General features: G+C 38.5%; 52 protein-coding genes and 1 riboswitch. Of the genes, 6 read left to right on the forward strand and 46 right to left on the reverse strand.

Features of this window, described 5'->3' with window-relative positions; all coding sequences use genetic code 11:
- Positions 1 to 31: 31 nt before the first annotated feature.
- From nifJ to ssnA, 23 genes are all read right to left on the reverse strand, one after another.
- A complete protein-coding gene (nifJ, locus tag IGL32_RS09685; protein ID WP_002379700.1) occupies positions 32 to 3565 on the reverse strand; it encodes a pyruvate:ferredoxin (flavodoxin) oxidoreductase in 3534 nt (1177 codons plus the stop codon).
- Positions 3566 to 3585: 20 nt separating this feature from the next.
- The gene (gene gltA, locus IGL32_RS09690) at positions 3586 to 5004 is read right to left on the reverse strand and encodes an NADPH-dependent glutamate synthase (RefSeq protein ID WP_002379701.1); all 1419 of its coding nucleotides are present in this window, start codon (positions 5002 to 5004) and stop codon (positions 3586 to 3588) included.
- Complete coding sequence (locus IGL32_RS09695; RefSeq protein ID WP_430600037.1) at positions 4997 to 5854, reverse strand: sulfide/dihydroorotate dehydrogenase-like FAD/NAD-binding protein; 858 nt, start codon at positions 5852 to 5854, stop codon at positions 4997 to 4999. Before IGL32_RS09695 ends, gltA begins: the two co-directional genes overlap by 8 nt.
- 37 nt (positions 5855 to 5891) lie before the next feature.
- Entirely contained in the window at positions 5892 to 6356 is a 465-nt protein-coding gene (locus IGL32_RS09700) for a flavodoxin (RefSeq protein WP_002382673.1), read from the reverse strand.
- A gap of 235 nt (positions 6357 to 6591) precedes the next feature.
- Positions 6592 to 7422: a selenium-dependent molybdenum cofactor biosynthesis protein YqeB gene (gene yqeB / locus IGL32_RS09705; RefSeq protein ID WP_002379704.1), complete on the reverse strand. Its 831-nt coding sequence runs from the start codon at positions 7420 to 7422 to the stop codon at positions 6592 to 6594.
- The gene (gene yqeC, locus IGL32_RS09710) at positions 7386 to 8141 is read right to left on the reverse strand and encodes a selenium cofactor biosynthesis protein YqeC (RefSeq protein ID WP_002379706.1); all 756 of its coding nucleotides are present in this window, start codon (positions 8139 to 8141) and stop codon (positions 7386 to 7388) included. The genes yqeB and yqeC overlap by 37 nt, the downstream gene beginning before the upstream one ends.
- Positions 8129 to 8386: a DUF3343 domain-containing protein gene (locus IGL32_RS09715; protein ID WP_002362598.1), complete on the reverse strand. Its 258-nt coding sequence runs from the start codon at positions 8384 to 8386 to the stop codon at positions 8129 to 8131. Before IGL32_RS09715 ends, yqeC begins: the two co-directional genes overlap by 13 nt.
- A 19-nt stretch (positions 8387 to 8405) precedes the next feature.
- Positions 8406 to 8993, reverse strand: coding sequence for a sulfurtransferase-like selenium metabolism protein YedF (yedF, locus tag IGL32_RS09720; RefSeq protein ID WP_156210114.1), 588 nt, complete (start codon positions 8991 to 8993; stop codon positions 8406 to 8408).
- 15 nt (positions 8994 to 9008) lie between these two features.
- Complete coding sequence (selD, locus tag IGL32_RS09725; protein ID WP_002359657.1) at positions 9009 to 10031, reverse strand: selenide, water dikinase SelD; 1023 nt, start codon at positions 10029 to 10031, stop codon at positions 9009 to 9011.
- Positions 10032 to 10046: 15 nt separating this feature from the next.
- Positions 10047 to 11195, reverse strand: coding sequence for a selenocysteine lyase SclA (gene sclA, locus IGL32_RS09730; protein ID WP_156210113.1), 1149 nt, complete (start codon positions 11193 to 11195; stop codon positions 10047 to 10049).
- A 13-nt stretch (positions 11196 to 11208) separates the two neighbouring features.
- Positions 11209 to 11790, reverse strand: a complete 582-nt coding sequence (gene mocA, locus IGL32_RS09735) for a molybdenum cofactor cytidylyltransferase (protein WP_002356598.1) — start codon at positions 11788 to 11790, stop codon at positions 11209 to 11211.
- A 13-nt stretch (positions 11791 to 11803) separates the two neighbouring features.
- Entirely contained in the window at positions 11804 to 14377 is a 2574-nt protein-coding gene (gene xdh / locus IGL32_RS09740) for a selenium-dependent xanthine dehydrogenase (protein WP_002356597.1), read from the reverse strand.
- A gap of 120 nt (positions 14378 to 14497) precedes the next feature.
- Positions 14498 to 15505 carry an XdhC family protein gene (locus tag IGL32_RS09745; RefSeq protein WP_002398004.1) on the reverse strand — a complete coding sequence of 336 codons (1008 nt, stop codon included), beginning with the start codon at positions 15503 to 15505 and terminating at the stop codon, positions 14498 to 14500.
- A complete protein-coding gene (locus tag IGL32_RS09750; protein WP_002356595.1) occupies positions 15502 to 15861 on the reverse strand; it encodes a winged helix-turn-helix domain-containing protein in 360 nt (119 codons plus the stop codon). Before IGL32_RS09750 ends, IGL32_RS09745 begins: the two co-directional genes overlap by 4 nt.
- A gap of 93 nt (positions 15862 to 15954) precedes the next feature.
- Positions 15955 to 17274, reverse strand: a complete 1320-nt coding sequence (locus tag IGL32_RS09755) for a nucleobase:cation symporter-2 family protein (RefSeq protein ID WP_002356594.1) — start codon at positions 17272 to 17274, stop codon at positions 15955 to 15957.
- A gap of 93 nt (positions 17275 to 17367) precedes the next feature.
- Positions 17368 to 17748 (reverse strand): RidA family protein, encoded by a 381-nt coding sequence (locus IGL32_RS09760; protein ID WP_002362244.1) that lies wholly within the window; start codon positions 17746 to 17748, stop codon positions 17368 to 17370.
- A 14-nt stretch (positions 17749 to 17762) separates the two neighbouring features.
- Positions 17763 to 18707, reverse strand: coding sequence for a carbamate kinase (arcC, locus tag IGL32_RS09765; protein ID WP_002367131.1), 945 nt, complete (start codon positions 18705 to 18707; stop codon positions 17763 to 17765).
- A gap of 240 nt (positions 18708 to 18947) precedes the next feature.
- The gene (gene ygeW / locus IGL32_RS09770; RefSeq protein ID WP_002367132.1) at positions 18948 to 20141 is read right to left on the reverse strand and encodes a knotted carbamoyltransferase YgeW; all 1194 of its coding nucleotides are present in this window, start codon (positions 20139 to 20141) and stop codon (positions 18948 to 18950) included.
- A 38-nt stretch (positions 20142 to 20179) separates the two neighbouring features.
- The gene (locus tag IGL32_RS09775) at positions 20180 to 21505 is read right to left on the reverse strand and encodes a YgeY family selenium metabolism-linked hydrolase (RefSeq protein WP_156210111.1); all 1326 of its coding nucleotides are present in this window, start codon (positions 21503 to 21505) and stop codon (positions 20180 to 20182) included.
- Positions 21496 to 22689: a diaminopropionate ammonia-lyase gene (gene dpaL / locus IGL32_RS09780; protein ID WP_156210110.1), complete on the reverse strand. Its 1194-nt coding sequence runs from the start codon at positions 22687 to 22689 to the stop codon at positions 21496 to 21498. The genes IGL32_RS09775 and dpaL overlap by 10 nt, the downstream gene beginning before the upstream one ends.
- A 23-nt stretch (positions 22690 to 22712) precedes the next feature.
- Positions 22713 to 24086 (reverse strand): dihydropyrimidinase, encoded by a 1374-nt coding sequence (gene hydA, locus IGL32_RS09785; RefSeq protein WP_002387141.1) that lies wholly within the window; start codon positions 24084 to 24086, stop codon positions 22713 to 22715.
- Positions 24087 to 24115: 29 nt separating this feature from the next.
- Entirely contained in the window at positions 24116 to 27121 is a 3006-nt protein-coding gene (gene ygfK, locus IGL32_RS09790) for a putative selenate reductase subunit YgfK (protein ID WP_002387142.1), read from the reverse strand.
- Positions 27122 to 27151: 30 nt separating this feature from the next.
- A complete protein-coding gene (gene ssnA / locus IGL32_RS09795) occupies positions 27152 to 28486 on the reverse strand; it encodes a putative aminohydrolase SsnA (protein WP_002359625.1) in 1335 nt (444 codons plus the stop codon).
- A 403-nt stretch (positions 28487 to 28889) separates the two neighbouring features.
- Here ssnA and IGL32_RS09800 point away from each other — a divergent pair, with 403 nt between their 5' ends.
- From IGL32_RS09800 to IGL32_RS09820, 5 genes are all read left to right on the forward strand, one after another.
- Positions 28890 to 29528, forward strand: coding sequence for a helix-turn-helix transcriptional regulator (locus IGL32_RS09800; RefSeq protein WP_002381503.1), 639 nt, complete (start codon positions 28890 to 28892; stop codon positions 29526 to 29528).
- Positions 29529 to 29733: 205 nt separating this feature from the next.
- A complete protein-coding gene (locus tag IGL32_RS09805) occupies positions 29734 to 31086 on the forward strand; it encodes a Mur ligase family protein (RefSeq protein WP_002362254.1) in 1353 nt (450 codons plus the stop codon).
- Positions 31076 to 31768: a type 1 glutamine amidotransferase gene (locus IGL32_RS09810; protein ID WP_002356583.1), complete on the forward strand. Its 693-nt coding sequence runs from the start codon at positions 31076 to 31078 to the stop codon at positions 31766 to 31768. The genes IGL32_RS09805 and IGL32_RS09810 overlap by 11 nt, the downstream gene beginning before the upstream one ends.
- 114 nt (positions 31769 to 31882) lie before the next feature.
- Positions 31883 to 31927: riboswitch (PreQ1 riboswitch) on the forward strand.
- Positions 31928 to 32004: 77 nt separating this feature from the next.
- Positions 32005 to 32979, forward strand: a complete 975-nt coding sequence (locus IGL32_RS09815; RefSeq protein ID WP_002356582.1) for a nucleoside hydrolase — start codon at positions 32005 to 32007, stop codon at positions 32977 to 32979.
- Positions 32980 to 32981: 2 nt separating this feature from the next.
- A complete protein-coding gene (locus IGL32_RS09820; RefSeq protein ID WP_002368898.1) occupies positions 32982 to 33527 on the forward strand; it encodes an ECF transporter S component in 546 nt (181 codons plus the stop codon).
- A gap of 53 nt (positions 33528 to 33580) precedes the next feature.
- Here IGL32_RS09820 and manA read toward each other — a convergent pair whose 3' ends face one another.
- The 10 genes from manA to licT form a co-directional block, all read right to left on the reverse strand.
- On the reverse strand, positions 33581 to 34552 hold the full coding sequence (gene manA / locus IGL32_RS09825; RefSeq protein ID WP_002379715.1) for a mannose-6-phosphate isomerase, class I: 972 nt from the start codon (positions 34550 to 34552) through the stop codon (positions 33581 to 33583).
- A gap of 41 nt (positions 34553 to 34593) precedes the next feature.
- Positions 34594 to 35637: a serine hydrolase domain-containing protein gene (locus IGL32_RS09830; protein ID WP_002387144.1), complete on the reverse strand. Its 1044-nt coding sequence runs from the start codon at positions 35635 to 35637 to the stop codon at positions 34594 to 34596.
- Between the two features lie 129 nt (positions 35638 to 35766).
- Complete coding sequence (locus tag IGL32_RS09835; protein ID WP_002359617.1) at positions 35767 to 36636, reverse strand: VOC family protein; 870 nt, start codon at positions 36634 to 36636, stop codon at positions 35767 to 35769.
- Positions 36637 to 36798: 162 nt separating this feature from the next.
- Positions 36799 to 38667 carry an ABC transporter ATP-binding protein gene (locus IGL32_RS09840; protein WP_002359616.1) on the reverse strand — a complete coding sequence of 623 codons (1869 nt, stop codon included), beginning with the start codon at positions 38665 to 38667 and terminating at the stop codon, positions 36799 to 36801.
- Positions 38664 to 40391 carry an ABC transporter ATP-binding protein gene (locus tag IGL32_RS09845; protein WP_002379719.1) on the reverse strand — a complete coding sequence of 576 codons (1728 nt, stop codon included), beginning with the start codon at positions 40389 to 40391 and terminating at the stop codon, positions 38664 to 38666. Before IGL32_RS09845 ends, IGL32_RS09840 begins: the two co-directional genes overlap by 4 nt.
- Positions 40392 to 40411: 20 nt before the next feature.
- Positions 40412 to 41089, reverse strand: coding sequence for a TetR/AcrR family transcriptional regulator (locus tag IGL32_RS09850; RefSeq protein WP_002379720.1), 678 nt, complete (start codon positions 41087 to 41089; stop codon positions 40412 to 40414).
- 147 nt (positions 41090 to 41236) lie between these two features.
- Positions 41237 to 41806: a guanylate kinase gene (locus tag IGL32_RS09855; protein WP_002387147.1), complete on the reverse strand. Its 570-nt coding sequence runs from the start codon at positions 41804 to 41806 to the stop codon at positions 41237 to 41239.
- A 181-nt stretch (positions 41807 to 41987) separates the two neighbouring features.
- The gene (locus IGL32_RS09860; protein WP_002362575.1) at positions 41988 to 43433 is read right to left on the reverse strand and encodes a glycoside hydrolase family 1 protein; all 1446 of its coding nucleotides are present in this window, start codon (positions 43431 to 43433) and stop codon (positions 41988 to 41990) included.
- 24 nt (positions 43434 to 43457) lie between these two features.
- The gene (locus IGL32_RS09865) at positions 43458 to 45338 is read right to left on the reverse strand and encodes a beta-glucoside-specific PTS transporter subunit IIABC (RefSeq protein ID WP_002359609.1); all 1881 of its coding nucleotides are present in this window, start codon (positions 45336 to 45338) and stop codon (positions 43458 to 43460) included.
- A gap of 162 nt (positions 45339 to 45500) precedes the next feature.
- Positions 45501 to 46343, reverse strand: a complete 843-nt coding sequence (licT, locus tag IGL32_RS09870) for a BglG family transcription antiterminator LicT (RefSeq protein WP_002359608.1) — start codon at positions 46341 to 46343, stop codon at positions 45501 to 45503.
- Between the two features lie 301 nt (positions 46344 to 46644).
- On the opposite strand from licT, the gene IGL32_RS09875 reads away from it, so the two are divergent.
- Complete coding sequence (locus tag IGL32_RS09875) at positions 46645 to 47271, forward strand: FMN-dependent NADH-azoreductase (RefSeq protein ID WP_002367152.1); 627 nt, start codon at positions 46645 to 46647, stop codon at positions 47269 to 47271.
- Positions 47272 to 47332: 61 nt separating this feature from the next.
- Here the strand turns inward: IGL32_RS09875 and IGL32_RS09880 are convergent, their stop codons facing one another.
- The 13 genes from IGL32_RS09880 to atpB form a co-directional block, all read right to left on the reverse strand.
- Positions 47333 to 48502, reverse strand: coding sequence for an AI-2E family transporter (locus IGL32_RS09880; RefSeq protein WP_002381494.1), 1170 nt, complete (start codon positions 48500 to 48502; stop codon positions 47333 to 47335).
- Positions 48503 to 48506: 4 nt separating this feature from the next.
- Complete coding sequence (locus IGL32_RS09885) at positions 48507 to 48875, reverse strand: PTS glucitol/sorbitol transporter subunit IIA (RefSeq protein ID WP_002356567.1); 369 nt, start codon at positions 48873 to 48875, stop codon at positions 48507 to 48509.
- A 127-nt stretch (positions 48876 to 49002) separates the two neighbouring features.
- Positions 49003 to 49179, reverse strand: coding sequence for a DNA-directed RNA polymerase subunit beta (locus tag IGL32_RS09890; RefSeq protein WP_002356564.1), 177 nt, complete (start codon positions 49177 to 49179; stop codon positions 49003 to 49005).
- A 13-nt stretch (positions 49180 to 49192) separates the two neighbouring features.
- A complete protein-coding gene (murA, locus tag IGL32_RS09895; protein WP_002356562.1) occupies positions 49193 to 50494 on the reverse strand; it encodes a UDP-N-acetylglucosamine 1-carboxyvinyltransferase in 1302 nt (433 codons plus the stop codon).
- Between the two features lie 102 nt (positions 50495 to 50596).
- A complete protein-coding gene (locus tag IGL32_RS09900) occupies positions 50597 to 50833 on the reverse strand; it encodes a DUF1146 family protein (protein ID WP_002356560.1) in 237 nt (78 codons plus the stop codon).
- Positions 50834 to 51021: 188 nt separating this feature from the next.
- Complete coding sequence (locus IGL32_RS09905) at positions 51022 to 51441, reverse strand: F0F1 ATP synthase subunit epsilon (protein ID WP_002356559.1); 420 nt, start codon at positions 51439 to 51441, stop codon at positions 51022 to 51024.
- Positions 51442 to 51457: 16 nt separating this feature from the next.
- A complete protein-coding gene (gene atpD, locus IGL32_RS09910; RefSeq protein ID WP_002356558.1) occupies positions 51458 to 52864 on the reverse strand; it encodes a F0F1 ATP synthase subunit beta in 1407 nt (468 codons plus the stop codon).
- 73 nt (positions 52865 to 52937) lie between these two features.
- Positions 52938 to 53846 carry a F0F1 ATP synthase subunit gamma gene (locus IGL32_RS09915; RefSeq protein WP_002359606.1) on the reverse strand — a complete coding sequence of 303 codons (909 nt, stop codon included), beginning with the start codon at positions 53844 to 53846 and terminating at the stop codon, positions 52938 to 52940.
- Between the two features lie 15 nt (positions 53847 to 53861).
- On the reverse strand, positions 53862 to 55418 hold the full coding sequence (atpA, locus tag IGL32_RS09920; RefSeq protein ID WP_002356555.1) for a F0F1 ATP synthase subunit alpha: 1557 nt from the start codon (positions 55416 to 55418) through the stop codon (positions 53862 to 53864).
- 28 nt (positions 55419 to 55446) lie between these two features.
- Positions 55447 to 55989, reverse strand: a complete 543-nt coding sequence (atpH, locus tag IGL32_RS09925; RefSeq protein WP_002356554.1) for an ATP synthase F1 subunit delta — start codon at positions 55987 to 55989, stop codon at positions 55447 to 55449.
- Positions 55976 to 56506: a F0F1 ATP synthase subunit B gene (atpF, locus tag IGL32_RS09930; protein ID WP_002365031.1), complete on the reverse strand. Its 531-nt coding sequence runs from the start codon at positions 56504 to 56506 to the stop codon at positions 55976 to 55978. The genes atpH and atpF overlap by 14 nt, the downstream gene beginning before the upstream one ends.
- 137 nt (positions 56507 to 56643) lie before the next feature.
- Entirely contained in the window at positions 56644 to 56865 is a 222-nt protein-coding gene (atpE, locus tag IGL32_RS09935) for an ATP synthase F0 subunit C (protein WP_002356552.1), read from the reverse strand.
- Positions 56866 to 56913: 48 nt separating this feature from the next.
- Positions 56914 to 57633 carry a F0F1 ATP synthase subunit A gene (gene atpB, locus IGL32_RS09940; RefSeq protein WP_002356551.1) on the reverse strand — a complete coding sequence of 240 codons (720 nt, stop codon included), beginning with the start codon at positions 57631 to 57633 and terminating at the stop codon, positions 56914 to 56916.
- Positions 57634 to 57671: the final 38 nt, after the last annotated feature.

Here is a 57671-nt window from a genome sequence, read left to right on the forward strand (position 1 = left end):
CAAAGCCTCTCAAGTAAGAGGCTTTGTTTTTTTATTTTTTCATGTGTGTGACTAGTTTGTTATAACTTTCAGAGCGTTCAATTGCATCTTCTTTAGTTTTATCAAGTAAATGTTCGACTACTTCTTGATTCTGTTTAATTGTATGCAACGCAGAGTAACGTGTTTGTTTTTCAAGGAAATCACGCATTTTGTCAAAATCTGTTTTCTTGTAGTCAATGACCATCGGATCTTTGCCTTTCTTAACTAACTCTGGATTATAGCGATAAAGTGGCCAATAGCCAGATTCAACGGCTTCTTTGGCTTGATCTAACGTCCGAACCATTCCGCCTTTGACCCCGTGATTAATACATGGGGTATAACCGATGATAATTGATGGGCCTGGGTACCGCTCCGCTTCGTCAATTGCTTTAATCGTTTGCATTGAGTTTGCGCCTAAAGCCACTTGTGCAACATAGACATTCCCATAAGTGATTGCCATCATCCCTAAATCTTTTTTAGAGGTATGTTTCCCACCCGCTGAGAATTTGGCAATGGCTGAAGCTGGTGTAGCTTTAGATGTTTGTCCGCCTGTATTGGCATACACTTCGTTATCCATAACAAAAATATTAACATCTTCCCCACTGGCAAGAACATGATCAATGCCGCTAAACCCGATATCGTAGGCCCAACCATCGCCGCCGACAATCCATTGACTCGTTTTCACTAGTAAATCTTTTTGTTCGTAAATTTTTGTTAAAAGTGGATCTTCATCGGCTTCTTCACTTAATGCTGCCGCTAGTTTGGTGGCTCGCTGTTGTGTTCCTTCCCCTTCAGCCATGTGTTCCAACCAATCATTTAACAAGGCTTGAAGTGAATCTGATCCGACGTTTTTAGCAAGACTTTCTTCAACCAGACTAGCTAAATGTTGACGTTTCGTTCGATTGGCAATATACATACCATAACCATATTCCGCATTATCTTCAAACAGCGAATTACTCCAAGCTGGTCCTTGGCCACATTCGTTCGTTGTATAAGGCGTCACCGGTGACGAACCACCCCAAATTGATGAACAGCCTGTTGCGTTAGCAATCATCATTCGATCACCAAATAATTGCGTCAACAACTTAATATAAGGTGTTTCGCCACAGCCTTCACAAGCACCTGAAAATTCCATCAATGGCTGGTTAAATTGGGAACCTTTAACAGAAAGTTTTTTGACTGGGTTGGCTTTTTGTTTAAGAGTCATCGCAAAGGCCCAATTCATCGCTTGCTCTTTCTGAGTTTCATAAGGTTTCATTAAAATCGCCTTGTCTTTCACGGGACATGCCTGAACACAAAGACCACAACCTGTACAGTCTTCTAAAGAAACTTGGATACGATACATCAACCCATCTGTGCCACGCATTTCGCGCATGGCAAAACCTGCAGGTGCTTCTTTCAGTTCTTCTTCATCCGCTAAAAACGGTCGAATAGCCGCATGTGGACAAACAAAGGCACATTCATTACACATCGTACACTTATCCATTTGCCACTCAGGCACTTCTAACGCAATGCCACGTTTTTCATAAGCCGCAGTGCCCATAGGAATGGCACCGCCCTTCATTCCGTTTTCAATCAAATCTGAAACGGTCAGCTGATCCCCTTCTTGACGATTGATTGGTTCTAAAATATTTGTCACAAAAGCTGGAGCTTCCGACTCTTGATTTTCTGGCTCTAAAACAATGGTTGCCCAATCTTCTGGAACTACAATTTCTTGCAGCGATTCAAAGGTAGCATCAATCGCTTGGTAATTTTTTTCAACAATTTCCATTGATTTTTTTCCATAAGTCTTTTTCACTTCTTCTTTAAGTAACGGTAAATATTGCTCTTTCGTTAAAATATCTGTTACTTCAAAAAAGGCAGTAGACATCACTGTATTGATCCGACGGCCTAAGCCTACTTTGCGAGCTAACTCAACCGCATTGATAATATAAAATTTGATTTGGTGCTCCCCAATATATTTTTTTAACTTAGCCGGTAATAAACGATGAATCTTTTCTTGATCCCAAATAGTATTCAGTAAAAACGTTCCGCCATCTTTTAAACCTTTTAACAGGTCGTATTTATGCAAATAGGAAGCATTATGACAAGCGATGAAATCTGCTTGTTCAATTAAATACGTGGAAGTAATTGGCTCTTTACCAAAACGCAGATGCGAAACGGTTAAACCGCCTGATTTTTTAGAATCATAACTAAAGTAAGCTTGTGCATAAAGGTCGGTATGATCTCCGATAATTTTAATCGCTTGCTTGTTTGCTCCCACAGTTCCGTCAGAACCAAAGCCCCAAAATTTTGCTTGGAAGGTAGTATCTGGCGTTAAATCTAAAGTAGGTTCTTCTGGCAATGATTGATAGGTTACATCGTCAACGATCCCTACCGTAAAGCGTTGTTTTAATTCTTTAAATGGCAATAACAAATGATCATAGATCGCTTTAATTTGATTAGGCGCTACGTCTTTAGAGCCTAACCCATAACGTCCACCAATCACAATTGGTCGATTTTCATGTTGATAAAGAGCGCTTTGAACATCTAGCAATAACGGTTCCCCTTCGGCTCCTGATTCTTTTGTTCGATCTAGAACAGCAACCTTTTCTACTGTAGCTGGTAATTTTTCAAGAAGATTTTCGGTAGGAAATGGACGATATAAATGAATATTGATAAAACCAACTTTGCGTCCTTGTTGATTGAGATAATCGACTGTTTGTTTGATTACTGGTGAAGCCGACCCCATTGAAATAATGACTTCTGTTGCATCTTCAACCCCATAATAATCGGTTAAATCATACGTTGTTCCACGAAGATTGTTAATTTTTTTCATGTATTTTTGAACAATTTTTGGCATTTCTTCGTAATTTTTATTGACTGTTTCTCTTTGTTGAAAATGAATGTCAGGATTTTGAGCGGTCCCTGAAACAGTGGGATGATTAGGATTCATGCCTCCCATTCTAAAACGAGTTACAGCTTCCTGATTCACCATTTCTTTCAGGTCATCATAATCAATCACTTCGATTTTTTGTAGTTCATGGCTCGTTCTAAAACCATCAAAAAAGTTTACAAAAGGTAAACTACCTTCTAAGCTAGCTAAATGAGCAACTGCCGACAAATCCATTACTTCTTGGACACTCGATTCTGCTAACATACAAAAACCTGTTTGGCGGGTAGCCATCACATCGCCATGATCACCAAAAATACTCAACGCACTTGTCGTTACTGCCCGAGCCGCTACGTGGAACACAGAAGGCAGCAATTCTCCTGCGATTTTATACATATTGGGAATCATCAACAGTAAACCTTGTGAAGCAGTATAAGTAGTGGTTAACGCACCTGTTTTTAACGAACCATGAACTACTCCCGCTGCCCCAGCTTCTGATTGCATTTCAATAACTTGAACTTTTTGACCATAAATATTTTTTAAACCACTTTCCGCCCATTCATCTACCAACTCAGCCATTGTTGAACTTGGTGTGATAGGATAAATAGCGGCAACTTCTGTAAACGCATATGAAATATAAGCCGCTGCGGTGTTTCCATCCATTGTTTTTTTCATTTTTTCACCTTTTATCTTTCCTAAACATTGCTTGTGACTGTTGTTTTTTGTGTTTTGACATACTGATCAATTGCATTAGCTGCGATTTTCCCAGCGCCCATCGCTAAAATAACGGTGGCAGCACCTGTGACTATGTCGCCCCCAGCAAAAATGCCAGGTATTGAGGTTGCTCCTGTTTTAGGATCAGCCTGAATGTACCCCCATTGATTTAGTTCTATTTCTGAATATGTTGATAACAAGACTCGATTTGCCCCTTGGCCAATTGCCTCGATTACTGCATCAGCAGGAATGGTAAACGTGCTGTTTGGAATTGGTTCTGGCCGTCGTCTTCCAGACGCATCTGGTTCACCTAAAACCATTTTGACACATTCAACACCGGCTAGATTTCCTTGTTGGTCATCTAAATAAGCAATTGGATTCGTTAACCAATAATAGTTAATTCCTTCTTCAAGGGAATGGTGGTATTCTTCAATTCTTGCTGGTAATTCTTCTAACGAACGACGATACACAATGTTCACATTTTCAGCGCCTAATCGTTTGGCTGAACGAGCGGCATCCATTGCAACATTCCCGCCGCCAATCACAACAACATTTTTAGCACGTTTAATCGGTGTATCATATTCTGGAAACTCATAGCTATGCATTAAATTGATTCGTGTTAAAAATTCACTAGAAGAATAAACCCCATTTAAGCTAGTCCCTGGGATTCCCATAAAGTTTGGTGCCCCTGCACCAACCGATAGATAACAGGCATCAAACTCTGTCATTATTTCTTCCATCGTAATCGTTTTACCTACTACCACATTGGTTTCTATTGTTACACCTAAGGCTTCAATACTCGCAATTTCCTGTTTAACAATTTTTTTCGGTAATCGAAATTCAGGTATACCATAGGTTAATACGCCGCCAGCTTCATGAAGCGCTTCAAAAATAATTACTTCGTAACCGAGCTTTGCCAAATCCCCCGCAACCGTTAACCCAGAAGGACCAGAACCGACCACTGCGATTTTCCCTTTTGTTGGTTCCGCTGTTTTTTTAGGAAACATGTGATTTTCTAATGCCCAATCGGCAACTAAACGTTCTAATTTGCCAATTGCCACTGGTTCAAAGTTTTTGGCTTTCCCTAATTTACAAACTTGTTCACATTGTTTCTCTTGCGGACAAACGCGTCCACAAATAGCAGGTAAATTCGTATATTTACTTAAAATATTGGCTGCTTGTTCCATGTTTCCTTCACGAATAGCTAAAATAAATCCAGGAATATCAATCATCACGGGGCATTTAGCAATACAAGGTGCATTTTTACATTGTAAACAGCGAATCGCTTCTTCTTGCCCTTCTGCTAATGTATAGCCTAAGCAAACCTCTTCAAAATTATTCTTTCTGATAGTAGGTGCTTGTTCCGCAATCGGTGTTTTTATACGACTTTTTCTAGCCATTTTTCTTCACCTGCTCTTTCAAACGATCTGTAAAGCAAACTGCTTCTTCTTCCTGATATTGCTTCATTCGATTAATGAATTCATCCCAATTTACTTCATTGCCTTTAAACTCAGGTCCATCAACACAGGCAAATTTCATAGTGCCATCAACAGTGACCCGACAACCGCCACACATGCCTGTTCCGTCAATCATAATAGGATTCAAGGAAACATAAATTGGTAATTGATGTTTTTCAGCTGTCAAGGTACAAAATTTCATCATGATGCTGGGCCCAATCGCCCAACTGCACGCTACAGATTCACGTGCAATAACTTCTTCCATCGCTTCTGTTACTAAGCCCTTTTTACCTAATGAACCATCATCCGTTGTAATGATTAGTTCATCCGAATAACGACGGCATTCTTCTTGTAACAGAACTAACTGAGCTGTTCGTGCCCCAAAAATCGTAATCACTCGGTTGCCTACTTCTTTTAAAGCCTTGATAATTGGATAAATAGCCGCGATACCAACCCCGCCACCGACAACCATCACCGTTCCATATTGCTTCACTTCTGTGGGCATACCTAAAGGTCCAGTGATATCCAACAAAGAGTCGGAAGTTTTAAGTTGGGAAAGTGCAGCTGTTGTCTTACCAATTACTTGGAAAATAATTCGAATACTGCCTGCTTGTGGATTTGTCTCCGCAATCGTTAAGGGGATCCGTTCTCCCTTTTCGTCAATTCTTAAAATAACAAACTGTCCAGCCTGAGCATGTGTCGCTATTCTTGGCGCTTCCAGCCAAAAATCAAATGTATTACTAGATAATTGAGTCGATTGAAGAATATTAAACATTGAAATACCTACCTTCATCGTTCCTTTTCATTCTGACTCCTACTTTCTTAAACCCTTAGGCAACGCTATCAGATAAAGTTGTGGCGACACTTTTAACAAATGTTTTTAGCATTTCGATGTCTTCTTCTTCTGCATTGTTTTCAATTTCAACTGTTTCAGCTACTTTTTTAGCACCAGCTTTTTCAAAAGCTCCTACAAAATCATGCGCTGATTTACAGAAAAATTCACCATATTCACGATCACCAGAGCCAACAACACCAAATGGCTTACCTGCTAAATCCTTTTCAGTTAATTCATCAAAGAAATCTTCAAATTCAAAAGGCAGTTCCCCATCACCATAAGTATACGTTGCGATAATACAAGCATCTGCATCATCAAAGAAGTCTACATCAACTTCTGAACACTCTTCACGTTCTACTTCAACTCCAGCTTCTTGAAACTGTTCTTCCAAAATCTCGGAAATTTCTTCTGTGTTTCCAGTCATACTTGCATAAACAATTTTTACTAGTGCCATCTTCATTCATTTCCTTTCTTTTTCCTAAATATTTCAATGCATTCAAATGCAATTGTAACCCCTTACATTAATTCTTAAAAAAATAACTTTTACAAATGATTTTATTCACAAACTAATCTAACTAAGTATGTACTCTTCCCCTTTCGAGATAGAGTATTTTTTACTACGTCTTTACTATACCACATTCCAAATCTTTTTAACAATATTTTTAAGGTAAAAAAAATATTATTTAGGTTCTTTTTTATAAAACGTTTTTTCTTCTTCCAATCATAAAAATTGCTTCTAAAACCGCTCCCCCTAATGCACGAGCTTTGTCGGAGATCGTCAAGCAATCGACTTTCTCAACTGGTCGAGGATCTACATCTGCACACTTCAACCCTTGATAACAGGTTACCTTTTCTGAAATCAATCCTCTCAAAGTCCCTGTCAGAGGCGAATAAACTGGAACCTGATCGATAAAGAATAATGCTTCCCCTTTCAACACGAGATCCCCTATGTTTTTAAGGTGGGTAACTTGTCCTGAAGCAGGGGCATGGACAACTCGTTCCGCACTTTTTCCGCCAATTTCACCTGGAATACCTGTATTAGGTAAAGCTGTTCCTTCAAAGTATAAACGTCCCAACCTATGGCCACGCATTGTCTCAATCACAACATCGACATCTTGCGGTGCTGAAAAGCCTGGTCCTAAAGCAATCGTAATCGGTGCCATTCCTCGATGCGTACCTAAATTTTTCTTAGCCAAAATCGCATCGATAACAATCAGTGGTTTCAATTGTTGAATAGCACTTGCTGTTTGATCGACAAAAACAGGCAGCTTATTTTGCTGCCAACATTTCGCGCAATCCTTTAATGAAGTAATTCGAACAGCAACCAAATCTTCCACTCTTTGTTCTTTCTGGAAAATAGCATCACAAACTGAAACAGTCCGCCGAATGGCCAAAGGACATTCTGTTTCTAATACTAGTATTTTAAAGCCAACGTGCCATAATTTTTGGATAACACCTGTCGCTAGATCGCCTCCTCCGCGAACAATCACTAATTTTTCTTGGATGTTTTGACTGATTTCTCCCATAAAATAAGTCCTTTCTCTAATTCCATATTGCAAGCAATAATTTTGTCTAATTTTTCAAAACAGCTTTTGGGTAATTGAAGACAGACATTCATCGCTTGAACGAACTCTCTTCGCGTATGGGTTTGATTTAAACACAGAATTCGTTTTCCTTGGCTCTCTTTAAACAATCCTTTTGGATGAGCAATCAGTTGAGCTAACAATGTTTCTGTGATTGGTTCTTGTTGTTGCGCATCGGTTAATTCCAAAAAAAGCGGCAACCGATGAATGGTCGTTTCATCTATCTTTTGACCAATCACAGAAATCGGAAGCACACCAATTGTGGTGGTTGTTTCTTTTAATATCACGGGTTCATAAGAGGACCAGCCTTTCAAAGGTCGTTGTTTGGACCCATCCGCTTCTAAAAAAACTTTCGTGAAGTACTGAAACAATGTTTGAAACGAGGTCATTGCAGGCATCGTTAGTTTTGTTTGGTTGTTGATAGCGGTTCCTGCTAAAGTGATTCCGCAGATATTCGGCGTTATTTTTTCAAAATGGTTTGTATAAAAATAATCATACAATTGACGTTGGGGAAACCCAATTTTTGTGGTTGTACTAACCAGAACAGCTTCTTTTCGATATGTTTTTGCTAGCGCCCACATTAAGCTTGTTTTCCCACCACTACCAACAATCGACACAATTTCCTTCCCTTGTAAATCAAAACACTTTTTTAAGGACTCCACAGTTGGTACCTCCTTTCCCCAAGGTCATTTTTCACAGAAAAAATAGAGGCTACGCGTACTTTTGCTTCTTCTAAAAAACATACACTGCGAGTTATTTCCGCTTCATTAATGAGTAAACCGATCCCACAGCCATCCGTCAATGATGGTGGCAAAGTAAAGACGCGAACAGCCACCTTTCTTGTCAACAGTACTTGTTCTGCCTGAACAGCATAATGTGTATTCGGAAAGGTTAGCAAATACTCCATCTTTTCACCTTCTTTTTTGTTAAAGCGTAATTACTTTAGCCGCTTGATTCATCGTTTCAACAATTTCATACATATTAGTAATAGAACCGATGGCTAAGGTGTCTGTTAAATGATAAAAATCTAAACAGGCCCCACACGTTTTAATCGTAGTTCCCTTCTCAGCTAATTGTTGCAAATCAGCTAAGGTATTCGCTGCTTGATTCGTTAAAAACGCCCCTCGATTAAAGAATAATAGCTGTGTAGGAACAGTTTCTGCTTCTGATAATGATTGAAGATAACTTTTCATTAATAGTCGTCCTAGCTGCTCGTCTCCAGTACCTAATTGATCGGAGCCAATCGTAATTACTAAATCTGTTGCTGACTGACTTGTTTGTTGAGTCGCTTCTTCAGGTACCGTAATTTTGACAGAGAAAACCGTGGCTTCTATCTGCTTCGCAGTCAAAGTGGCCTGTTTTTTAGTAGCTAATTTTTTTAAATTTTCAATGGCTACTTCGTTATCGACTAATACCTCGATAGTGCCTCCAGCTAAACCTAACTCCGCCAAAGCTTTTTTTGTTTCAATCACAGGTATTGGGCAAGGTTTCCCCAATGCATCTACTAATTTCATATTTGGCCCTTCTCTCTATAAAAGTACTACTGCTTGTTGTTCTTTTGGCAGAACCTCGCCAATAATTTTGGCAACAGGGTCCTCTTTTTGAATAGCTGCTAAACAGGCTGCCGCTTCGTCAGCAGCGACACTAATTAACAGTCCGCCAGAAGTTTGTGGATCAAACAAAAGTTCTTGCATTTCCATAGAAATTTTTGAATAATCGATTGTCGTTCCGATTGTTTGGCGGTTTCTTTGCCCAGCTGCAGTGACTAAACATTCTGCGGCGTAGGCCAACGCTCCTGTAATGGTTGGTAATGCTTCTGTATCAATCAGTAATGTTACCTGATTATCAGCCATTTCTTTTGCATGAATTAATAGACCAAACCCAGTCACGTCAGTACAAGCATGTACTGCGTAGGATCGAGCATTCGCAGCGGCATATTTATTTAAACGTTCCATCGAATCTTGTGCGATTTTTTGTTCCGTCTGCTTCGCCAATTGCCCCCGAACAGCCGCTTGAATAATTCCTACACCTAATGCTTTAGTTAAAATCAAGACATCCCCCACCTGTGGCGTATTATTATGCCACAAATTTTCTGGATGAACTTCTCCGGTTACCGCTAGACCATACTTGGGTTCATGGTCATAAATCGAATGGCCTCCCGCCAGTAAAGCACCCGCTTCCTTTAATTTTAAGCTGCCACCCAAGAGCATTTGTTCCAACCATTCTTTTGACATCTTTTGTGGAAAACAAACAAGATTTAGCGCATAAAGGACTGTTCCGCCCATGGCATAGACATCACTTAAAGCATTAGCGACCGCAATTTTTCCAAATGATAACGGATCATTGACCATTGGTGAAAAAAAATCTACCGTTGAAATCAAAGCTTTTTCAGACGTTATTTGGTAAACAGCGGCGTCGTCGGCATGTTCAAATCCGACGAGTAGCCGCTCATTTGCCGGTGTTTCGGGTAAGTGTTGCAACAATTGGTTCAGTACACGGGATTCAATTTTTGCCCCACAGCCACCTGATGTACATTGTGATAAAAAATCCATGCTGTCCGCTCCTTCTCAAATTAGTAGTTCTTGTAAAGCGTGAATTGTCCAAGTAATTTCTTCAGGCGTTGTCTGCCAACCAAAGCTAAAACGTAAGGTGCCAGTTGCTAAAGTCCCAGCTGTTTGATGGGCTAATGGTGCACAATGCAAACCTGCGCGCGTCATAATGCCATATTGTTCTGCTAGTTGCTGTGCCACTATTGTTTCTTCCTGATTCCACAGTGTGATAGAAACAACAGGGACAGTTTGTGCCACGTCCTTGGTTCCTAAAATTGTGACAGGTAACCCTGATAAACCATTTAAAAAATTCTGCATTAAGGTTCGTTCATGCTTTTGAATCGCTGCTAAACCAATTTTATTCAACTCTTTAATAGAACTATTTAAGCTTAGAATACCTAAACTGTTTAACGTACCAGCTTCAAATTTATCTGGTAAAAAAGAGGGTTGATCAAAGGAATTAGAATGGCTACCAGTGCCGCCCGCCATCAGTGGTTTGACCGCTTCAGCCCCTCGCTCACTAAAAGCTAACCCACCAATACCTGCTAATCCATATAAGCTTTTATGTCCAGTAAAGGCTAACACATCAATGGCCATCTGGGTCATTTTTATTGGTAGAAAGCCCGCCGTTTGAGCCGCATCCAAAACGGTTAATAATCCTTTCTGTTGGGCCCATTGAAAACATTTTTCAATGGGTAAAATGGTGCCTAAGACATTGGATGCGTGTGTCATCACCAAGGCTTTTGTATTCGTTCGCCAAGCTCGCTGAATATCTTCTACATCTAACAGGCCAGTTTTTTGACAAGCAACATATGTCACTGAAATACCTCGTTCTTTCTCAAGTAAGTGAAGCGGTCTGGCTACTGCATGATGTTCTAACATAGTCGTAATTACATGGTCGCCAGGTTGTAAAAGACCTGCTAATGCAAGATTTAAGGAAGTTGTTGCGTTATTCGTAAACGTAATCTGAGCCGCACTGGGTGCCTGAAAAAAGTCTGCTAACAATTGACGTGTCTCTAAAAGAGGAAGCCCCTCTCTAAGCAAAGGGGCATTTCTTCCGTAATTCATGAACTGATTTTCTGCTAAATAGGCAGTCAAAGCCTCAATGGTTGCTAGAAATTTTTTATAGGAAGTCGCTGCATAATTTAAATAAACCAAGTCCTTCATACGTTTTTCCTCTCTAACTATTGGTTTCTTGAATTAATTTTCTGTACTCTTCTGGCGTATCGATATCTTTTAAACGGCCAGGAGTCGCTATTCTCAACATCTGAACTGCTTCTGGAAAGCGTTCATAAATCATGCGTCCGCCTTTTTCACCAGTCAATGTTAATAGTTCTTGTCGAAATTGATTACCGAATAATACTGGACTACTAGGACAACCATCTTTTTGTAATGGCACTACAATTTTATTTCTCTGACATTTATCTAACACGGGTTGTAGCATTTTAGGTGTTAACAATGGTTGATCACTAGGTAAGTATAAATAGCCAGCTCCCCGAGCTTGTTCAGTTCCTAAACGAATACTGCTACTTTGCCCTTCTTGCCATTGATGATTGAGAATCAACTGAATGTTCTTAGGTAAAGGAAACGCTGGCTGATTCTCAGGCGAAACAACTAAAATCCGTTCTAATACGTCTAATTGATTCACTAAGGTTAACGTGTGCTCCAAAAATGTTTTTCCTTGATATTTTAAGAACAATTTATTTTGGCCCATCCGTTGTGAATTGCCCGATGCTAGAATAATGACACTAACGAGTGACATGAGTTGTCTCCTTTTATCTTTTTTTCTTTTGATAAGGGGTATTTTCTAAAGGCAGACTTGGTCGGAGCTGACCATCCAAGGCAAAATATGCGCCTGCTAAAGCTGGTGCGGTAGGGATCGTTGCTAACTCACCTACGCCTTTAATTCCATAAGCTAAACCTTCGTGAAGATTGTCAGCATGAACCAAAATTGTTTCGATTGGTGGTACTTGAGTGGCGTTCACTAATCCTAGCGTTGCATATTTTGCTTTAACATAGCCTTCTTCTAAGGCAAATTTTTCAGTTAAAGCATACCCCATGCCCATCGCAATCCCACCTTCAATTTGACCTTCAGCAGCTCGTGGATTCACCACTTGCCCCATATCATACGCAGCCACAAATTTAGCTACTTTTCCTTTGTCATCTAGAATAGCTACTTCAGCAGCATAACCATAACCAGCATGACTAACTGGACTTTTTTTATCATTAATTAACGGATCCGTTTTCGCTGAATATTCCCCATAAAATTCTTCGCCTTCCAAATCGCTTAAAGCACGTCCCATATCAAGTTCATACCGTAATTGCATTGCCGCTCTTCTAGTTGCTTCTCCTGTGAAGAGTGACTGCCTCGAAGCCGTTGTTGTTCCTGAATTCGGCGTTCTTCTCGTATCAGGTGCTTCCGCAACAATCATTTCTGGTGGTAAATTTAATGTTTCACAGGCAATTTGCGTCGTAACGGTTGCCATCCCTTGACCGATACAAGCAGCACTTGTGCGGACATGTATTTTTCCTTCTTCAACAGAAATAATACAACGCCCTGTATCAGGTAGCCCCACACCCACGCCACTGTTTTTAAAGAAACTAGAAATTCCAGCAACTTCCGCTTGTTCATAGACGTCTTTAACTGCTAACAAGGCTTCTTTTAACGCCGCATTTTTCGAGACCAATTGTCCATTCGGTAAAGTATCTCCTGGGGCGACGGCATTTTTAAAGCGTATTTCCCATGGTGATAGTCCGACTTTTTCTGCTAACAAGTTTAAATTACTTTCAATTGCAAAAGCCGTTTGGCAAACACCAAATCCACGAAATGCACCTGCTGGCGGATTATTAGTATATACAGCAAACCCTTCCACATCAATCGTTTGATACTTGTAGGGACCTGCCGCATGTGTACAAGCCCGTTGCAATACCGGTCCTCCTAAAGAAGCATAGGCCCCAGTATCCGCATAAATCACTGCTTTCATTGCAGTTAAATTGCCTTCTTCATCACAGCCGGTCGTAAAGTCCATTTCCATGCCATGGCGTTTGGGATGAACCATCAAACTTTCTTCACGGCTTAGCAGTACTTTTACTGGTTTCTTCAATAACCAAGCGGCTAAGGATGCATGATGCTGAACACTCATGTCTTCTTTTCCACCAAAACCACCACCAACAAGTTTTGATTGAACATGAATTTTTTCCTTGTCTAGCCCTAGCATCCGAGCCACTTCCCGTTGTTCATCATAGATACTTTGACCCGCACTAAAGAGTAAAATGCCCTCACCTTCAGGTTGTGCAATCGCACATTCGGGCTCCATAAAGGCATGTTCATTAATTGGTACGGAATAATGTTCTGTCACTACAAACGCAGAATTTTCTAACACTTCCTCTGCATTGCCACGTACCAAGTGTTCATGAGACAAGATATTGCCCTTTTCATGAATAGCTGGTGCACCTTCTGCTAAAGCAGCTTCACAAGAAGTAAGCGGTATCATTTCTTCGTAATCAACTTCCACTAAATTTTTTATCTCTGGTAAGGTTTCTTTTCTTTTTGAAACAACGAGTGCTACTGCATCCCCAACATACCGTGTTATTTCTCCTTCTGGAATCATTACATCCCAATCGGAAATAAATTCTAAATGACCAATTTTATTATTTCCTGGAACGTCTTTAGCTGTGAACACAGCCACACAGTCAGGATGCGCCAATGCTTGGGTACTATCGATTGATAGAACTTTTGCGCGAGGATAGGCACTCCGCAAAGCAGATGCATGAAGCATTCCTTCTATGTCAATGTCATCTACATAAATCCCTGTTCCTAAGGTTTTCTCCACTGCATCGACCCGTTGGAAGTCTTCCCCTAATTTACCATTTGAATGTTCTTCTGGAATGCTCGCTTCTTCACAAAACATTTTAGCAGCTAACTGAATGGCTTCTATTATTTTCACATATCCTGTACAACGACAAATGTTTCCTCGTATAGCTTTCTGAATGTCTTCTTTTGTGGGTTCGGGTTTCTTGTTCAATAATCCTTGTGCCGAAATAACCATCCCAGGGATGCAATACCCGCACTGAACTGCACCCGTTTTTGCAAACGCATAGGCATAGACATCTTTTTGCCGTTGGCTTAAACCTTCGATTGTCGTGACTTCTTTACCAGCTAATTTTTCTAGAGTAAACAAACATGCTTTGGAAGCCTTTCCATTTACTAACACCGTACATGCACCGCAAGAGCCTTGGTTACAGCCATCTTTTGTTCCAGTTAGGCCCAGATCCTCCCGCAAAAAGTCCATTAATTTTTTGTTTGTTTCACAGGTTTCACTTTGACCATTTACAATAATTGAATACATTTCTTGCACCTCGATTTCTGATATAGTTTAGTGTTCAATCACCTAGATTATACCACAAATCTCCGTTCTAAAAATTATTTTTTAGCAAAAAAAGTTTTTTATTTAATTTAAAGGTTCGCATTATTGATAGCGCTGTTGAATTAATTCTCCCGCGATGCTAATCGCTAACTCTTCTGGTGTTTCGGCTGCAATGTCTAAGCCAATTGGCATGAAAATTCTTTCAATTTCAGTCATTGTATAACCGACCTCTTTTAACCGTCGAACTTGTGAAGCAATTTTGTGTTTGCTCCCCATCACACCAATATATTTGGCTGGTGTTTCCAATAACTGTTTGGCAACGATGAAATCAAAATTGTGTCCTCTGGTAATCACTATACCATAATCGTCCGCCGTTATTTCAATAAACGCAGCTAAATTTTCTAAAGGAATCACCCGTAGTTCTTCAGCTTGTGGAAAAGCTTGTGCCGTCAAAAATTCTGGACGATCGTCCACTACAACGCAATAAAACGATAAATAGTTTAAAATAGGTACCAATGCGCGTGCGACATGACCACTTCCAAAAATATACACTTTCCCTACTTGGAGGATCGCTTCTGTTAAAAAAATTATGTCCTCTTTTTGCTCACAATGGATACCTTTAGGTAGCAAACTTAATTCCCCCTCCCAAGAAGTGGAACCAATCAATTCGCCTGTTTCACTATAAAAGGATACTTTTCCTAAATTGTTTTGATCTAGTTCAGTCATTAACCAACCTTGTTGATTATTTTGAAAATGCGTTTCTATGGACTCACACAACTCTTTTAAAAATGGCGTTTCCCATGAAAGATAATGGAAAAAAATCGTGACATTTCCGCCACAGACCATGCCTAAATCAGCAATATTATTCGGTGCTAAAATAAATTGACGTTGTGCATTTTCTTTCTCAATAAGTAGCTTTTTTGCCACTTGTTCAGCCTGAAATTCAACCGCGCCACCACCAACAGTTCCGGCTATTCTACCTTCGGCGGAAACCAGCATTCTAGCCCCTTGACTTCGTGGTGTAGATCCTGAACTTGTACCAATCGTTAATAACATCGTGTCTTGCTTTTCCAATATTGCCTGTTTCAAACGCTGAAATACTTCTCTCATTTCAGTTCCTCCGATACTACATCCTGTTCTTTAAATATTTCTTCAAAGCATGCCTCTACCTGTTGATACACTTTTTTCTCAAATAAAAGATATTGATCAATCAACTCTTTTCCTTGATCCGTAACAATTGACCCGCCACCATTACAACCGCCAACGCTTTTGATAATTAATGGAAAAGATAGCTCTTCTTCAGCTACCCGCACAATCCGCCATGCCTTATTATAAGACATTTTCATCTCTTTTGCCGCTAAGTTTAGTGACCCAGTTTGCTGAATTTTTTGTAAAACTTCGACAACGCCAGGACCAAAAAAGTTCCGATCTGTTTTTAATTTTAAGTTTAGGGAATACGTAAACATCTTCTCCTCCTTTATTCGTTCATTTTTTTATAGATAACGTAAGGGAAAAAGGATACGAAAGCTTACTCACTTTCGTATCAAAAAAAGCAATCTTCACTCAAGTGCTACACGCTTTTTTGGTTTTAAAATGACATTTAAAAGGACTGCTACCAAAGTGGTTAAGATAACTTCCGAATTACCGAAAATCGTTGTTACCCAAGTTGGAAAACCAGCTAAGCTTCCAGTAGACAATGTGACACCAATTCCAAATGCTAGAGCTGTTCCGACAACCCCAGTATTTCGAGGAGTCATTTCCTGCGAAGCAATCATCCGAATACCTGTCATAGAAATAGAAGCAAAAACTGAAATCGTTGCGCCACCAATTACCGCGTAAGGAATCGTAGTTAATAACGCAGCTACTTTCGGAACAAAACCAGCAATTAATAATATAACTGAAGCGAAAACCAGAACATACTTATTAATCACTTTTGTTACCGTAACCAGACCAACATTTTGTCCAAAAGTTGCCACTGGGATTGATCCAAATAAACTGCCAATAAAGTTAGTGAAACCACTCCCCATAATTCCGCCAGATAATTCTTCATCCGTTGCATCCCGATCCATTGCCCCAACCGTTGTTGCTGTAAATTGGCCGATGGCTTGAACAGCATCAACAATAAACATCACCACAAGCGTAAAGATTGGTACCAATTGAAAATCCAGTCCAAAGTGAAACGGGGTAATTACCTGAACGATTTTAGCATTTTGAACTGGCTCAAAACTAACCATCCCTAAAGCTAAAGAAATCAAATAGCCAATAACCATTCCGTTTAAAATTGCTGATAACTTCAAAAATCCTTTTGCAAAATAATTGAAGTAAAAGACAATCGCAAAGGTTAATAATGCAACTAACCAATTCCGGGCTGAACCAAAATCAGCACTACCAGCTCCTCCTGCCATATACTTAATCGCAACTGGAAACAAGGATAGTCCAATGCTTAAAATAACCGTTCCTGTTACTAAAGGCGGAAACAACACACGGATTTTTTTAATGAACAAACCAACAATAATAACAAGAATACTGCCAACTAATTGGGAACCAAAAATTGCTGCAATCCCAAAATCAGCTCCGATGGCCATCAAAATCGGTACATACGCAAAACTTGCCCCCATCATAACTGGTAACCGTGAACCCACTTTTCCAAAAATAGGGAAAAGTTGAATTAACGTTGCAACTGCTGAAAAAATCAATGATGTTTGAATCAAAATAGTCGTATCACTAGGACTTAATTGGCAAACTTTGGCAATCATGATTCCCGGTGTGACAATCCCTACTACTGCTGCGACAACGTGTTGCAATCCCATCGGAATTGCTTCAGAAATTGATAGTTTCGCATCATATTCAAATAATGCTTGCTCTTTTTTTTCATTCATAGGATCGTTTCCTTCTTCTTTTTATTCTAAAAGGATTGTTCCCCTTAATCAATAAAGAATGCAATCCTTTTTCCCTCAGAAACATCTTAAAAATTATCCTTTGACAGCAACTGCTTCAATTTCAAATAAACCATCTTTTGGCAACTTGGCTACTTCTACACAAGAACGTGCAGGCAAAACTTCTGAAAAGTAATTCCCATAGATTTCGTTAATTTTGCTAAAATCAGACATATGTTGTAAAAACACCGTTGTTTTCACAACATTATCATAGGTCATCTCGACCTCTTTTAAAATCGAACCTAAATTGATAAAAGCTTGTTTTGCTTGTTCTTCCACTGTAGTCTTCATTTCGCCCGATTGCGGATCTAATCCTAGTTGTCCAGAAATGTACAACGTATTTCCCGCTAAGACAGAATGTGAATAAGGCCCTACAGCAGCTGGTGCCTGTGCAGAATTAATCATTTTGTTTGTCATCGTTTTCCTCCATTCTATGATTCTTTATTTTCAATTAAAGTCCCTGTTTTTCCAGATAATCCTTCTTTGGCTTTTTCTAATAACGTAATCAATGTTTTTCGACCTGGCTTAGATTCAGCAAACTTAATCGCTGCTTCAACTTTTGGTAACATTGAACCTGGAGCAAACTGACCTTCTTGCGCATATTGTTTCATTTTTTCTGTTGAAACATTCCCTAAGGCTTCTTGATTTTCTTTACCAAAATTAATACAAACTTTTTCAACTGCTGTTAAAATCACGAGCAGATCAGCATCCACTTGTTCAGCCAGTCGTTCACTACAAAAATCTTTGTCGATGACTGCATTTACACCTTTTAGTCGGTTCCCTTCTTGAATGACTGGGATGCCACCACCGCCGCCAGCAATGACTGTTTGGCCAGCATCAACCAATGTTTGAATCGTGAGAAGTTCGACAATATTTTTTGGTTTAGGAGAAGCGACGACTTGGCGATAACCACGGCCAGCATCTTCCATCACTTGTATATTTTTTTCTTTGACTAATTGTTCTGCTTCTTCTTTTGTCATGAAGCGACCAATTGGTTTCGTTGGTTTTTTGAACGCCGGATCATTTTCATCCACGACCACTTGAGTGACTACGGTGGTGACGGCTTTACTTATATTTCGTTGACGCAACTCTTCTTGTAGCGCATTCTCTAAATCATAGCCAATGTAACTTTGACTCATGGCTACGCACATGGATAACGGAACAACTGGATATTGTGGATTATTAAAGGAAAATTCTTCCATAGCTAATTGAATCATCCCTACTTGAGGACCATTGCCATGAGATAAAATAACTTCATATCCTGCTTCAATCAAATCTGCAATCGCTTTGGAAGTCTGTTTTACGGCAGTCATCTGCTCCGTCAAATTATTTCCTAAAGCATTGCCACCTAAAGCTACTACGACGCGTTTGCCCATTGCTTCACCTCATTTTCTGTTTTATAAAAAGGACGATGCTTTTTCTTTTTCACAACGAGTTTTCGTATTAACTGTCTGTTGTCGTTGCATGAAGTCAACGCACATGACTAAGCGTTCTTGACTCGAGACAATCACACATTCATGAATAGACTTGGGAAGGTCTTATTTGTTCATGTTGAAGAGGCAACTTCTAATGATTCATTGTGTAAAGAAAAAGCATCTGTCTTCATGCCAAATTCATTATTTTACTTCTCTTGGTGTCGCTTTATCCGCTAAGTCTGTTAAGGTTTTTTGCGGATTTTTTACTTTACTTAAGAAAATCATAGCCGCAATAACATACGGTTTGTAGCTAGCTTCTTTGTAAAGTTCGACCCGATAACGATCGAAAACAGAAGCTTCCACTTCGCCTTCTTCACAACTAACGCCAGTAATATCAGCTGGTAGACAATGCATATACAAAGCTTTGCCGTCTTTTGTTGTTTTCATCAATTCTTCTGTACATTCCCAATCTTTGTGCTTTTTATTTTGAGAAAGTAATTCTTGTTCTAATTGATCAATTCCTGCTTGGTCACCATTGCCATATAATTCAGTTCGCTTTTCCATTGCCGCAAAAGGTGCCCAGCTTTTCGGATAAACAACATCCGCATCTTTGAATGCTTCTGCCATACTATTCGTTTTAGTAAAGTTTCCACCAAATTCTGCCGCATTTTTCTTCGCAACTTCTTCTACTTCTGGCATAATTTCATAACCTTCTGGATGTGCTAAGACGACATCCATTCCTAAACGGGTCATTAGACCAACAATTCCTTGAGGAACAGATAATGGTTTTCCATAAGATGGTGAATACGCCCAAGTCATGGCAACTTTTTTCCCTTTCAGGTTTTCAATACCACCAAATTCATGAATTAAATGCAACGTATCCGCCATTGCTTGCGTCGGATGGTCAATATCACATTGTAAATTCACTAACGTTGGGCGTTGTTCTAATACCCCATCTTTATATCCTTCTTGGACAGATTCTGATACTTCGTGCATGTAAGCATTGCCTTTACCAATATACATGTCATCACGAATACCAATGATATCAGCCATAAAAGAAATCATGTTTGCTGTCTCACGAACAGTTTCTCCGTGAGAAATTTGACTTTTTCCTTCGTCTAAATCTTGAACTTCTAAGCCCAAAAGATTACACGCTGAAGCGAAACTAAAACGTGTTCTTGTAGAGTTGTCTCGGAATAAAGAAATCCCCAAGCCACTATCAAAGATTTTAGTTGAAATATTATTTTCTCTTAAATAGCGTAATGTATCGGCAACTGTGAAAACAGCTTCTAATTCATCTCTTGTTTTTTCCCAAGTTAGGAAAAAGTCATTTTCGTACATTTTTTCAAATTCTAATTTATCTAATTTCTCAATATATTCTTTAAACGTTTCCATTCCATCTGCTCCTTTTTTCTTGTCTAATAATCCTTTACTTAACCACAATAGACCGTTGGTAATGCCGCATAAACGGCTGCACAACGAACCAAATCATCTTTCCAAGTTTTTTCATTTGGTGCATGTGCTTGTGCTTCGGCCCCTGGCCCGAAACCAATACAAGGAATGCCATTACGTCCCATAATTGAAACGCCATTTGTTGAGAAGGTCCACTTATCTAACAATGGGCGTTCTTCACGCATTTCCACTGTTTCTACAGAGCCTTTCCGTGTTTCTCCATAGAGATTTTTATGCGTTTTCATCAAGGCTTTTGTTACATCATGATTTTCTGGAATGACCCACGTTGGGAAATAACATTCAATTTCATAAGTTAAATCCGTATAAGAAGGACGATCATAGTTGTACATTGAAACCGTCACATCATCTCCATATTTTTTAACAGCTGGTAAATTGCGAATTTCTTCTAAACAACTTTCCCAAGTTTCTCCAGCAGTCATTCGACGGTCTAGTGAAACGGTACAGCCATCCGCAACAGCACACCGACTTGGTGAAGAATGGAAAATTTGCGAAACAGTCACCGTACCACGACCTAAGAAACGGGCTTCTTGCCACTCTGGATTGTACTTAGGATCTAACATACGAACTAAACCACGAATCGCTGTGCTTTCTGTATCTCCATTGTTGTTTAAGGCACGAACATCTTGTAAGATATCCGCCATTTTGTAAATGGCATTATCTCCACGTTCTGGTGCTGAGCCATGACACGAAACGCCTTTGACATCAACTTTAATTTCCATTCGGCCTCGTTGACCACGATAAATCCCACCATCTGTTGGCTCTGTTGAAACAACAAATTCTGGACGGATACCGTCTTCTTTGATAATGTACTGCCAGCATAAGCCGTCACAGTCTTCTTCTTGGACAGTAACTGTTACTAAAGCAGTATATTTTTCTGATAATAGACCTAAATCTTTCATGATTTTAGCGCCATAAATAGCCGAAACAATCCCGCCTTCTTGGTCAGATGTACCGCGACCACCGATCTCAGTTTCTGTTTCATAACCATCGTAAGGATCAAATTTCCAGTTACTCATTTCACCAATTCCGACAGTATCCATGTGCCCATCAAAAGCAATTAATTTTTCACCAGACCCCATATAACCAAGTAAATTCCCTTGAGGATCAATGTCAATTTTATCGAAACCTAATTTTTCCATTTCGGCTTTTGCTCGCGCAATTTTGTTGCCTTCTTCTGCACTTTCTCCTGGAATTTTGACAAGGTCTCTTAAAAATTTGACCATATCTTCTCTGTAACCTTCTGCTGCTGCATTTACTGCATTAAAATCCATTCCTTTTACCTCCATAAAATTTTTTTATAATTGTCTGGATCAGTGTCCCCTTCGGTAGAAAACATTAAAACGTTTGACGTCTCATCCAGTTGCAATGCCTCACGTAATTCTTGATAGTCGGGATCTTGCATCACTGTAGCTACTAAGCCCATTGCTACTGCCCCAGATTCGCCTGATACAACTTGCGGATCCCCTTTTAATGGCGTGCCCAACATACGCATTCCTTTTTTAGAAACCCAATCTGGCGCTGAAACAAAGAAGGATGTATGATTTTTTAGAATATCAAAAGAAATCGTATTAGGTTCTCCACATGCTAAGCCAGCCATAATTGTCTGTAAATCACCATCGACAAAGCGAATTTCTCCGTCTTTTTTAATTGCTGATTGATATAAACAGTCAGCCGCCTGTGCCTCAACTACGACCATAATCGGTGGGTTTTCTGGAAAAGCATTAGCAAAATAACCAATCACTGCACCAGCTAAACTGCCGACACCAGCTTGAACAAAAACATGACTAGGTCGTTCAGAGCCAAACTTTCTTAATTGTTGAGAGGCTTCTAACGCCATCGTTCCGTATCCTTGCATAATCCAAGTCGGAATTTTTTCATATCCGTCCCAAGCGGTGTCTTGAACCATGACACCGTTTTCAGTTTCTTCGGCCATTTTATTAGCCATTCGTACACATTCATCGTAATTAACTTCTTCGATTGTGACGGTTGCGCCTTCTTTTTCAATATTTTCTTTTCTCGTCTGTGTTGAACCCTTCGGCATGAGTACAACTGATTTTTGGCCTAATTTATTCGCAGCCCAAGCGACTCCTCGTCCATGGTTGCCATCAGTTGCTGTAAAAAACGTAGCTTGTCCAAAAGCTGATCGTAATTGATCAGAAGTTAATTCATCATATGTTAGTTCCGAAACATCTTTCTTTAATTTTTCGGCAATATAGTTAGCCATGGCAAACGAACCACCTAATACTTTAAAAGCATTTAAACCAAAGCGATAAGATTCATCTTTAACAAAGAAATCATTTAACCCCAGATACGCGGCCATATGATTCAATTCTGCTAATGGTGTTTCTGAATACTGTGGAAAACTTTTGTGAAAAGCCAAAGCTTTCTCAATTTTTTCTTTAGACATCAGAGGTAAGTACTTATCCTCCGTCTTCGGCATTTCATTTGCTGTCCATTTAATTTTTTCCAAAAATACTTCTCCTCCTTCTATTTTTAAGTTGCTTTACGAAAAACAAATTTTCCTTGATTTGCCAAGATGACTTGCCCAGCTTCAGCAACTTTTTGACCTCTTAAATAAACCATTCGAGCCTGTCCTTGTGTTTCAAATCCTTCATACGGCGTATAATCGACATTTTGTAACTGCGTTCTCGCAGCAATCACGCCGGTTGTTCTGGGATCCCAAACAACTAAATCGGCATCACTGCCTTCTTGCACCACACCTTTTTGTGGATACATCGAGAATTGTTTAGCAATATTTTCAGAAAGCAGAGCAACCATTTTTTCCAAGGTGATTCGGCCCTTCGCCACACCTTCCGTGTAAATTAATTCTGGTCTCGTTTCAACACCTGGCATCCCATTGGGAATTTTACTAAAATCATCTTTGCCAACTGTTTTTTGTCCGTAAAAATTAAAACTGCAGTGATCTGTCGATATTGTATTGATTGCCCCCTCTTTAATCCCTTGCCACAAAGCCCGTTGATCCTCTCGTTTGCGTAGTGGCGGTGAGCAGACATATTTTGCTGCTTCAAAATTAGGCGCATCATACAAGTGATCATCTAGTAAAAGATATTGAGGGCAAGTTTCTACATAGACTGATTGTCCTCTTTGACGAGCCCGTTCCACCGCTTCTAATGATCGTTTTGTGCTTAAATGCACAATATTAACCGGCAAATCAGCCATTTCCGCTATCATCAAATATCTTGCTACCGCTTCTGCTTCAACAGCCGCCGGTCTTGATAACGGATGATAGTGCGGGGTTAGCTTTCCTTGAGAAACATATGATTGGATTAATTCATCTACTAAATCACCATTTTCACAATGAACGCCTAACATTCCATTAACTTTTTTTATTTCCTTCATCGCTTCAAAAATTTCCGCATCTGTGGTCCGCAAATTATCATAAGCCATATACATTTTGAAGGAAGTAATACCTGCAGCAATCATTTCCTGAATTTCAGCAGCTATCGTTGGTTTCCATTCAATCATGGACATATGGTAAGTATAATCACATGAACTCTTGCCTTCAGCCAATTGATTCCAAGTAGCTAAACAGTCTTTCAATGAGCCGCCTTTATTAGGTGTAGCCATATCAATAACCGTAGTCGTACCTTTGGCCACCGCCGCTTGGCTTCCAGTGGTAAAGTTATCCGCCGTACTTAACGAACCTTTGCCATTATTTAATTCCAGATGCGTATGCGCATCAATAAAGCCTGGTAATACATAACACCCCGTAACATCCTCAATCTGAGAATTTTCTACTGGTAAATTTGCCCCCATCTCTACAATTTGCTCGCCGTCAATTCGAATATCCAATTGACGACGATTATATGCAGATACGACGGTTCCACCTTTGAGCAGAATAGACATTTATTTATCCCCCAGTCGTAAATTTCCTTTTATGCTTGCATACAATAAGCATATTCTTCAATCATAGTTACCATTAATGCAATTAAATCTTCTGGTACATCTAATCCTTGATCTGTTAATTGAATTGTTGACACCGTTCCCCATAGACGCAGTAAACAAATTTTATCCACAGGATTTTGAACATAGAAACCTGAATTAGTACTGTCATAAAAATCAGCTTCACTGTTAAATAAGGTAAATTTGTCTTTGTAAGGGGCACTTGCATAAGGGCAAAATGTTTCACAGTTGCCACATTCGTTACACATCCGATCAACATGGACAATTTGTGGTTTTCCTTCGACATACACAACAATATTTGCTCGGTTTGGACAGACATCCATACAAGATTCACAAATTGTGGAGCATTCTAAGCAACGACTAGCTTGACTACAAGACATCTCGTCTGTCACAAGGATACCCCGTTTGTTTCTAACAAATGCGACATCACTATTTAAATTATCTTTTTCATAGTGATGATTGTGGACAAGACAAATATTATTGGCCGCTTTGGTTGCATCAGCGATTGCTTCAACAATTGTGGCTGGTCCTAAATTAGCGTCACCAATGACATAGACACCTGGTATATTTGTTTCCAATGTTTCTTGATTTGAAACGACTTTCCCATAGTTGTCTGTGTGAATGCCTAATGCTTGGTAAAATTCTGTATCTACTTTTTCACCAACAGCGGCAATCACTGTATCAGCAGGAATATCAATCATTTCTCCTGTACCAATTGGTCGACGGCGTCCAGAGGCATCTCGTTCACCTAGGACCATTTTTTCACAAGTTAATTGTTGATTTTCATGTTTAATTGGCGAAAGTAATTCTAAAAAGTCAACACCATCTTCTAAAGCTAAATAAAGTTCTTCTTCATCTGCTGGCATATTGCGTTTATTCCGACGATAAACCACTGAGACTTTTTTAACACCAGGTAATGTTGTGGCTGCACGAGCACAGTCCATGGCTGTATTTCCGCCACCAACGACGACAATTTGTTCTCCGTAAGGATTAATCGTTGGATTTTCTCGATTTGCTTTTAAAAATTCTAACGAGTTCAATGCTCGACCAGATTCTAAACGAAGGACCCCATGTTTCCATGCACCAATGGCATAAATAACATTCGTATAGCCTTGGTTTTTCAATTCCGCCAATGATGGCGCCTCTTGTCCTGTACGGAATTCGGCTCCCATAAATTCCGCTAACTGAACGTCTTTTTGAACAGATTCCATAGAAATTCGAAATTCTGGTACAATCTGGCTACAAACGCCCCCAATTGTCTCGGATTTTTCAAACACAGTAACAGGCATGCCTTCACGTGCTAATAAATACCCAGCAGAGATCCCTGCAGGGCCTCCACCCACAACAGCTGTTTTAGGTGCATTTTCTTTTGGCTGTGGCTTTTCTAGTGTCGTCAATAATTCATCATAAGCATGTTCAGCTGCTTCTAACTTCACTTCCCGAATATGAATAGATTCTTCATAAAATTGACGTGTACATTTAGTCATACAAGGATGTGCACAAATGGTTCCAGTAATAAAAGGCAACGGATTCTTATCGACAATTACTTGCAAGGCCTTTAAATAATTACCTTCACTGACATAACGAAGGTAAGCAGGAATATCCTGATTGATTGGACAACCACCGTCACTTCGACAAGGAGCAATATAACAATCTGTTAACGGAACTGTTTTTCTTAGTTTGGTACTTTCTGGTAATTTAATTGATTTTTGGTAACGCGCTTGTGTTTTAGCTTTCTCAACAACTTGAGCTAATTTATCCAAGTTGACATGGACCATCTGAGGATATTCTGCTGCGCTTAATACATTAGCAACTTGATTCATTCGTTGATAGCCACCAGGTTTCAACAGAGTCGTTGCCATAGTGATTGGCCAAATCCCAGCATCGAATATTTCTTTACTATTGAAAATATCTGCACCGCCAGAATAAGAAATTTGTAGTTTCCCATCAAATGCTTCTGATAATTTTTGTGCCAATGAAATACTAAGAGGAAATAGCGAACGTCCTGACATGTACATTTCATCACCAGGTAATTCATTTGCTGCAATCGTTACCGGGAAAGTGTTCGTAATTTTAACTCCGAAGCTTAGATTTTTACTATTAGCTAATAATTGCAGACGTTGTAACATCGGTACTGCTTCTTCAAATTGTAAATCTTCTTTAAAATGGTGATCGTCAAAAACCATATAATCAAACCCTAGCTCATCCATCGTTTGACGCGCATATTCATAACCTAACATGGTTGGATTACATTTAATAAAGGAATGGAGCCCTTTTTCACTTAATAAATAGGCCGCAATTCGTTCAATTTCGTCTGATGGACAACCGTGTAAAGTCGACAGCGTAATAGAATGACAGACTTTAGGACTAATTGCTTCGATATATAAGTCATCTACTTTTTTAAAATAAGATAGATATTTTTTGGCAGCTGCTTGGCATTCCGCCCAAATCGGCGTTCCTTCTGCGTTCTGCATTTCGTTAATATAACGATCAATTTTTGGTGATTGAATCCCTGCCAAATCATAGCCAACACTCATATTAAAAATGAAACCATTCGGGTCACCTAGCTCGAACTCTTTACTAAGTAACTTCAAAACGAACCATGCTTTGACGTATTCATCATAAGCTTGGGGAACGCGCAATTCTGTGGACCACTCAACGTTGTAACATTCATCTGCTGCTGCGATACATGGTTTACTCACAGGTAAATCTTCTCCATCCAGTATCTGGACTGTCTTAACTTCAAAAAAACGAGAACCTGTTAAATAGGCCGCAATAATATTTTGTGCTAATTGTGTATGAGGACCTGCTGCTGGACCACAAGGGGTTTCCATTTTTTCTCCAAATAACGAAATCGTTTTTGTAGGATCCGCATGATAAAATTTACGAATGCCAAAAATTGTGCCATCTTGTTGATACTCACTAAAAATCCAATTTAATAAAGCCTCAATTGAGATGGGATGCATAATATCACTCATTAACGTCACTCCTTTTATTTATAATGAAAGCTATTGATTTACTCGTTTCCAGAAAGATTGTGCTTGCGTTTGCGCATCATGCCAAACTTTCTCTTCATCAATTCCTTGAACTTCACGATTACGCATCCGAATTTCTCCATTAATCACCGTGTCAGTGACCATCCCACCATTCATGCCGAATAAAATGTGCATGTTATAATTCTCTTTTGTCATTGGTGTCGGGCCATGATAATCAACAATAATGACGTCTGCTGCTGCATTAGGTTCTAAAACGCCTAGCTTTGTTTTAAAATAGCGATTAGCCATTTGCGGATTATTATCAAACAGCATTGTGGGAATTTCTGCCCAAGCCGCATTTGGATCAGCTAAATGATGTTTGTGGATAACATTTCCTACCTTATAGGATTCCGTCACATCATTCGTATAACCATCTGTGCCAAGACCCATCAAAATACCATACTCATTAAACATGCGCATCGCAGGTGGGCAACCGACCGCATTCCCCATATTCGACTCTGGATTCGTGACCACCATTGTGTCTGTATCTCTTAGTAATTCCATCTCATGAGGTCCAATATGGATGCAATGGCCTGCCATTGTCTGTTTTCCTAAAATCCCTAAATCAAATAATCGGTTCACAATCGGCTTCCCATATTTTTTCAAAGAATCATGAACATCGGCTAAATCCTCTGCAATATGAATATGATAACCAATCCCATCTGGCGTATTGGCTGCACATAATTCTAAAGAAGCATCTGATAAAGTAAATGCTGCATGCATCCCCATCATCGCTTTTTGCATATCATCATTTCTTAAGGAACTGGCTTTAATAAAGGCGGCATTTTCTTGAACTGCTTCCCGCATTTTCTGCTCACCATCGCGATCAGAAACTTCATAACAAAGGCAGGTCCGAATCCCTAACTCGTCCGCTGCATTAGATAATTGGGTTAAACTCCCTGTAATTTCTCCGTAACTAGCATGATGATCAAAGACAGTTGTAACGCCGTTGCGAATACTATCTAAATAAGCAACCTTACCACTTTGATAAGTGTCTTCTAATGTCAAGGCACGATCAATTCGCCACCATTGATCTACCAAAATATCCATGAAATTTTTAGGATGATAATTCGTTAAACTTAACCCACGTGCAAAGGTACTATAAATATGATTGTGCATGTTAATAAAGCCTGGCATAATCACTCCACCTTTAGCATCAATAAATGTCGCTTCTGGATAAGCTTGTTTTAATTCTTCTGTCGTTCCGACTTGTTTCACAACTTGACCATCAATCGCCACACACCCATTTTCAAAAAAATGATTCTGCGCATCCCGAGTGATTAAACGCCCATTTCCAATTAATAACATGTATTCTCCTCCTATTTTTCAACCTATTCCCCACAAGTGGCAAACGCTTACAAATCAATCGCTCAATCATTCACGAATATAGCTTGATTAGCTTTGCTAATCTACATTCCTTACGAAAAGCATTTGAAGCGCTTGCATTTTTTTACTAACGAACTCATTAACTTGATTAAAGTATATCACCTTACCTTAAAAAAAACAATGCTACCTAAAAAATATTTTTTAGAATTTTGACAGCCGTTATCTTGTATTATTATTTTTATCATGCTATCATTATTTTTCAGAACAGGCAGTACGCGACATTAAAGGATTTAGCCCTGCCTATTCCATTTAAAAATATTATGTTAAATTTGACACAATCTTATAAAAACTGTTTGTGCCAGGCACATTAGAAAGGAGCTTATTTATGTTATCCGACGAAAAACTTACTTTTTTAACACAAATTGCTAAAGGTTTAGCTGGTCAATTTGGGGAAAACTGCGAAGTCGTTATCCACCAAATCAATGAAGACAATATTAACAATTCTATTGTTTCCATCGAAAATGGTCATGTCTCTTCTCGTCATCTGGGCGATGGACCTTCTCAAGTAGTTTTAGAAGCCTTAAAAAAAGATCCCAGTGAGTTGAATGATCATATTAACTATCTGACCCGTACCCATGATGGTCGTATTTTAAAATCTAGTACAATGTATTTTAAAGATGAGAATGGTCAACTCGATGGTATTTTTGCTATTAACTACGACATCACTACATTGATTGCTGCAGAGTCGAACTTAAAATCTTTGATTTCCACTGCAGAACCTGAAGAAGATAAAGACCCTGATTACATTCCTCAGGATGTTAATGAGTTGTTAGACGATTTAATTCATGAATCAGTCAAATTAGTTGGCAAGCCGGTCCCATTAATGACGAAGGACGATAAAATCAAGTGTATTCAATTTTTAAATAATAAAGGCGCCTTCTTAGTCACTAAATCTGGGGACAAAGTTTCTAACTTCTTCAATATTTCTAAATATACGCTATACAGTTATATTGATGCGAAATAAAAATGGAAATCGATGGACGATTTGTTGTTAAGACAAGTCGTCTATTCTCTTTTTTCCTTCACTATTCTACTTTTTCTAAAAGACTTTTTAAATAATAGTAAGAAAAAGTAAAAGGAATTAATTTTTTATTTTAGTTATGGTATGATAGATTGAGTTTAATTTAAAATAACGAAAAATTAAAGATATAGAAATTGGGGGACAACAAATGGGGATTCGAAGTCATTTAGCAATTGCTGCAGGAAAAACTTCGCAATGGGTTTTACAAACATTTTTTAAAGGCGGCAGTAGCTACCCAGGGAAATTAGCCCTAAAAATCGATCCTAAAATTTTAGATACATTGGCAAAAGACTATGAAATTGTCGTAGTCACTGGAACGAACGGCAAAACATTGACAACTGCTTTAACTGTTAACATTTTACGCCAAGAATTTGATGAGGTATTAACAAATCCAACGGGTGCTAACATGGAGCAAGGAATTGTCTCTACTTTTTTAAATGCCAAGGCGAAAAAAGGACAAAAGAAATTTGCGGTGTTAGAAATTGATGAAGCAAGTTTAAGCCGCGTCACTAAATATATTCAACCAAAATTATTTGTTTTTACGAATATTTTCCGCGACCAAATGGATCGCTATGGTGAAATTTATACGACCTATCGCTTAATTATGGAAGGCGCCGCTGCTGCTCCTGAAGCAACTATTTTGTGCAATGGTGATTCGCCAATTTTTAATTCAAAAGAAACTGTAAATCCTCGCAAATACTATGGATTTAATCATTTACCACCGAAAGAGCAATTGGCTCATTACAATACAGATGGGGTTTTATGTCCAAAATGTAATCATATTCTTCATTATAAAATGATTACGTATGCTAATTTAGGTGATTACTATTGCCCAAATTGTGGCTTCAAACGCCCTGAATTGGATGTGCAGTTAACGGAAATGGTCCGGATGGATAACACATCTGCTGATTTTGTGATTGATGGCGAAGAATACGGCATTGCTGTTGGTGGGATGTACAATGTTTATAATGCGCTAGCAGCCACAGCGGTAGCAGAATATTATCAGGTGGCACCAGATAAAATCCGAGCAGGTTTAGCTTATGATGAAAAAGTTTTTGGGCGTCAAGAAACCATTAAAGTTGGCGATAAAGAATGTACGTTAGTTTTAGTAAAAAATCCGGTTGGTTTAAATCAGGTCATTGATATGATGGGCTTAGCCCCTTACTCTTTCTCGCTGGTTTCATTATTAAATGCCAATTATGCAGATGGAATTGATGTCAGTTGGATTTGGGATGGTAATCATGAAGCCTTTGCTGATATGGACATTCCAAAAGTAATTGCTGGCGGTGATCGCCATGAAGATATGGCCTTGCGTTTAAAAGTTGCGGGTATTCCTGAAGAAAAATTACTAGAAATTCCTGATTTGGAGCAAGTAATTTCAGAAATTAAAACGTTGCCGACAGATCATGTCTATATTTTGGCAACCTATACTGCTGTTTTGCAATTAAGAAAATCATTAACGGCCCAAGGGTATATTCAAGGGGGAATGAATGGTGTCTAAAGAATTAGTCGTTTGTCATTTATATGGCAACTTATTAAATACTTACGGAGATAACGGAAATTTATTGATGCTTAAATATTTAACCGAAAAAATGGGCGTTACCTTCCGATCAGAAATTATAAGTATCTACGAACCGTTTGATCCCGAAAAATATGATTTAGTCTTTGTTGGTGGCGGTCAAGACTTCGAGCAATTGATCATCTCAGAAGACATTCAGAATAAAAAAGAAGCTTTGACTTCTTATATTGAAAATGACGGCGTCTTGTTAGCTATCTGTGGTGGTTATCAACTTCTAGGACATTACTATGTCGGCGCACAAGGCGAAAAAATTAAAGGAATCGGTGCGTTAGATCATTACACTTTGAGCCAAGACAACAATCGTTTCATTGGTGATATTGAAATTTATAATGAAGAATTTGATGAAACGTATTATGGTTTTGAGAATCATAACGGCATGACTTTTTTAGGCGAAGGTGAACGACCTTTAGGAACAGTCAAACAAGGCAAAGGCAATAACGGTCAAGATAATGGCGAAGGCGTTGTCTATAAAAATGTGTTTGGCTCCTACTTCCACGGTCCAATCTTAGCACGCAACAAAAATCTAGGGATTCGGTTAATTCGGACCGCTTTAGAGAAAAAATATGGTGAACCGATCGCTATTCCTGAAACGCTTTATAAATAAAAGAAGAATCTAGTTCCTACATATAGGGCTAGATTCTTTTTCATTTCTCCGACAACTATTTACATCTTTACAAAATATAGTAAGATAAAGAGGTGCATTTAAAATCGAGAATTTCTCGGACTGGTTCGGAAACTTCCCAGAATAAAAAACTAAGTATCTCTCAATACTAACTCAAGTCATAGCTTTTTTAACAAGAGTTATCATTTGCAGTTAACGAAAAAGGAGGATTGGAAAAAATGCAAAAAGTAATTATTGATTGTGATCCTGGAATTGATGACACGCTTGCTCTCTTGTATGCACTTGCTTCACCAGAGCTAGATGTCCAAGCGATTACCGTTGTTTGCGGAAATGTCCCTGTGGAGATTGGCGTGGAAAATGTTTTTAAATGTTTAGAAAAAGTTAATCGCTTAGATATTCCTGTCTACCAAGGGGCTGCTAGCCCTTTAAAACGGCCATTTGTTAGTGCACAAGATACACATGGCATGGATGGTTTAGGTGAAACATATTTCCCCAGAACTAGCAAAATCCAAGCACAAGCGCTTTCCGCTGCTGACTATTTAGCACAAACCTTTCAACAAGCTACCGATTGCTCAATCATTGCCCTTGGTCCTTTAACAAACATTGCGTTGGCTTTAAAAAAAGAACCTCTTCTGGGACGAAATCTTCAACGTTTTGTCTCAATGGGTGGTACCTTTAAAAGCCACGGCAATTGCTCTCCTGTTGCAGAATTTAATTATTGGTGTGATCCTGATGCAGCAGCTTGGGTTTTTGAGAAATTAGGTGCAAAAATCGAGATGGTCGGCTTAGATGTCACACGAGAAATTGTTTTTACACCAACAATTCTCAATTATTGTCAACGACTCAACCCCAAAATGGGGAATTACCTCGCTGAGATTACTCAATTTTATTTTGATTTTCATTGGAAATATGAACGTATTTTAGGGTGTGTTATCAACGATCCCTTAGCGGTTGCTTATTTTATTGATCCTACGCTCTGCCAAGGCTTTTCCAGTTACGGACAAATTGTTCCTGACGGCATTGCTATGGGGCAATCAATGATCGATCAATATCATTTCCAGCAGCAACCAGCTAATTGTCATGTCTTGACTACGGTTGATAGTCAACAGTTTTTCGTGAAGTTTCTATCCATTCTTTTAAATGTACAAATAGATGAGATCGAAAGAGATTTCAAAAATTTAAGGATGGGATAACCATGAAAAAAATAACACCACGAATCATTACAATTATCGCTTTTAGTGTTGCTTTAAATTACCTTGGCAGTACCATTGCGTTACTCCTTCGTTTACCAATTTATCTTGATAGTGCGGGAACTATTTTTACAGGTGCGTTATTAGGCCCACTCTTTGGCGCACTGACAGGTATTTTAACAAGTCTACTAACTGGATTGACAACGGATATCTTTTCTCTGTATTATTCACCTGTCCAACTCTGCACAGGAATTTTAGCAGGTTTGCTCCTTCATCAGCAGTTAAAAGTAACCAAATTACCATTTAAAACGTTGTGGTTAACGATACCAGGAACAGTGATTTCTTCCTTAATAACAGTTTGTTTATTTGGTGGAATTACTTCTGCTGGCTCCAGCATAATTGTCCAATTTTTATATGGTTTAGGCTTCAATCAGTTAGCAAGCGTCCTGTTGGTTCAATTGATAACAGATTACGGGGATCGTCTGCTATCAGTCATCATCGTCACAGCTGTTATCGCTGCCTTACCTAAACGTTCCTTTATAACAAAATAAACTGTTTTAATGCTAAAAAAGAGGAAATCATCTGTTGATGATCTCCTCTTTTTTTAGCGACTGCCAGGTTCTGAAGCTATAATCGTTAGATCACCTTCAAAACGCCAGCTCGGAATATCTGTCGGAAAGATAAAGCTATCGCCTTTTTTCAAATCAAAAGTAGCCACATCTGCTTTTGCAGCATCTTCTGTAATCAATCGACCCACACCTTCAATAACTGTTGCTAATGTATAAGGTGCTTGTTTTTTGACTTTTAGAATCCCACTGACACGCCACTCATAGACATTAAAGAAATCTGTTTTTACATAAGTAACAATGCTTGATTGTCCTTGATTTTCTTGTTGAATAGAGAGGTCAGGATCCTTCGCCGGAACGGTTGTCACATCAATGGATTGTTGAATATGCAATTCCCGGGTCTTTCCTTGATCATCTGTTCGATCATAATCATAAACCCGATACGTAGTATCACTGCTTTGTTGCGTTTCTAAAATTAAAATACCCGAGCCGATGGCATGAATAGTGCCGCTTGGTACATAATAAAAATCGCCTTTTTTCACTGGTACTTTTCTTAAAAGATTGTCCCAACGACCTTCTTCAATCATTTCTGCAAGTTCTTCTTTTGTTTTCGCGTGATGTCCATAAATGATTTCAGCGCCAGGTTCTGCATCAATAATGTACCAACATTCAGTTTTGCCTAGCTCGCCTTCATGTTTTTGGCCATATGCATCATCAGGATGAACTTGCACGGATAAATCATCTTCAGCATCTAAAATTTTCGTTAATAATGGAAAGACAGCGCCACCTGCATGGCCGAATAACTCTTGATGGTCTGCCCACAATTCATCTAATTTTTTTCCTTTAAATTCGCCATTTAAAACAGTACTAACGCCATGTGGATGTGCACTGATTGCCCAATCTTCACCAATTTTATCGCTCGGTAAATCGAAACCAAATAGCGTGTGTAGACGATTGCCGCCCCAAATTTTTTCTTGAAAAACAGGTTGTAAAAATAATGGTTCTTGCATTGACTGTGACCTCCCAAATTGAATTCGCTCTCATTATATCACTAAAAACTAGTCATTTCATCTGAAACTGATGATTTCTCTTTTAAATAGGTTGCCAACAACTGATCTCTTTCTTCGATATAAGTGTTCCGGTGGTCCTCTGGATGGACTCGATTAGATAAAAAGATAAGCGCTGATTGTTGTTGCACATCAATTAGCAAAAAAGTGCCTGTATAGCCTGTATGGAATAATAATGGCCGTTGCGTAGCTACATCATATTTAAAATCCCAGCCTAGAGAACGTGGTTTATCTGCAGCTGGCACTTGGTTAACTAGTAACAAATCAATTGTCTCTTTTTTCAAGAATTGGTGATTGTGATAACTGCCTCGATTTAAATACATTCGAACAAATTTTGTTAAATCATAGACATTGCTAAACAAGCCAGCATTCCCTGCATGTTCCCGTAAAACGAATGCCTTAGGATCATGGGTTGCACCTCGAATCAACCCTCTTTGTTCATGTAATTCTGTTGGCACACAGTTTAAAGGATTCTTTGGTAGAAACGTACTTTCGTTCATCCCTAAAGGAAGCAATACTCGCTCAGATAAAATTTCTATCATTGATTGTTGGAACATTTCTTCTAACATAAAGCCTAATAAAATAGTCCCTGCATCTGTATAGACGACTTTTTTACCTATTGCTTTGCCTGCGTGAAATGAATGATTGTAGGCGTCTTTTAATTCTTGGGCATTCAGCTGATCACGATTAGGAATATAGCCTTGTAAATCTGCCGTATGTGTCAACAAATGCCGGATTGTAATATTAGAATCTTGAAAAGAGGGATAATAAGTTTGTAATGATTGATCTAGAATAATTTTTCCTTCTTCCACTAATTGCAAAATAACGGTGGTGGTGCCGACTACTTTGGTTAAAGAAGCCACATCAAACAGCATGGCCGAGGTTAATTGTTCTTTGGTGGGTTTTACTTGTGCCAGTCCCCAACAATTGCTCTCCTCTTTTTCACCTTCAATGAAACAAAAACTAGCCCCCGAAAAAACACCTTTTTTCATCATTTTTTGAATTTTCCACTTTGTTTTTTCGTACATTTTTTCACCTTCTATTTTTAATATTAAAGGAAAAGTCTAGAATAAGTTCCGAACAAAAGTAGCGTTAAACTTTTATTCCGACTTTATTCCAGACTTGCTAAAACAAGCTTATTTTGTCTGTCTAAGCGTTTATTTTAAGACAAACCACCATTCCAAGCCAATTGGATCAAACACAGTGACAATCGCTTTTTTCTGGTCAATAAAGAACTCTTGATTTTTTGCCGTTAATTGTTGCTCCATTGCTAAAATATGTTCTTGATCAGAGAGCTTAATGGTAAAGAAATCTAAACCTAAGTGTGGATCAGGTAATTGATCCACTTCACTTGTTTCAGGTTTTTGGAATCCAATAGTTGCTTTGCCATCTTCTAAAACAAATTGATCTTTTTCATTGCGTTTTAAACCCAGAACTTCCTCATAGTATGCTTTTATTTCTTTTTGATTGTTTGTTTTTAATTGCACATGCGCTAAATATGACCCAGCGGCTAACCCTTGATGTGGCTCTAAGTCCTCACTGATAAGATCTTTAAGCACAATTGGTTGCTTTTCAGAAGTCGAATTTGCTGTTGCTTCATCGTGAAAAATCTCAAATTGATTACCTTCAAGATCAGTAATGAACATGCTTTGTCGTGTGCCAATTTGGAAACTTTCATCAATTGGGTAGTCTTGCTCAAGCACTCGTTGAGCAATTTGTAAAAATTCTTTTTCCGTAGGAACTTTAATTGAGAAATAAGCCATTTGCTTTTCTTCATTATGAAAATCTTCGGCTTTTCTAGTTTCTTCTAAAATTAATAATTGCGTTCCTGCTTCACGTGTACCCCAGATAGACAGGTTATTTTCTTCTGACTTTAAAACAAAACCCATTACTTTTTTATAAAAGTCGACCATTTCGCCAACTTTTTTCGCACGAATGGCAATTGTTTTTAATGTCGCAGCTTTTTCTAATTGAAATTCAGTCATTTTTTCTGTTACCTCCATTTTCTTCTCTCCCATTTTATACATCTCTTGCTATTTCATCAAGTAATATCCTGTTTTTCTCAAAAGAAAATAGAAATTTTTCAATTTCGCTAACTTTTTGTTAAAAAAATAAGGCTTCAGGAACCAGTCTTTACGACTATGGTTCCTGAAGCCTCATCATGAATTACTATTTTTTTGCTTCGCCTTTTAGGCTACTTCTTCTGAAAACTGACTGTTATATAAGTCAGCATAAAAACCGTTTTTCGCCATTAATTCATCGTGGGTTCCTGTTTCTACAATTGAACCTTCTGCCATAACGATAATCGTATCGGCATCACGGATAGTCGACAAGCGATGAGCGACTACAAAGCTGGTCCGATTTTCCAATAAACGATTCATTGCTGCTTGAATCAGTATTTCTGTTCGAGTGTCCACACTTGAGGTGGCTTCATCCAAAATTAAAACGTCTGGATTTGCTAAGAATGCTCGAGCAATTGTAATTAATTGTCGTTGACCTTGAGAAATATTGCTGGCTTCTTCATTTAGAATCGTTTGATAGCCTTCTGGTAATTTTCTGACAAAATCATCCACATGGGCTGCTTTCGCCGCACGGATCACTTCTTCTTCGCTCGCTTGCTCATTACCATAATGAATATTGTCATAGATACTTCCAGTGAACAACCAAGTATCTTGAAGAACCATTGAAAAGTGTGCTCGCAACTCTTCGCGAGATAAATCGCGCGTATCTACGCCATCATATTTGATGCTGCCGCTACTAATATCATAGAAGCGTTCCAATAAGTTAATTAGGGTTGTTTTCCCAGCACCTGTTGGGCCCACGATTGCGACCATTTCCCCAGGTTTAACATTTAAATTGAAATCTTTCATTAATAATTTCTCTGGTGAATAGCCAAAAGCAACATGTTCAAAAGAAACACGATAAGGACTATCTGTTTCCACTGGTATGCCAGAAGGTTCATCCACCATTTCTTCTTCATCTAATACTTCAAAGACACGTTCTGCCGAAGCCACCGTAGCTTGGATTGTATTCATTAAATTAGCGATTTGAGTAATCGGTTGTGAAAATTGATTGGTATATTGAAGAAATGCTTGGACATCCCCTAAATCCATCATACCATTCGCTACTTTTACGCCACCAAGGACTGCAACAAACACGTAGCCTAGATTTTTGATAAAGTTCATTAAAGGCATAATGATCGCTGAAATAAATTGTGCTTTGCGACCAGCATGATATAATTTTTCATTTTCTTTTTCAAATACTTCTTGATCACTTTCTTCGTGGTTGAAACTTTTTACTACTACGTGACCACCGTAGGTTTCTTCGACTTGGTTATTCAATAATCCTAAGCTTTTTTGTTGAGCCGCAAAATGTTTTTGCGAGCGAGGCGCCACAACCATCACAACAATTAAACTTAATGGCACTGTTGCTAAGGCAATTAGTGTTAACTGCCAGCTAATGGTCAGCATCATCCAAAGTACACCCACAAATGTCACGATACTGGTAATTAATTGGGTTAAGTTTTGCTGTAAAGTACTCGCAATATTATCCATGTCGTTAATTGCCCGTGACATAATGTCCCCATTACTATGAGTATCATAATAGGAAATTGGAACTTTGTTCATTTTCGCTTCTAATTCTTGACGTAATTCATAAACTGTTCGCTGTGAAACACGTGTCATAATTACTTGCTGCAAGAAATTAAAGACAGCAGAAATAAGGTACATGGCAATAACAATTAATAAAATTTGACCAATTTTGTCAAAATCAATTGGAAAAGATGTTATTTTTAAGCCTTGTTTCATTTCAGCAGCGCCTTTCATGACGCCTTTAAAAATTTCAGTTGTTGCCTGTCCTAATACTTTTGGTGTTTGAATTTGGAAAACGACGGCTGCAATTGCTAATACTAAGACAGCAATAATTGACAGCATTCGTTTAGACATGTATCGAAATAAACGTTTCACTGTTTTCCAGAAATTTTTTGGTTTTGGCCCTTTTGCGCCAATGTTGCGTCCTGGTCCACCGCCCATTGGTCCGCCTTTTGGTCGACTACTCATGCAAGGTCCTCCTCTCTCAATTGAGAATGTACAATTTCTTGATACGTTTGGTTATTCGCTAATAACTCTTCATGCGTTCCTTTACCAACTAATTTCCCTTCGTCTAATACTAAAATTGTCGATGCTTCCATAACCGTACTTACACGTTGGGCTACTAAAACGACAATTGCATCCGTCATCTGCTCTTTTAAGGCTTTTCTTAAATTAGCATCTGTTTTGAAATCCAATGCAGAAAAGGAATCATCAAAAACATAGACATCTGCTGGTTTTACTAAAGCACGAGCAATAGCCAACCGCTGGCGTTGTCCGCCAGAGAAATTACCGCCGCCTTGTTCGACATGACTATCCAAACCTTCTGCCAATTCTGAAACAAACGCCTTCGCCTGCGCAATTTCTAAGGCTTGCCAAATTTCTTCATCGGTCGCATTTGGGGCGCCGTATTGCATATTTTCACGAATCGTTCCTGTAAATAAAACAGCCTTTTGCGGTACAAAGCCAATCATTTCTCGTAAATTATGCTGTGACGTATCTTTAATGTTTTTACCATTTAGCAAAATCTTGCCAGATTCAACATCATAAAAGCGTGGTAAAAGATTAACCAGCGTTGTTTTCCCAGAACCAGTCCCACCAATAATCGCGACCGTCTCCCCAGATTTTGCTGAAAAATCTATATCTTCCAGTGCTAAGTTTTCAGCATGCTGGTAACGATAATTAACATGTTCAAACGCCAATGTTGCTTTGTCGCCTTTTAGAGAGAGTAGTTCTGGATTGGGTACATCTTTGATTTCTGAATCAGTATTTAGCACCTCATTAATCCGATCAGCAGAAGCTTGCGCCCGCGGTACCATGACAAAAATCATGGATAACATCATGAAACTCATCAGAATTTGCATGGCATAAGTCATAAAGGCAATTAAGTTACCTACCTCTAGTTGCATTTCCGCAATATAATGACCGCCAAACCAGGTGATTGCAATATTGGTACCACTCATAATGAGTGTCATTAAAGGAATCATCAAAGCGACAATCGTATTCACTTTAATCGCCGTTTGTGTATAATCCTTATTGGCTTCATCAAAACGTTGTTCTTCATAGTTTGCTTTGCCAAAGGCCCGAATCACACGAACTCCTGTCAGTCCTTCACGAAAAACTAAATTTAAACGGTCTGTTTTCTTTTGCATGCTTTTAAATAACGGAACCGCTAAAAACATGATACCTCCCACTAAAACAGCCATAATTGGTAAAACATATAGAAAAATTTTCGTTAATTGTGGGTCCTTGTTATACGCCATAAAACTTGCACCAATTAACGTTAAAGGTGCGTTAATCATTAAACGTAAAAACATTTGCATAACCATTTGAATCTGATTGACATCATTGGTTGTTCGTGTAATTAGCGAAGCTGTCCCAAATTTATCAAATTCATTATTAGAAAAATTTTCAACTTTTCGATAAATATCAGTCCGTAATTTTTTTCCTAAACTTTGTGATTCTTTGGTGGCAAAAAAGGTATTTCCAATAGAAGCGACAATGCTAATCAAAGAAAAGCCTAACATGACAACTCCTGTACTCCAAATATAGTTAATATCTCCTTTAGCGACACCGTCATTAATGATATTAGATGTTAATGTGGGCAGATATAAATCTGCGATAATTTGTACGATCATAAATACAACCGCTGCAAAGACCGACCATAATGACATCCGTTTGACTAGTTTAATCAACTAACTTCTCCTCCTTTTTGCTACTTATAAGCGCCATTTTTCAACCAACTTAATTTCATTTTTAATTGTTTGACTGCTTCAGTTGAATCATAGGCAGTATTTTCTCTTTGTTGACGATACCCATCAACAATTGTTGAGAAAACGGCATGCATCGCCGTCTGCATGAACCATGTGAATTCTTTTGGCGTTTCAATGGTTAATTTCGAATGATCAATTATTTGATAAAGATGTTCTGCATAGGCAGCATGGCCTTTTCTTCCTCTATGCTTATGACAGTGCTGTTTCCTATTTTTTTCCTCTTCCCCAGTCGCTAAATTATCCGTCACCCGACGTGAAGCACGATAGTCCATGTTGACAAATAAATTCCGATAGAAAGAAGCATTCTCTCCAGTTAGCACTTCGACAATCATTTTGGAGAAATAGACATCCATGGCTTCGATTAAATCACCATTTTCCGCAATAATTTGTTTCTCTAAATCTCGTTCACTATTTTTTCTTAATGTCGCAAAGTAATAAAAATACAAATCTTCTTTGTTCTCAAAATATTGATAAAAGCTACCGCGCGGAATTCCCGCTAATTTAACAATATTTGCAATTGACGCTTCTTGTAAAGAATGGCGCGAAAATTCAATTTGCGCAGCATCTAATAAGCGTTGTTGCTTTTCTTCTGGCAAATGAAAAAACGTATTCGTAGGCATATTTGTGTTCCTCCCTTTTATGACACATTGTCACATGACACCATGTCATTATAGCACTCTCTATTCAGAATGCAAGTTTTTTACAAAAAAAATCAAGCACCTAGCAAGACAAAATTGATGTTAGATTCTGTCTCACCAGTTGCTTGATTAATAATAGTGTTTGATGCATTCTTGTAACAAGCCAGCGACCTCTTTTATAGGTCCATTGGCATCTATTCGTTGATAATTAGGATATTGTTCCAATTGGTTTTTGATAAGAATTTCTTGATCATAAAGGTTTAAACGTTCTTCAATAATTTTAGGATCAGATTCTCGTTGTTTTAAACGTTGATAAATATTTTCTTTTGAAACGTCAAAAAAAACTGGAATGACGGACTCGCCGAAACGCTCAAAGACCGCTTGAAAGCCTGGAAAAGTTAACGCATTATAGGCTGGATGCTCTTTCGTTGTTTCAACGATGGCAGCTACACCGACACCGTAATAGTTTCCATGGTAAAAATCATACTCCACTAACTGATTGGTTTCAATCAAGGCTTGAAAACTTGCTTTTGTTTCAAAATAGTAATCCACGCCATCCACTTCATCCAATCGTTTTTTCCTCGTAGTATGCGAGATAACTTTATAGTTTTTCGGAAAAACCTTACTTGTAATTGCGGTCTTGCCAGAACCACTCGGACCCATAATAACAAAAAATGGATGTTGTAATTGCTTAATCATTAGAAACGCTCCTCTCAGTTGTTTCTATTATAACGTATTGTGCACTATTTTGAAAAATTGACAAAAAAGAGCTTGGGCCAAAAATCACTTTAGATTTTTGGTCCAAGCTTAAAAATTAATAAACAGCGGAAACAGAAGCAACAACCTACTACGCTTATCTTGTTTTGTTTAATTACAATAACTAGTCTAAGTTTTGTCCATTAGTTTCAATAACTTGTTTGTACCAATTAAACGATTTTTTTTCATAACGGTTTTTAGTACCATTTCCTTCATCGTCTAAATCAACGTAAATAAACCCATACCGTTTACTCATTTCACCTGTGGAAGCACTGACTAAATCGATACAGCCCCACGGCGTATAGCCCATTAAATCGACGCCGTCTGCAACTGCTTCTGCCATTGCTTCAATATGACGACGTAAATAATCAATCCGATAGTCGTCTGCCACATAGAAATTTTCGTCTACTTTATCAATTGCACCTAAGCCGTTTTCCACAATAAATAAAGGTTTTTGATAACGATTATATAATTCATTTAGGGCGATTCGTAAGCCTTCGGGATCAATTTGCCAACCCCATTCACTTGCTTCTAAGAAGGGATTTTTAACGCCGCCTAAAAGATTCCCATTTGCTGTATCGTTGGTAGTACCAGTAACATCGACAGCAGTCGACATATAATAACTAAAGCCAATGTAATCCACTGGGTATTCTTTTAATAATTCTAAATCTCCTTCTTCAATAACTAAGTCTTTCACAGCATATTTTTGATACATGCGTTCTGCGTATGCTGGATATTCACCACGAACTTGAACATCTGTACAATAATAATTAAACTCTTGGTTTTCAATCATTGTAGCAACTTGATTGACTGGATTCGAATCAATGCCATACGTTGTGGCATAAATAATCATACATCCAATTTGTAATTCTGGATTTAATTCATGGCCAATTTTTACAGCTTTACTACTTGCAACAAATTGATTATGCCATGCTTGGAAAATGTTTTGATAATCATTGGCTCCATTGCTTTTTACCAATCCTTGACTAAGCGCTGGGAAATGAAAAGCTGAATTAATTTCATTGAATGTCATCCAATAGTTAACTTTTTGGTGGTAACGTGTTAAAACAGTTTCCGCAAAACGTTCATAAAAGTCAACTAATTGACGATTTTTCCACCCGCCGTATTCTTTCGCTAAATGCAGTGGCATTTCATAATGAGAAATCGTAATTACTGGTTCAATGTTATAGCTTAAACATTCATCGATAACCGCATCATAAAATTTCAAGCCGGCTTCATTCGGTTGTGTTTCATCTCCTTGTGGAAAAATACGCGACCACGCAATTGAAAAGCGATAACATTTGAAGCCCATTTTAGCAAACAACGCAATGTCCTCTTTAAAGCGATCATAGTGATCAATTCCTGTATGATTAGGGTAGCGATATTTCGTTTCGTCAATCGTCCAATCAAACGCTTCATCTCCTAAAATAGCGAAACGTTGTTTTCCTCCCGGCATCGCATCTGCCACAGATAACCCTTTACCATCGGCTAAGTAAGCCCCTTCTAATTGATTGGCTGCGGTCGCACCGCCCCATAAAAATCCTTTTGGAAATTTTGTCGTTGTTGTCATACTTGTTCCTCCTCCAATTGTCTTTTATTTAATAATGGCTAAAAAGTCTTCACCATGTAACACGTCTGTTTGGTTCATATCCAAAACATCTAAATAATCATTCGTATTCGTTACCACAATCGGTGTAACTACCGGATAACCAGCTTCTTTAATGGCAGCAATATCAAAAGTAACTAGCAAATCTCCTTTTTTAACAGAATCACCTTGTTTCACTGATAATTCAAAGCCTTTACCATCTAATTCGACCGTATCCATGCCAATATGCATTAATAATTCAACGCCCTCTGTTGTCGTCAAGCCAACAGCATGTCCTGTCGGAAATAATGTGGTGATTTCACCATCTGCGGGTGCATACAGTTTGCCTTCAGTCGGCTCAATTGCAACACCTTTTCCTAAAGCACCTGAAGCAAAAACAGGGTCTTGTACTTTTTCTAGCGGTAAAATTTCACCTTGAAGTGGACTTGCTAAAATAATTTTGTCTTCTTGATTCGTTTTTACAGGTGCCACCATCTTATCAGTTTCTGTTTTTTCAGTTGCTGTTTCTGGATTAGGTTGATCTTCAAAACGTAAGACAAACGTTAAGACAAACGCAATGATAAAGGCAATTCCGGCACCAATTGCACCAGTAATCATCGGTGCAGTATCTTTTGTCTCTGCAGGAATAAAGCCAGGCAAGCTCAACATACTAACCAAGCCAAACGTAAAGTTTTTCACGTGATTCATAGCCACAAATGCACCACCGATACCGCCACCAATACAAGCTGCAATAAATGGTTTTTTCAATGGTAAAGTCACGCCATATACAGTTGGTTCAGTAATTCCAAAAATAGTCGTAATACTTGAAGACAAAGCCAAACCTTTTAGTTTCACATTTTTTGTTAGGAAAAAGACAGCTAAAGCAGCCCCGCCTTGTGCAATAACGGCTGGTAATAACATCGGTACCATCGTATCGCCACCTTGTGTTAAGTTTAACATCATAATTGGTACAAAGCCCCAATGCATACCAAACATTACCAAGACTTGCCACAACGAACCCATTAATAACCCTGCGATAATTGGACTAAAAGCGTAAATTGCGTTGTATCCTTGTCCCAACCAATCGCCGATGACCGTCCCGATAGGACCAATAGCTAAGAAGGTAACAGGTGCCATAATAAGGAAAACAGCTAACGGAACGCAGATAATTTGTAGAAAACTCGGAATTACTTTTTTGAAGAAACGTTCTACATAACTTTGTGCAAAAACAGCCAAAATAATTGGTAAAACCGAAGAAGTATAGCCACTTGGCCCAATAATCACTGGAAGACCAGCAAAGCTAATTGTTTTGCCTGCTAAAGCAGTAATGCTGGGATGAACCAAGGCCATCGCCAAAGCAACCGCTAAAAAGGGATTAGTATTGAATTTTTTAGCAGCCGTAAACGCTAACATAATTGGTAAGAAAGTAAATAAACCATCTGCAATCGAAAAGAGAACAAGATATACGCCTGAAGTGTCAGCTAACCAGCCCATAGTTACAGCCAATGTTAAGAAGCCTTTTAGAACCCCAGCGCCGGCCATTGCACCTAAAAACGGTGTAAAAATAGAAGAAATAATATCAATTAAACGGTTAAAGATATTTCCGCCACTTTCTTTTTCTCTATTATCAGAATCATTACCTAGTCCACTGTTGGCCATCAAATCCTTATAGACATCACTAACGTGACTGCCAATAACCACTTGATATTGTCCTGCACTTTGAACTACCTGAATAACATCTGGGTCAGCATTCAATGCAGCTGTATCTGCTTTATTTTCATCTTTTAATTTAAAACGTAAGCGTGTAGCACAGTGAACAACACTATTAACGTTGCCTTCGCCCCCAACAGCTTTTAACACACGTGCTGCAATTTCTTGATTTTTACTCATCTCTAGATCCTCATTTCCATTAATTTTTAATATCAAAAAAACCTACATTGAAAAAGAGCCAGATCCTTCTCTTCACAGCTGCGCAGTCTGCGAAAATCGTTATCGGTTTTTTCAATCTAGGTTTTGCCTGCATTATCAGTAACAATCCGCGATTATTGGTTGTTATGCTTTTTTATCATTGACCACTCTTTGGATATGAATGGTTAAATAAATCATTTCCGCTTGATCAATTGGTCGATCATAGCTTTTTAATAAATACTCATTAATACGTTGGACCGCTTGAAACGCCTTAGGATACTTTCCTTGGACCAATGCAAAAAGAAATTCGTCCTCCTCATCATGCGCTTCTTGTTTTAAATAACGTTGCGCAAAATATTGAAGATGTGTAACAATTCGTTGATAGTTCAATGAATCTTCATCAAACACCTGTCCAAAGTAGCGACTAATAATCGTTAAAATATCACGAACCATCTTGGTTGCTTCCATGGTAACTTCCATATTGCCATTTCCTTGTTCAGCATTCACAATATGAAAAGCAATGAAGCCCGCTTCATTTTCTGAAAATTGAACCCCTAGCTTTTCAGCAATAATCGCTAATGCTTGCTTTGCGATTTCAAATTCTTTAGGATAAAATTTGCGTGTTTCGAATACAAGAGGATTCGGAATATCAATTCCTTCTTTGGCTCGAAGTAACGCATAGTGAATATGATCCGTTAAAGTTAAATAAATATTTGATGAAAGCTCAATCGCTAGCGTTGTTTCTGCTAAATCAACGATTTGTTTGACGACTTCTACTTCTTTGGTGGGGACGTCTTCAAACAGCTGCTGGAATTGCCCTGCCATAGCGGAGTCCTTTAACACGAATTCCTTTTCAACATAATCTGGATTGATCGTGTCTCCAATCTTCTTTTGAAAGGCTAAGCCGCGTCCCATATAAACAATTTCTTCGCCTTGCTCATTTCTTGAAAGCACGACATTATTATTTAAAACTTTTTCAATCCTCATGATGAATGCAACCTCACTTTTTTATAAAAAAAGCCCAGAATCCCTCCACTGATTGTGTTAATGGAAGACTCTGGTTTTGCCTGCAAAGCAGTAACAATCCTTATTTACAAAGTAATAATAGCATGCTTTTTTTTAATATGCAAGCCTTTCCAAAAAAATATTTTTATTTATTTTTTACTCTGTTGATCCATTTTAAAAAAAAGTTTACTAAAAGTAAAAAAAAGACTTGCTTTCTCTTACTTTTTATTAGTAAAATAGAGATGTTGAATTTTTAAACTATTTATTTTAAGGAGATTACACAATGTCAAAATTATTAGTTGTTAAAGCACATCCATTAACAAAAGAAGAATCACGCTCAGTTCGTGCGTTAGAAACATTTTTAGCTTCATACCGTGAAACAAATCCATCAGACGAAATCGAAATTTTAGATGTTTATGCCCCAGAAACAAACATGCCGGAAATCGATGAAGAATTATTATCTGCTTGGGGTGCACTTCGCGCTGGCGCAGCATTTGAAACATTAAGCGAAAACCAACAACAAAAAGTGGCTCGTTTTAATGAATTAACTGATCAATTTTTATCTGCAGACAAAGTAGTAATTGCTAATCCAATGTGGAACTTAAACGTACCGACACGCTTAAAAGCTTGGGTAGATACAATCAACGTTGCTGGAAAAACATTCCAATATACTGCAGAAGGACCAAAACCTCTAACAAGTGGTAAAAAAGCCTTACACATCCAATCAAATGGCGGCTTCTACGAAGGAAAAGATTTTGCTTCTCAATACATTAAAGCGATTCTAAACTTTATTGGCGTTGATCAAGTTGACGGATTATTCATCGAAGGAATCGATCATTTCCCTGATCGCGCGGAAGAACTTTTAAATACTGCCATGACCAAAGCAACTGAATACGGTAAAACATTCTAAATTTTCCGAGTGATTTACATCAAAAAGAGACAAGCAGTTCGTTCACTGCTTGTCTCTTTTGTTACGTAGATTCTTGTTGATCTGGCTTATCTTCATCATACAAACCGGAAACGATTTGGTACCACTCAAAAATGTGTGTAATTATCACCTTAGCTGCGGCATAAACAGGAATTCCTAAAATCACCCCGACAATCCCAAATAGTTTACCAGACGTTAATAAAACAACCAAAATGGTGACTGGATGAATGGATAACTGACTGCCTAGGACAAGTGGTGAAATAAACCGACCTTCGACCGTTTGCTCAATGGCAAAAACAATCAAGACTTTAATTAACAAAGCTGGCCCACTGACAATTCCTAAAAAGACTGCTGGAATCATGGCTAAAAATGACCCTAAATAAGGGATTAAATTTAAAAAGCCTGCTGCAATACCTAAAGTGACTGCATAATCTAAGCCAATGACAGAAAAACCAATCATAAACATAATTGCCACTGCGAAAGCGACAGTTAATTGTCCTCTAATATAAGAAGAGACTTGATCATTGACTTCTGCAAGAACTTTTAAGGTTGGTTTACGCATCTTCACTGGTAAAAACTTCATTAAATATGGCGCTAAGTTTTTGCCATCTTTCAGTAAATAAAATAGAATAAACGGCATCGTAATGATGGCGACAAAGATCGTAGCCACCGCCCCAAAGAAATTACCAATTCCTTGTACTGTGAACGTTGAGACGTTTTTAATGATGGTACCTAACGAGCTGACAACTTTATCGCCTGCCGCTTCAAGTTGTTCTCTAAATTGCGCGAAAAGTGGATCACTTAATATTTCCTGCGATTTTTGATCAATTGTATCAATATATTGAGGAAAATGATTCACAAAGCTGACAGATTGCTCACGAATTTTAGGAACGATTACAATACCACCCCAAATGAGTAGTGCCACAATTAAAATAAATAGGCCGATAATACTCCAGACACGTGAGATTTGTTTTTTCTCTAAATAATCGACAATTGGATTTAATAAATAATATAAAATCCCCGCCATAATTACTGGTAAGCCGACAACGCCGAAAAACTGCCAGACGGGCTTAAATAAATAAGAAACTTTCGTAAAAGTTAGAATAATTAACAGCACCAATAAGACAATCAGTAAGGCTGTTACTACTTGATTATTTAAAAACCAACGCCAAAACCAAGACAGGCGTTTATCAGTCGTTTGTTTTTTATCCATTGATTCACGCTCCATTTACTAAATAATCAATTGTTGTTCCAATAGTTATCTTTGGTAACTGATGGGGCGTTAAATAAACACCATTCCGGATAACATCATCCTCATCGGTTGGTGCATCAGCAAAGATTAAAGTGCTGTGAGCGATACTTTGCAAGTTACTATTGGCAAAAGAACCCACTTTTGTGATTGTATAGTTTGTATCGCCAATTTTCAGATGATCTCCTTCTGCCAAGGTAACTTGGTCTTTTTCTGGGAATGATTGAATAACTGCATGTTGCTTCAAGGTATCGGTAGCAGTTTCTCCAAAAAGAATAATCATTTTTTCTGAATCATCGATTGCATGTTTGCCTATTTCTGTTACGGTTGCTTGCATCTTCCATCCCACTCCTTCATTATCTTACTTCTATTATTATAGCATAGAATAAAATAGATATTCAGGAAAAAGAAAAGGCGGTGAACAATCGTCAATTGACTTTTGTTCACCGCCTTAAAATAAGTTTTTATTTAAAGAAGTTCATAATATGAGTCCAAATTTTTTCATCAAAGACATCCATTGGATTCCCATTTCCAATCAAACCATAACCAATCATTGTTCCCACAACAAATAAGATAATGACTAACGAAATGACCACTAGAATTTTCAATAATGTTACTAAAATATAACGAAATGAACTCATACGTTTGACTCCTTTAGATTACTGTCGTTGCTTGTTTTTCTTCAATTTTTTCATCATTGACACGTTCAACGTTCGCGCCTAATTTTTGAAGTTTTTTATGGAACTCATAATAGCCACGATCTAAATATTTCAAATTAGAGACACGTGTAATGCCATTTGCACGTAACCCTACTAAAATCAATGCGGCAGCTGCCCGTAAATCAGTGGCTTCCACTGCTGCTCCTTGTAACTCGTTGCCACCATTAATAACGGCAATGTTGCCGTCAATTTTTAAGTCAGCGTTCATTCGACGCATTTCCTCTAAGTGTTGGTAACGATTTTCAAAGACTGTTTCTGTCACGATGCTTGTTCCTTCAGCAAACATTTGGATCGCTGTCATTTGTGCTTGCATGTCTGTTGGGAAACCAGGATGCGGCATTGTCTTAACATCTGTTGGTTTTAGATGTTTTGGTCCAATTACACGGATGCCGTTTTCTTCTTCTTCAATGATTGCACCCATTTCAGTTAATTTAGAAATTAGCGGACGATTATGTTCAGAAATTGCTTCTTCAATTAAAACATTGCCCTCAGTCATTGCTGCAGCTACCATGAACGTACCTGCTTCAATTCGATCTTGAACGATTGAATGCTCTACGGCATGTAATTTATCGACGCCTTCGATACGCATCGTTTCTGTCCCAGCACCGATAACATTGGCACCCATTTTGTTTAAAATGTTTGCTAAGTCAACGATTTCAGGTTCACGAGCAACGTTTTCAATGATAGTTGTTCCTTTCGCACGAACAGCAGCCATCATAATGTTTTGCGTAGCGCCGACACTTGGGAAGTCTAAGTAAATAGTGTTACCGATTAGTTCATCCGCAATTGCTTCAATATAACCATTTTTTTGGATGATTTTTGCACCTAATGCTTGGAAGCCTTTTAAGTGTAAATCAATTGGTCGTTTCCCAATGGCACAGCCACCTGGCATTGCCACTTTGGCATGACCATTACGAGCCAATAAAGGTCCCATTACAACGATAGAAGCACGCATTTTACTAACGTACTCATAGTTTGCTTCGATCCCTAAAGGTTGTGTTGCGTCTATTGTTACTTCATTCGCGTCTTCATCAAAATCAATGGCTACATTCAAATGCTTAATTACTTGATTCATTGTAAATACATCAGATAAAATTGGTACATTTTTTAAAGTAGTAACGCCTTCTTCAGCTAAAAGAGTAGCTGCTAAAATTGGTAAAACAGCGTTTTTGGCGCCTTCAATTTTTACAGTTCCTTCTAATTTTGTATTACCACCATGAACAATAATTTGTTCCATTTTGTTCCCCCCAAAAAAATGAGAATAGGTATTCCTATTCAAAATCTTTACTATTATACCATTATTCAACTAAAAATTGTACCTTTTTTTATTTTTCAATTTTTAAGGAAAATACACAATGAAAAGATTTCGACAAAGCGCAATCAATTCTAAAGCAAACGAGCTAACTGTGTATCCGATAGCGATGGCGAAAAATACCATCAACATTCTGATTTGCGGTGTAAATTGGGTTTTGAAAAATTGCTCAATACGCAATGATTGCAACGCCCAAAAACTTATGTAAATGAACATAAGATGACTAACGATTCGAACAATAGCATCTACTCCATAGTATTGCATAAGGAGCCTCCTTTTTTCTAACGTAGGAACATTTTATCACAAAATAATAAAAACCGATAATTAATCCACTTGAAATGCCAAAATTTGACACTATTTATTAAAAAATACGAAGAAATAGAGTTTAAGGCAACTGACTCAATAGCAAGCGCCTTAAACTCTACAAAAGTGACTGAATCCTTCAGCCTTTTTTACCCATGTTTCGATACGTTGATCCGGTTGATTGCACGATGCAAAGCAACAGTCGCACGACGTAGTTGATCGCGGTCATCTTTTGCTTTGGCTTCTTCAATTAAACGTTCTGCTCGTTGTTTTGCTCGTTCAGCACGAGGTACATCGATATCTCGTTCACGTTCGGCACTATCGGCAATAATAGAAACGACATTATCACGGACTTCCATGATACCACCATTTACAGCTACCCAGTCAACATGTGTATCTGAATCGGTCCGTTTGATGCGGACTTCATCAATCGCTAGCGGAACGATGATTGGCGCATGTTTTGGTAAAATACCAATTTCACCATCTGTTGTTTTCGCCACAACGATTTTTGCATGGTGGTCATAAACTAGACCATTAGGCGTTACTACATTCACAGTAAGACTATCCATTGTGTTTGCCGCCTTTCTAGTAGTTTAATTGTTTCGCTTTTTCGATGGCATCTTCAATTTTACCGACACTACGGAAGGCTTCTTCTGGCAGATTGTCATGTTTACCTTCAAGAATTTCTTTAAAGCCACGAACTGTTTCCGCAACTGGTACATAAGAACCAGGTTGACCTGTAAATTGTTCAGCAACGTTAAAGTTTTGAGATAAGAAGAATTGAACACGGCGTGCGCGACCAACAAGTACTTTTTCGTCATCTGATAATTCGTCCATCCCTAAAATAGCGATGATATCTTGTAATTCACGGTAACGTTGTAAAATATGTTGCACTTCGGTAGCCACTTCGTAGTGTTCTTCTCCAACAATTTCAGGAGCCAAGGCACTAGAAGATGAAGCTAACGGATCTACCGCTGGATAAATCCCTTGTTCGGTTAATTTACGTTCCAAGTTAGTTGTTGCATCCAAATGGGCAAACGCTGTTGCTGGCGCTGGATCGGTATAGTCATCGGCTGGAACATAGATTGCTTGAATAGAGGTAATTGATCCTTTTTTCGTTGAAGTAATCCGTTCTTGTAATTGTCCCATTTCAGTCGCTAAGGTTGGTTGGTAACCAACGGCTGACGGCATCCGACCTAAAAGGGCAGAAACTTCTGAACCGGCTTGTGTGAAACGGAAAATGTTATCAATAAATAATAGCACGTCTTGTCCTTCCACATCACGGAAATATTCAGCAATCGTTAACCCAGTTAAAGCCACACGCATCCGTGCACCTGGTGGTTCGTTCATTTGACCAAAAACCATGGCTGTTTTTTCAATAACGCCTGAATCTTTCATTTCATAGTACAGGTCGTTCCCTTCACGTGTCCGTTCACCAACACCAGTAAAGACGGAAATCCCTCCATGTTCTTGGGCAATATTATGAATTAATTCTTGAATTAAGACGGTTTTACCAACACCGGCACCACCGAAAAGTCCGACTTTACCACCTTTTAGATAAGGTGCTAATAAGTCAATAACTTTAATCCCTGTTTCTAAAATTTCATTACTGGTACTTAATTCATCAAATGCTGGCGCTTTTTTATGAATCCCACTACGTTCAGCATCTGCAGGGAATGGCGCTTCTAAGTCAATTGTGTCTCCTAAAACGTTAAACACACGACCCAATGTATCTTTACCAACAGGAACTGAAATTGATTTTCCTGTATCGATAACTTCCATTCCACGTTGTAAACCATCTGTCGATTCCATGGCGATAGAACGAATCACTCCATCACCTAGTTCTAAAGCGACTTCAAGTACTACTTTTTGTTTTGCTTCGCCATTTTTATAAACGACTAAAGCGTTGTTAATATCGGGTAAGGATTGATCTAATGAAAATTCCACGTCAACAACGGGACCGATTACTTGAACAATCTTTCCTGAACTCATAATTTCTTTCCTCCAGTCTTCATAAAGTCACACGCTTTGAACGTTTTTATAAACGTTCAAACGTAAGACTAGATTATTCTAGTGCAGCTGCACCAGCAACAATTTCTGTAATTTCTTGGGTAATCGCCCCTTGACGAGCACGGTTATAAGAAATTGTTAAATCGCTAATAATATTTTGCGCATTGTCAGTGGCTGTTTTCATGGCGGTCATCCCAGCAGCATGTTCTGCTGTTTTCGCATCAATGATCGCCCCATAAATTAAGCTTTCTGCATATTGTGGTAATAATTGATCCAAGATTGCTTCAGGTGAAGGCTCTAAAAGATATTCTTGTTCGTAAGAGGTCGCCTCTGATGGATCTAAATCAGTAATTGGCAACATTTTTTCCACACGAAACTGACTCGTTAGTGAGTTAACGTGGTGATTATAACAAACATACAATTCATCAAACACTTCGTTTTGGTACATAGTCGTTGCCGTTGTCACAATCTTACGGACTTCTTCAAACGTTGGTTGATCCGTTAAGCCTCTTAACTCATAGGAAACATCGATTCCGCGTGCTTTAAAGAAATCCGCCCCTGTACCACCAATGGCGATTAAGGCATATTCTTTATTAGAATCATGGTCTTCTTGAATCATACTCATGGTTTGTTTTAAGATTGAGCTATTGTAGCCACCAACTAACCCTTTGTCAGAAGTGATAACGATATAGCCTGTTTTTTTGACAGGTCGTTGTGCTAACATCACATGATAGTTCCCTTCACTAAGAGAAGATTGTTCTGTTTCACGTAATTCACTTAACTGAGCAGCTACTAAATGCGTAACGACACTACGAATTTTTGAAGAATATTCTTGAAAGCTTTTAGAGGCGCCTTCTGACTTGGTCAATTTGGCTGCAGAAACCATTTGCATCGCTTTGGTAATTTGGCTTGTCTTTTTTGTTGATGCAATGCGTTGTTTGATTTCGTTTAATGAAGCACCCAATGTCGCTCACCTCTCTTATGCGTTATCGATTTTTTCTAAAGCTTCTTTGGCTGAATCTCCGCTATTGTTTGCCGCTGCAAACATTTCAGAAAACTCTGTAATCGCTGCATCTAATGCATCAGTATCTGGTAAGTCTTTCGTTGTACGAATGGTTTCCAATAAGTCTGCATGTTTGCCATCAAAATAATCGAATAAATCTTGTTCAAAGTGTAAAATTTTATCTACGCTCACGCTATCTAAAAAGCCGTGTGTTAACGCATATAAAATTAAGACTTGTTTTTCTACAGGCAGTGGCGCATGTAGTTTTTGTTTTAAAATTTCTACCGTACGACGACCACGGTTTAATTTAGCTTGTGTTGCCGCATCTAAATCAGAGCCAAATTGTGTAAAGGCTTCTAACTCACGGTAACTAGCTAAGTCTAAACGAAGCGTTCCGGCAACTTTTTTCATTGCTTTGATTTGCGCTGATCCTCCGACCCGAGAAACAGATAACCCAGCATCAACGGCTGGACGAGTGCCTGCATAGAACAAGTCGCTTTCTAAGAAAATTTGTCCATCAGTGATTGAAATAACGTTTGTTGGAATATAAGCAGAAATATCGCCTGCTTGTGTTTCAACGAATGGTAAGGCTGTCATTGAACCGCCACCTAATTCATCACTTAATTTAGCTGCACGTTCTAATAAACGTGAGTGTAAATAGAAGACATCCCCTGGATAAGCTTCACGACCTGGTGGACGGCGTAATAGTAGAGAAAGTTCACGATAAGCCACGGCTTGTTTTGATAAGTCATCAAAAATAATTAAGACATGTTTGCCGTTATACATGAATTCTTCACCCATTGCAGTTCCTGCATATGGTGCAATGTAAAGTAATGGTGCTGGTTGTGAAGCCCCTGCAGTCACAACGATTGTATAATCTAAGGCACCAAATTTACGAAGTGTTTCTACTTGGTTACGAACAGTAGATTCTTTTTGACCAATCGCTACATAAATACAAATTACATCTTGTCCTTTTTGGTTAATAATTGTATCAATTGCAATCGATGTTTTCCCTGTTTTACGGTCTCCAATAACTAATTCCCGTTGTCCACGACCAATTGGTACGAGGGCATCAATGGCTTTTAAGCCAGTTTGCATTGGTTCAGCAACAGATTGACGTTGCATAACACCGGGAGCTGTTGCTTCCACAGGACGTGTTTTGTCTGTTTTAATTTCGCCTAAACCATCTAATGGTTGACCTAATGGATTAACAACACGGCCAATCAAAGCTTCCCCAACGGGTACTTCCATGATTTTGCCTGTGCGTTGTACTTTATCTCCTTCACGAATGGTTTCAAAATCGCCAAGGATAATAATCCCTACATCATTTGTTTCTAAGTTTTGTGCCATTCCGTATGAACCGTTTGAAAACTCAACAAGTTCTCCACTCATGGCATTTTCTAAACCGTGGGCGCGGGCAATTCCGTCACCGACGTAAGTGACTGTTCCAACTTCTTCAACAGCAAGCTGTTGTTGATAGTTTTCGATTTGTTCTTTAATCAAGGCACTGATTTCTTCTGCTTTGATAGCCATTCAATTCACCTCTTTGTAGTCCTAAAGATTATTTTAATAACTTCTGCTGCATATGTTCTAATTGTTTGCGGATGCTGCCATCGATTACTTGATGGTTTGCTTCAATAACCACTCCGCCGACAATTGACGGGTCAATTAAATTGACTAAATGCGCTTGTTCATACCCTAATAATTGGGCAGCTTTTTCTTCCATTGCTTGATGTTGTTCTTTTGATAAAGGAATGGCTGTTGTCACTGAACCCAAAATTAGTCCTTGGTGCTCATCATAACGTCGTTCATATTCATCAATCATCAAGAGCAGATCGTACATGCGACGATATTCGTAAACCACTCGCAAAAAGTTTTGCATCATTTCACTAAAACCTGTTACTAGTTTTTCCATGATGCTGTCTTTTTCATAAGGCTCTAAGCGATCATCACTTAAAATATCGCCAATACCAGGTACTTGGTGATAGACTTCGCGAAGCGTCAATAATTCTTGATAAATTGCTTCAGCTTGGTTCTTTTCAACTGCCAACTCAAACAAAGCCTTGCCGTAGCGTTTACCAACTGTATATTTATCTAGTTTCATTTGCTTTACCTAAACTTTCAATATAAGAATCAATCAATGCTTCATGTGCATCTGGTGTTAATTCTTTATTTAAAATTTTGGCTGCAATTTGAAGAGAAAGATCTGCCACTTCATTTTTTACTGAAGACAATGCTTCTTCACGTTCTTGAGAAATATCTGTCCGAGCTTTTTCGCGTAAGCGAGTAACTTCCGCAGTTGTTTCTTTTAATGTTTTTTGGCGAGTCTGTTCTCCACTTTCTTTCGCGTTTTTAATAATTTCAGCTGCTTCTGATCTGGAAGAAAGTAATTGTTGTTGACGTTCTTTTTCCATTTTCGCTGCTGCTACGCGAGATTGTTCTGCAGAGTCTAAATCGTTGGCAATTTTTTCTTCACGTTGTGTCAAAATATCTACGATTGCTCCCCATGCATATTTCTTTAATAAGAGCATCAAGATTAAAAATGCACCACTGACAACAATCATCGTGCCTAGTGTGGTACTAGGAGCCGTTTCACCGACTACCAATGTAGTAAGTAGCATGAAGTCTCAACTTCCTTTCCTGCAAAAATCGATTTAGCTTCTTCAACTGCTTTATCACCAGCTATTGAAAAGGCTAAAGATAGAAGAAAGCAGTGACGGTCCCGATAATAATCAGCGTCCTGCCTCCATTTTATTGCTTATCTGAATAAAAGTAATAAAGAAACAACGACACCTAAAATTGGCACAGCTTCGATTAAAGCGACCCCGATAAACATTGTTGTTCTTAATTGACCAGACATTTCTGGTTGACGAGTCATTGACTCGATTGTTTTTGAAATAACTTGTCCGTTACCGATAGCGGCTCCGATAGCTGAACCGAAAATTGCAATTGCTGCTGCGATAAAATTTAATCCTTCCATTGTGTAAAATCCTCCTAAAAGATAATTTTTGTCCTTCGTATTTCTTGATTATTCTTCTGTTTCAATTTTGTGTGACATATAAACCATTGAAAGTGTCACAAAGATAAACGCTTGGATACATCCAATAAAGATTGAGAATGCTACCCAAATCATTTCTAGCGGAATTGCTAGTGGGATAACCCATAATCCGACGCTTGCTACGGTTCCAGCAATTAAGCCCAATAGAACTTCGCCGGCAAAAATGTTTCCGTACAAACGCAAGCCTAATGTTAATAGATTCGTGAATTCTTCCATTAATTTTACCGGTAGTAAGAAACCAACGGGTCTTAAATAACTATTAACTAGATAGCCTTTAAAACCAAAGCGTTTCATACCAAAGAAGTGTGTTAAGACAATCATCATCATCGCTAACGTTAAGGTTACGATTGGATCGGCGGTTGGACTTTTCCAAACGCTGAGATCGTCGCCCACAACGATTTTTGTAACGAGACCCAAGATGTTTGAAACAAGTACAAACATGAAGAGGGTAAACGCCATTAAATGAAAATTGCTCACTTCTTTACGAGGTAAATTGTCTGTAATGATTCCACGAATAAAATCCACTAACCATTCGATGACCGTTTGTTTGCCTTTAGGTCGTAGCTTCATATTTCTCGTACAAGCATAGACAAAGGCGAAAACAATGATACACGTCAACAGCACCATCAAAACAATGGTTCCATCAAACCAAATTGGTCCGATATTGAAGAGTAATTTCTTCTCTTCCAAATCAATTCACCTCTTTTCCAACAATCTTTCAGAAGTTT

Source organism: Enterococcus sp. AZ035 (genome assembly GCF_050548325.1).
Classification (GTDB): Bacteria; Bacillota; Bacilli; order Lactobacillales; family Enterococcaceae; genus Enterococcus; species Enterococcus faecalis.

Bases quoted from the DNA above. Each gene is read 5' to 3' on its own strand.
- IGL32_RS09875 (WP_002367152.1), top strand. From the start codon at position 46,645: ATGTCAAAATTATTAGTTGTTAAAGCACATCCATTAACAAAAGAAGAA.
- atpE (WP_002356552.1), bottom strand. From the start codon at position 56,865: ATGGAAGGATTAAATTTTATCGCAGCAGCAATTGCAATTTTCGGTTCA.
- IGL32_RS09760 (WP_002362244.1), bottom strand. From the start codon at position 17,748: ATGACAAACAAAATGATTAATTCTGCACAGGCACCAGCTGCTGTAGGG.
- IGL32_RS09810 (WP_002356583.1), top strand. From the start codon at position 31,076: ATGGTGTCTAAAGAATTAGTCGTTTGTCATTTATATGGCAACTTATTA.
- nifJ (WP_002379700.1), bottom strand. From the start codon at position 3,565: ATGAAAAAAACAATGGATGGAAACACCGCAGCGGCTTATATTTCATAT.
- arcC (WP_002367131.1), bottom strand. From the start codon at position 18,707: ATGGGCAAACGCGTCGTAGTAGCTTTAGGTGGCAATGCTTTAGGAAAT.
- xdh (WP_002356597.1), bottom strand. From the start codon at position 14,377: ATGTATTCAATTATTGTAAATGGTCAAAGTGAAACCTGTGAAACAAAC.
- IGL32_RS09860 (WP_002362575.1), bottom strand. From the start codon at position 43,433: ATGACAACAACGACAAAATTTCCAAAAGGATTTTTATGGGGCGGTGCG.
- mocA (WP_002356598.1), bottom strand. From the start codon at position 11,790: ATGTCACTCGTTAGTGTCATTATTCTAGCATCGGGCAATTCACAACGG.
- IGL32_RS09830 (WP_002387144.1), bottom strand. From the start codon at position 35,637: ATGTACGAAAAAACAAAGTGGAAAATTCAAAAAATGATGAAAAAAGGT.
- IGL32_RS09850 (WP_002379720.1), bottom strand. From the start codon at position 41,089: ATGCCTACGAATACGTTTTTTCATTTGCCAGAAGAAAAGCAACAACGC.
- ygfK (WP_002387142.1), bottom strand. From the start codon at position 27,121: ATGAGTGATATTATGCATCCCATCTCAATTGAGGCTTTATTAAATTGG.
- hydA (WP_002387141.1), bottom strand. From the start codon at position 24,086: ATGTCTATTCTGCTCAAAGGTGGAACCGTCGTATCTGCATATAATCGT.
- IGL32_RS09800 (WP_002381503.1), top strand. From the start codon at position 28,890: ATGTTATCCGACGAAAAACTTACTTTTTTAACACAAATTGCTAAAGGT.
- IGL32_RS09805 (WP_002362254.1), top strand. From the start codon at position 29,734: ATGGGGATTCGAAGTCATTTAGCAATTGCTGCAGGAAAAACTTCGCAA.
- IGL32_RS09695 (WP_430600037.1), bottom strand. From the start codon at position 5,854: ATGAAGGTAGGTATTTCAATGTTTAATATTCTTCAATCGACTCAATTA.
- IGL32_RS09900 (WP_002356560.1), bottom strand. From the start codon at position 50,833: ATGCAATACTATGGAGTAGATGCTATTGTTCGAATCGTTAGTCATCTT.
- selD (WP_002359657.1), bottom strand. From the start codon at position 10,031: ATGGATTTTTTATCACAATGTACATCAGGTGGCTGTGGGGCAAAAATT.
- atpF (WP_002365031.1), bottom strand. From the start codon at position 56,506: ATGCTACTTACTACATTGGTAGTCGGTGAAACGGCTCCTAGTACCACA.
- IGL32_RS09890 (WP_002356564.1), bottom strand. From the start codon at position 49,179: ATGAGTTCATTTCGTTATATTTTAGTAACATTATTGAAAATTCTAGTG.
- IGL32_RS09745 (WP_002398004.1), bottom strand. From the start codon at position 15,505: ATGAGAGAAGTATTTCAGCGTTTGAAACAGGCAATATTGGAAAAGCAA.
- IGL32_RS09865 (WP_002359609.1), bottom strand. From the start codon at position 45,338: ATGAGTAAAAATCAAGAAATTGCAGCACGTGTGTTAAAAGCTGTTGGG.
- gltA (WP_002379701.1), bottom strand. From the start codon at position 5,004: ATGGCTAGAAAAAGTCGTATAAAAACACCGATTGCGGAACAAGCACCT.
- IGL32_RS09775 (WP_156210111.1), bottom strand. From the start codon at position 21,505: ATGGAGGTAAAAGGAATGGATTTTAATGCAGTAAATGCAGCAGCAGAA.
- IGL32_RS09835 (WP_002359617.1), bottom strand. From the start codon at position 36,636: ATGTATAAAATGGGAGAGAAGAAAATGGAGGTAACAGAAAAAATGACT.
- IGL32_RS09905 (WP_002356559.1), bottom strand. From the start codon at position 51,441: ATGGATAGTCTTACTGTGAATGTAGTAACGCCTAATGGTCTAGTTTAT.
- IGL32_RS09855 (WP_002387147.1), bottom strand. From the start codon at position 41,806: ATGATTAAGCAATTACAACATCCATTTTTTGTTATTATGGGTCCGAGT.
- IGL32_RS09750 (WP_002356595.1), bottom strand. From the start codon at position 15,861: ATGTTTACGTATTCCCTAAACTTAAAATTAAAAACAGATCGGAACTTT.
- IGL32_RS09700 (WP_002382673.1), bottom strand. From the start codon at position 6,356: ATGAAGATGGCACTAGTAAAAATTGTTTATGCAAGTATGACTGGAAAC.
- ygeW (WP_002367132.1), bottom strand. From the start codon at position 20,141: ATGGAAACGTTTAAAGAATATATTGAGAAATTAGATAAATTAGAATTT.
- IGL32_RS09885 (WP_002356567.1), bottom strand. From the start codon at position 48,875: ATGCAAGCAACCGTAACAGAAATAGGCAAACATGCAATCGATGATTCA.
- atpD (WP_002356558.1), bottom strand. From the start codon at position 52,864: ATGAGTTCAGGAAAGATTGTTCAAGTAATCGGTCCCGTTGTTGACGTG.
- atpA (WP_002356555.1), bottom strand. From the start codon at position 55,418: ATGGCTATCAAAGCAGAAGAAATCAGTGCCTTGATTAAAGAACAAATC.
- IGL32_RS09715 (WP_002362598.1), bottom strand. From the start codon at position 8,386: ATGGAGTATTTGCTAACCTTTCCGAATACACATTATGCTGTTCAGGCA.
- IGL32_RS09840 (WP_002359616.1), bottom strand. From the start codon at position 38,667: ATGAGTAGTCGACCAAAAGGCGGACCAATGGGCGGTGGACCAGGACGC.
- yedF (WP_156210114.1), bottom strand. From the start codon at position 8,993: ATGAAATTAGTAGATGCATTGGGGAAACCTTGCCCAATACCTGTGATT.
- IGL32_RS09815 (WP_002356582.1), top strand. From the start codon at position 32,005: ATGCAAAAAGTAATTATTGATTGTGATCCTGGAATTGATGACACGCTT.
- IGL32_RS09755 (WP_002356594.1), bottom strand. From the start codon at position 17,274: ATGAATGAAAAAAAAGAGCAAGCATTATTTGAATATGATGCGAAACTA.
- ssnA (WP_002359625.1), bottom strand. From the start codon at position 28,486: ATGTTATTAATTGGAAATGGGCGTTTAATCACTCGGGATGCGCAGAAT.
- IGL32_RS09820 (WP_002368898.1), top strand. From the start codon at position 32,982: ATGAAAAAAATAACACCACGAATCATTACAATTATCGCTTTTAGTGTT.
- murA (WP_002356562.1), bottom strand. From the start codon at position 50,494: ATGGAACAAATTATTGTTCATGGTGGTAATACAAAATTAGAAGGAACT.
- manA (WP_002379715.1), bottom strand. From the start codon at position 34,552: ATGCAAGAACCATTATTTTTACAACCTGTTTTTCAAGAAAAAATTTGG.
- yqeB (WP_002379704.1), bottom strand. From the start codon at position 7,422: ATGGGAGAAATCAGTCAAAACATCCAAGAAAAATTAGTGATTGTTCGC.
- IGL32_RS09880 (WP_002381494.1), bottom strand. From the start codon at position 48,502: ATGGATAAAAAACAAACGACTGATAAACGCCTGTCTTGGTTTTGGCGT.
- atpH (WP_002356554.1), bottom strand. From the start codon at position 55,989: ATGAAACTAGATAAATATACAGTTGGTAAACGCTACGGCAAGGCTTTG.
- sclA (WP_156210113.1), bottom strand. From the start codon at position 11,195: ATGAAGGACTTGGTTTATTTAAATTATGCAGCGACTTCCTATAAAAAA.
- licT (WP_002359608.1), bottom strand. From the start codon at position 46,343: ATGAGGATTGAAAAAGTTTTAAATAATAATGTCGTGCTTTCAAGAAAT.